The sequence below is a fragment of the Pseudoalteromonas sp. BSi20311 genome (genome assembly GCF_000239875.1).
Taxonomy (GTDB): Bacteria; Pseudomonadota; Gammaproteobacteria; order Enterobacterales; family Alteromonadaceae; genus Pseudoalteromonas.
The window spans coordinates 1-44858 of sequence record NZ_BADU01000098.1; the positions used below are offsets into that span (position 1 = coordinate 1).

Annotated in this window: 40 protein-coding genes, 2 tRNA genes and 1 pseudogene; 24 read left to right on the forward strand and 19 right to left on the reverse strand. The window is 39.4% G+C overall.

Features of this window, described 5'->3' with window-relative positions; translation table 11 throughout:
• Nucleotides 1-506: pseudogene (locus P20311_RS11580) on the forward strand (peptidase M56 BlaR1); the annotation flags it as partial.
• A 65-nt stretch (nt 507-571) separates the two neighbouring features.
• Here P20311_RS11580 and bcp read toward each other — a convergent pair.
• Together bcp and P20311_RS11590 are read right to left on the reverse strand one after the other, a co-directional pair.
• Entirely contained in the window at nt 572-1048 is a 477-nt protein-coding gene (gene bcp, locus P20311_RS11585; RefSeq protein WP_008112979.1) for a thioredoxin-dependent thiol peroxidase, read from the reverse strand.
• Between the two features lie 10 nt (nt 1049-1058).
• Nucleotides 1059-1592 carry a glycine cleavage system protein R gene (locus tag P20311_RS11590; RefSeq protein ID WP_008112981.1) on the reverse strand — a complete coding sequence of 178 codons (534 nt, stop codon included), beginning with the start codon at nt 1590-1592 and terminating at the stop codon, nt 1059-1061.
• A gap of 354 nt (nt 1593-1946) precedes the next feature.
• On the opposite strand from P20311_RS11590, the gene bamC reads away from it, so the two are divergent.
• On the forward strand, nt 1947-3005 hold the full coding sequence (bamC, locus tag P20311_RS11595) for an outer membrane protein assembly factor BamC (protein ID WP_008112982.1): 1059 nt from the start codon (nt 1947-1949) through the stop codon (nt 3003-3005).
• Nucleotides 3006-3070: 65 nt separating this feature from the next.
• The gene (locus tag P20311_RS11600; protein WP_008112984.1) at nt 3071-4459 is read left to right on the forward strand and encodes a YjiH family protein; all 1389 of its coding nucleotides are present in this window, start codon (nt 3071-3073) and stop codon (nt 4457-4459) included.
• A gap of 32 nt (nt 4460-4491) precedes the next feature.
• Here P20311_RS11600 and P20311_RS18710 read toward each other — a convergent pair whose 3' ends face one another.
• Nucleotides 4492-4641: a DUF2897 family protein gene (locus tag P20311_RS18710; RefSeq protein WP_008112987.1), complete on the reverse strand. Its 150-nt coding sequence runs from the start codon at nt 4639-4641 to the stop codon at nt 4492-4494.
• An 85-nt stretch (nt 4642-4726) separates the two neighbouring features.
• Nucleotides 4727-5263, reverse strand: a complete 537-nt coding sequence (locus tag P20311_RS11605; RefSeq protein WP_010388480.1) for an acyloxyacyl hydrolase — start codon at nt 5261-5263, stop codon at nt 4727-4729.
• Between the two features lie 246 nt (nt 5264-5509).
• Here P20311_RS11605 and P20311_RS11610 point away from each other — a divergent pair, with 246 nt between their 5' ends.
• Together P20311_RS11610 and P20311_RS11615 are read left to right on the forward strand one after the other, a co-directional pair.
• A complete protein-coding gene (locus tag P20311_RS11610) occupies nt 5510-6103 on the forward strand; it encodes a phospholipid-binding protein MlaC (RefSeq protein WP_036932808.1) in 594 nt (197 codons plus the stop codon).
• A 210-nt stretch (nt 6104-6313) separates the two neighbouring features.
• On the forward strand, nt 6314-7651 hold the full coding sequence (locus P20311_RS11615; protein WP_036985118.1) for an ankyrin repeat domain-containing protein: 1338 nt from the start codon (nt 6314-6316) through the stop codon (nt 7649-7651).
• Nucleotides 7652-7715: 64 nt separating this feature from the next.
• On the opposite strand, the gene P20311_RS11620 is transcribed toward P20311_RS11615, so the two are convergent.
• Genes P20311_RS11620 through P20311_RS11640 form a run of 5 tightly spaced genes read right to left on the reverse strand, consistent with a single transcriptional unit; the run spans nt 7716 to nt 11236 of the window.
• Nucleotides 7716-8168: a DUF2069 domain-containing protein gene (locus P20311_RS11620; RefSeq protein WP_008112994.1), complete on the reverse strand. Its 453-nt coding sequence runs from the start codon at nt 8166-8168 to the stop codon at nt 7716-7718.
• Complete coding sequence (gene wrbA, locus P20311_RS11625; protein ID WP_008112996.1) at nt 8165-8719, reverse strand: NAD(P)H:quinone oxidoreductase; 555 nt, start codon at nt 8717-8719, stop codon at nt 8165-8167. Before wrbA ends, P20311_RS11620 begins: the two co-directional genes overlap by 4 nt.
• On the reverse strand, nt 8719-9066 hold the full coding sequence (arsC, locus tag P20311_RS11630; RefSeq protein WP_036932810.1) for an arsenate reductase (glutaredoxin): 348 nt from the start codon (nt 9064-9066) through the stop codon (nt 8719-8721). The genes wrbA and arsC overlap by 1 nt, the downstream gene beginning before the upstream one ends.
• 55 nt (nt 9067-9121) lie before the next feature.
• Nucleotides 9122-10579, reverse strand: a complete 1458-nt coding sequence (locus P20311_RS11635) for a M48 family metalloprotease (RefSeq protein ID WP_008113000.1) — start codon at nt 10577-10579, stop codon at nt 9122-9124.
• Nucleotides 10580-10591: 12 nt separating this feature from the next.
• Entirely contained in the window at nt 10592-11236 is a 645-nt protein-coding gene (locus P20311_RS11640; protein WP_008113002.1) for a hypothetical protein, read from the reverse strand.
• 143 nt (nt 11237-11379) lie between these two features.
• Between P20311_RS11640 and P20311_RS11645 the strand changes: the two genes are divergently transcribed.
• The 8 genes from P20311_RS11645 (at nt 11380) to P20311_RS11680 (ending at nt 24212) form a co-directional block, all read left to right on the forward strand.
• Complete coding sequence (locus tag P20311_RS11645; RefSeq protein WP_008113003.1) at nt 11380-11598, forward strand: hypothetical protein; 219 nt, start codon at nt 11380-11382, stop codon at nt 11596-11598.
• Nucleotides 11591-12667, forward strand: coding sequence for an AI-2E family transporter (locus P20311_RS11650; protein ID WP_008113005.1), 1077 nt, complete (start codon nt 11591-11593; stop codon nt 12665-12667). The genes P20311_RS11645 and P20311_RS11650 overlap by 8 nt, the downstream gene beginning before the upstream one ends.
• 108 nt (nt 12668-12775) lie before the next feature.
• Nucleotides 12776-15031, forward strand: coding sequence for an aminotransferase class V-fold PLP-dependent enzyme (locus P20311_RS11655; RefSeq protein WP_008113006.1), 2256 nt, complete (start codon nt 12776-12778; stop codon nt 15029-15031).
• Nucleotides 15032-15341: 310 nt separating this feature from the next.
• Nucleotides 15342-16988, forward strand: coding sequence for a glucose-6-phosphate isomerase (gene pgi / locus P20311_RS11660; protein ID WP_008113008.1), 1647 nt, complete (start codon nt 15342-15344; stop codon nt 16986-16988).
• Nucleotides 16989-17224: 236 nt separating this feature from the next.
• Nucleotides 17225-18697: a glucose-6-phosphate dehydrogenase gene (zwf, locus tag P20311_RS11665; RefSeq protein WP_008113010.1), complete on the forward strand. Its 1473-nt coding sequence runs from the start codon at nt 17225-17227 to the stop codon at nt 18695-18697.
• Nucleotides 18698-18700: 3 nt separating this feature from the next.
• Nucleotides 18701-19411 carry a 6-phosphogluconolactonase gene (gene pgl / locus P20311_RS11670; protein WP_008113012.1) on the forward strand — a complete coding sequence of 237 codons (711 nt, stop codon included), beginning with the start codon at nt 18701-18703 and terminating at the stop codon, nt 19409-19411.
• A 572-nt stretch (nt 19412-19983) separates the two neighbouring features.
• Nucleotides 19984-22602, forward strand: coding sequence for a TonB-dependent receptor (locus tag P20311_RS11675; protein ID WP_008113014.1), 2619 nt, complete (start codon nt 19984-19986; stop codon nt 22600-22602).
• Nucleotides 22603-22676: 74 nt separating this feature from the next.
• The gene (locus P20311_RS11680; protein WP_008113016.1) at nt 22677-24212 is read left to right on the forward strand and encodes a tryptophan halogenase family protein; all 1536 of its coding nucleotides are present in this window, start codon (nt 22677-22679) and stop codon (nt 24210-24212) included.
• 37 nt (nt 24213-24249) lie between these two features.
• On the opposite strand, the gene P20311_RS11685 is transcribed toward P20311_RS11680, so the two are convergent.
• Nucleotides 24250-24960: a DUF6445 family protein gene (locus tag P20311_RS11685; RefSeq protein WP_008113018.1), complete on the reverse strand. Its 711-nt coding sequence runs from the start codon at nt 24958-24960 to the stop codon at nt 24250-24252.
• 296 nt (nt 24961-25256) lie between these two features.
• Between P20311_RS11685 and P20311_RS11690 the strand changes: the two genes are divergently transcribed.
• From P20311_RS11690 to P20311_RS11710, 5 genes are all read left to right on the forward strand, one after another.
• Nucleotides 25257-25958 (forward strand): SapC family protein, encoded by a 702-nt coding sequence (locus tag P20311_RS11690; RefSeq protein WP_008113020.1) that lies wholly within the window; start codon nt 25257-25259, stop codon nt 25956-25958.
• A 124-nt stretch (nt 25959-26082) separates the two neighbouring features.
• On the forward strand, nt 26083-27120 hold the full coding sequence (locus P20311_RS11695; protein ID WP_008113022.1) for an isoaspartyl peptidase/L-asparaginase family protein: 1038 nt from the start codon (nt 26083-26085) through the stop codon (nt 27118-27120).
• A 128-nt stretch (nt 27121-27248) separates the two neighbouring features.
• Entirely contained in the window at nt 27249-31136 is a 3888-nt protein-coding gene (gene hrpA, locus P20311_RS11700) for an ATP-dependent RNA helicase HrpA (protein ID WP_008113024.1), read from the forward strand.
• A gap of 68 nt (nt 31137-31204) precedes the next feature.
• Complete coding sequence (locus tag P20311_RS11705; protein WP_008113026.1) at nt 31205-31585, forward strand: two-component system response regulator; 381 nt, start codon at nt 31205-31207, stop codon at nt 31583-31585.
• Between the two features lie 8 nt (nt 31586-31593).
• Nucleotides 31594-31890, forward strand: coding sequence for a PilZ domain-containing protein (locus P20311_RS11710; protein WP_010388503.1), 297 nt, complete (start codon nt 31594-31596; stop codon nt 31888-31890).
• A 15-nt stretch (nt 31891-31905) separates the two neighbouring features.
• Here P20311_RS11710 and P20311_RS11715 read toward each other — a convergent pair whose 3' ends face one another.
• A complete protein-coding gene (locus tag P20311_RS11715; RefSeq protein WP_008113029.1) occupies nt 31906-33096 on the reverse strand; it encodes a class I SAM-dependent methyltransferase in 1191 nt (396 codons plus the stop codon).
• Nucleotides 33097-33235: 139 nt separating this feature from the next.
• Here P20311_RS11715 and P20311_RS11720 point away from each other — a divergent pair, with 139 nt between their 5' ends.
• Both P20311_RS11720 and P20311_RS11725 read left to right on the forward strand, forming a co-directional pair.
• Nucleotides 33236-33907 carry an HD domain-containing protein gene (locus tag P20311_RS11720; RefSeq protein WP_008113030.1) on the forward strand — a complete coding sequence of 224 codons (672 nt, stop codon included), beginning with the start codon at nt 33236-33238 and terminating at the stop codon, nt 33905-33907.
• On the forward strand, nt 33897-34325 hold the full coding sequence (locus tag P20311_RS11725; protein ID WP_008113031.1) for a VOC family protein: 429 nt from the start codon (nt 33897-33899) through the stop codon (nt 34323-34325). Before P20311_RS11720 ends, P20311_RS11725 begins: the two co-directional genes overlap by 11 nt.
• A gap of 1 nt (nt 34326) precedes the next feature.
• Here the strand turns inward: P20311_RS11725 and P20311_RS11730 are convergent, their stop codons facing one another.
• Nucleotides 34327-35322: a two-component system response regulator gene (locus tag P20311_RS11730; RefSeq protein ID WP_008113032.1), complete on the reverse strand. Its 996-nt coding sequence runs from the start codon at nt 35320-35322 to the stop codon at nt 34327-34329.
• A gap of 17 nt (nt 35323-35339) precedes the next feature.
• The gene (locus tag P20311_RS11735; RefSeq protein ID WP_008113033.1) at nt 35340-38651 is read right to left on the reverse strand and encodes a PAS domain S-box protein; all 3312 of its coding nucleotides are present in this window, start codon (nt 38649-38651) and stop codon (nt 35340-35342) included.
• 245 nt (nt 38652-38896) lie between these two features.
• Between P20311_RS11735 and P20311_RS11740 the strand changes: the two genes are divergently transcribed.
• Nucleotides 38897-39589 (forward strand): M48 family metallopeptidase, encoded by a 693-nt coding sequence (locus P20311_RS11740; protein WP_008113034.1) that lies wholly within the window; start codon nt 38897-38899, stop codon nt 39587-39589.
• Between the two features lie 25 nt (nt 39590-39614).
• On the opposite strand, the gene P20311_RS11745 is transcribed toward P20311_RS11740, so the two are convergent.
• Nucleotides 39615-39699: transfer RNA gene (locus tag P20311_RS11745), tRNA-Tyr, on the reverse strand.
• A gap of 49 nt (nt 39700-39748) precedes the next feature.
• A tRNA-Tyr gene (locus P20311_RS11750) sits at nt 39749-39833 on the reverse strand.
• Nucleotides 39834-39945: 112 nt separating this feature from the next.
• Here P20311_RS11750 and P20311_RS11755 point away from each other — a divergent pair.
• Together P20311_RS11755 and P20311_RS11760 are read left to right on the forward strand one after the other, a co-directional pair.
• Nucleotides 39946-40473: a VC2046/SO_2500 family protein gene (locus P20311_RS11755; RefSeq protein ID WP_008113036.1), complete on the forward strand. Its 528-nt coding sequence runs from the start codon at nt 39946-39948 to the stop codon at nt 40471-40473.
• A 212-nt stretch (nt 40474-40685) separates the two neighbouring features.
• Nucleotides 40686-40988, forward strand: coding sequence for a DUF6172 family protein (locus P20311_RS11760; RefSeq protein WP_008113037.1), 303 nt, complete (start codon nt 40686-40688; stop codon nt 40986-40988).
• Nucleotides 40989-41055: 67 nt separating this feature from the next.
• Here the strand turns inward: P20311_RS11760 and P20311_RS11765 are convergent, their stop codons facing one another.
• The 3 genes from P20311_RS11765 to P20311_RS11775 form a co-directional block, all read right to left on the reverse strand.
• Nucleotides 41056-41532 carry a YchJ family protein gene (locus tag P20311_RS11765; protein WP_008113039.1) on the reverse strand — a complete coding sequence of 159 codons (477 nt, stop codon included), beginning with the start codon at nt 41530-41532 and terminating at the stop codon, nt 41056-41058.
• Between the two features lie 39 nt (nt 41533-41571).
• Complete coding sequence (locus P20311_RS11770) at nt 41572-42006, reverse strand: SulA-like leucine-rich domain-containing protein (RefSeq protein ID WP_013465228.1); 435 nt, start codon at nt 42004-42006, stop codon at nt 41572-41574.
• A gap of 248 nt (nt 42007-42254) precedes the next feature.
• Nucleotides 42255-42716: a tetratricopeptide repeat protein gene (locus P20311_RS11775; protein WP_008113042.1), complete on the reverse strand. Its 462-nt coding sequence runs from the start codon at nt 42714-42716 to the stop codon at nt 42255-42257.
• Between the two features lie 118 nt (nt 42717-42834).
• On the opposite strand from P20311_RS11775, the gene P20311_RS11780 reads away from it, so the two are divergent.
• Nucleotides 42835-44127 (forward strand): NCS2 family permease, encoded by a 1293-nt coding sequence (locus P20311_RS11780; RefSeq protein WP_008113045.1) that lies wholly within the window; start codon nt 42835-42837, stop codon nt 44125-44127.
• Nucleotides 44128-44241: 114 nt separating this feature from the next.
• On the opposite strand, the gene P20311_RS11785 is transcribed toward P20311_RS11780, so the two are convergent.
• A partial coding sequence (locus P20311_RS11785) for a hypothetical protein (RefSeq protein WP_036985124.1) occupies nt 44242-44858 on the reverse strand: 617 nt, incomplete at its 5' end.

A 44858-nucleotide genomic window follows, 5' to 3' on the forward strand; every position in this document is an offset into this window, starting at 1 on the left:
GAGATACACTTTCAGGTTTTGAAGAGGGCGAAATTAAATTAGAAAGTTATACTTTACTGGTTCATGTTTATTCTAAACTTGAACAATATGAAGATATTTTAAGTGCTTACGAAACATGGTATCCAGCAGGAAGCAACCCGCCATATTTTACGAAAAACTCACTTGCTCATGCCTACATACAATTAGCTCGTTATGAACTGGCTATAGCTGAGTTAGAGGGGTTGTCTAAAGAGCTTGACGGTAACTTACACGAAGGGTCGGCTGGAAACTTAGCATTAGCTTATATTTATGCAGCAGATTACGACAATGCATTAAATACACTGCAACTAGATAGTTTAGAGGGAAGTGCTTATGGTGATGTTTTAAAATACTACATTTACGATAAGCAAAATAATCAAACAAAAATGGCGGAATTGAAAGGACGTTTACCAGCAGCCTTTGCGGTAACACCGGCTCTACTTCCTCGAGTAGGTATTCCACAATCACCGTTATTAGCTAAATTATAAAAAAGCAGATATAAAAAAGCGTTGCCCTTGAGCAACGCTTTTATTCTTATCTTGTTTAGCCTTTATTAAGCAGCTAAATAGTCCAACACCACTTGGTGGTGATCTTTGGTTTTAAACTTATCAAATAAGTGTTTAATTTTACCGTCTTGGCCTACTAAGAAAGTAAGGCGGTGAATACCATCATATTCTTTGCCCATAAATTTTTTGTAGCCCCACACCCCAAATGCCTCAGCAATGGCATGATCTTCGTCAGAAAGTAGGTCAAAGTTAAGCTCTTTTTTAGTTTCAAAGTTTTTAAGGCGCTTAATTGGATCTGGGCTTATGCCAACCACGTGAGTGTTAAATTTAGCAAGCTCGGCTTGTTGATCACGCAGGTTTTCGGCTTGTACGGTACAGCCAGGCGTTGACGCTTTAGGGTAAAAGTATACCAGCACTTGTTTTTCTTTTAATAACTCGCTGAGCACAACGGTTTCGTCATTTTGGTTTTGTAAGCTAAAAGCCGGTGCTGTGTCGCCACTTTGTAATGGGGTAATTTTGTTCATGCTAAACTCCTTAGCGAATACGTCGAAAGATGTAATCTACGTTTAAAACGTGCGAAAGGTTTTCAAAACTAATTTTAAATTGGTCAATGTCAACGTCAATGGGAATATTAAATTCAAGTTCACAGCGCATTTTAAGTTCAGTTTCTTCTTCGTAGGTATCTGACTTTAATGAGCAAATATTAATATTATTATCTGCAAAAAAGCGTGTTACTTTACTCAAGGTGCCAGGGGTGTCTATGCCAGTGTATTCTAGGGTGTAGCCTGCACAAAACTCGCTTTGATTATGGCTTGAAGTGCGTTTCATCATAGTAAGCAGGCCAAGTTCCATACCTTTGGTAGGGAGTGTATGCTCAATACGGCTAATGGCTGACATATCACCGCTAAGTAGCATAATAAAAGTAAGTTCGTTGCCTAAAATAGCAATACGACTATCTATTATATTACAGTGGCAATCACTGACGAGTTGCGTAAGCTCACTAACGATGCCCGATCTATCTTCGCCAATTGCGGTTAAAACAATTTGATGATTTGAAAATGCAGTCATGGGTTTTAAAGTACCTAAGTTACTGGGATGATAACAACCGACTTGGCAACAAAAAATAAACACGTAGCGTTGCACGGCGGCAAAGTTTAACACAAAATCCGCGTTAAACTACAGTGACGGTTAATTTTAGGCGGTTAATAGTGCAGTGTTTCTTGTTTTTACAAGCTTGTGAAAGTACCATAGCAAAAATGTGTCTATTTGTAGCCTAGTCTGTCGGTCATCTTGTTGGCTTAATGCAGTTAGATAAGCAAATTATAAATGTAAAGTTAATATTGATTTTACACTGAACCAAATCGGTATTACCCACTCATATATTTGTTAAAACAATTAAGGGTATGCTAAGGAGAATTATCTGTGCAGTATTGGATCCCAAAAGCACTAGCAGTAAGTGTATTGGTAAGTTTGTCAGGGTGTAGTGTATTTACGAGTGATGCCCATAATGAGCGTAATTACCGCGCTCATGAGCCGGTTAAAACACCTGCTTCGTTATCACAACCCGCTCAAGATCCTGTTTATAAGATGGATGTGGGTCAATATGATAATAATCCGGAGGCAACAAACTATCGCCCGCCGGCGCAAGTGTTAACCATTGCTAAAGGCAGTTGGGTTGAGGAAGCAGATAAACAAGCACGTATTTATTTTGATAAAAATGATGGCATCGACGATTTAGATGTATTCATTTGGGACTCGATTCAAGCAGTGCTTGCTGATAACAACATTAGCGCGACACAACAAAACAAAATGCAAGGAACACTGGAAACAGATTGGTACGCCATTGTTAAGCCAGAAGAAAGCTGGTTATGGGGCGATGATGAAAGTGTCGATTTAGAACGTTTTAAATTTACTATTGAAGAAAAAGAGCATCAACGCACAGCATCATTAACGGCTGAGCTTATTGATTTCAAAGGTGATAAACCTCTGACTGATTTATTAAAACAACAGCTAGAAGTGCGCGCCCTTAATCAAGTGGTGAGTGAATTTGATTATCGCTATCGTCAACTTGAAGTTGATATGCGTAAGCGCCAAGGAATAATTTCATTAGAACTTGGGTTTGACAACAAAGGCAATGCAGCACTTGTTACTGAGCAGGCTTACGATACGGTATTCGATCGCTTTTCTGGATTCTTAGAGCGCTTATCTTTTACTATTGTTGAAATAAACCAAGAGACAGGTTTAATTACAGCAGATTATGCGAAAGTAGAAAGCAGTGTGTGGGATTCAATTTGGGGCGATGAACCAACAGAGCTTCCAATTGATGAAGGTCAATACCAAATTTTGGTTAGCAAAACCAAGCAAGGTGGCACCAGTCTAACGTGGATGGATGACAAAGGCGAAACGCTTGAACCAGGTACCATGAATGGTTTGCAACAAGCATTAGAAGCGGCGTTAATTAAGCGCGGTATTAAAATTTAATAATTATAAATATTTACCACAAAAAGAGCACTTAGCTCTTTTTGTGGTTTTTACAGGTTGAAAATATGTCTCAGTTAGATTCATCACGCCCAGCACCCGTTCAAAAAAGTTATGATTTGAAAGTTTGGTTGGTTTTTTTAATTCCTTCTTTAATCGGTGTGTTTTTGTTTATGACGCCAGTACCGTCTGGTGAAATAATGACGATTCCTATCGCGGTAATGGCCAAGGCAATTCAAGCCTCATTCAGTGAAATAGCGCTAGGGCTAATAGCTACCATTATTTGTATTACTGGCGTTATGTCGCTGGTGTTTAGTGTCTTTAAACCGAAAAGCTTAACCAAATTTCGCTTATTAAATCATTTGTTTAATGTGAGTTGGATTTGGTTAGTAACACGGTTGTTTGGTATGGCGTTTGTGCTTTTAACTTATTTTCAAGTTGGGCCGCATGCTATTACCTCAGAAAATACTGGCTTGCTAGTATTAAAAGATTTATTGCCGGTGTTGTTTTCGGTGTTTATTTTAGCGGGCTTGTTACTGCCGTTATTACTTAATTTTGGTTTACTTGAGCTAGTGGGTACCTTACTTACTAAAGTAATGCGTCCATTATTTGGGGTGCCAGGGCGCAGCGCAGTTAACTGTGTTGCTTCATGGTTAGGTGATGGTAGCGTGGGTATTTTAATGACCGCGCGTCAGTATGAAGATAAATATTATACTCAACGTGAAGCTGCGATTATTGGTACCACTTTCTCTGCTGTATCAATTACCTTTTGTTTGGTTGTTATTGGCCAAGTAAAGCTTGAATACTTATTTGCACCTTTTTACCTAACCGTGTGTTTAGCGGGTGTAGTGGCCGCAATAATTGTTCCGCGTTTACCACCACTGCGTTTTAAAAAGGACGTGCTTATTGATGGTGAACAACCTGATGGCAACGCCGAGCTAGTTCCTGAAGGCAAAACATTATTTAAGCATTCACTTGATGTTGCATTAACTAAAGCAGAAAAAGCACCAGGCTTAAAAGGCACAATTGAAGAGGGCTTACACAACGCATTCGATATGGTGTTTGCAGTATTACCTGTGGTAATGGCTGTGGGTACATTTGCTTTAATTATTGCTGAGTACACGCCGATATTTCAATATTTAGGTATGCCGTTTATTCCATTTTTAGAATTACTACAAATACCTGAAGCTGAAATGGCGGCGCAAACGATTATGGTGGGATTTGCAGATATGTTTATTCCGTCTATTTTAGCCGCAGGCTCAATTGAAAGCGATGTAACACGTTTTATTATTGCGGCAATGAGTGTAACGCAACTTATTTATATGTCTGAAGTGGGCGCACTTTTATTAGGTAGTAAAATACCGGTTAATATTTTTGAGTTATTTGTTATTTTTATTCTCAGAACTTTAGTAACCTTGCCAGTTATTGCCTTAATGGCGCACTGGTTAGTTGGCTAAGTAATGATTTAAACGAAAAAAGCCCTGATTATTCAGGGCTTTTTTGTTTCTCTTTTTTGCCTAGATGAACTTGATTCTGAGTGTTTAAACTCGCTTTTTGCACTTAAGCGCAGCAGTGCTAAATTGCCGATAACAATAGCCAGTACAATCGAGATAACGAGTACGATTTGCCAAATTTGCATTACGATGCTCTTATATTTTATTAAGCGGTTATTATGACCACATTAAATAAAAGCTGCAATGCTCTCTAGGGCTGTAAATAAGCAATTAGAAACGTTGTGCCACCGACAAGGTTAAAAAGTTAATCCCTGGGTTCGGCGATTTAAATCCGGCGTTTGAATAGTGAATAATTCGCAGCGCTACATTGGTTTCACCAAAATCCGCCACTAGACCTATTCTGTCTTCAAACTGGTAGTGAGTACTTAGGTTTTTATCGGCAAAATAGCGTTCATCAAGTAAGGAAAAGCCAATACCAGCCTCTACATAAAATGGCGTATTGTATAGGCTAAATGCTGGGAACTGCACTACTGGCGAAACAGCTAACACCAGGTTTGATTGTGACTGTTGATCATGGCGGTAATGCCACAGGTTAATGCTGCTTTCAAGGTAAAAGCGGGCATCACCCACAAAGTTTTGCGCACCCTCTGGATGATACTGATACGCAAGCTTTACTCCAGTTACATTGCCTTCGCCTTTTAATAAGTCTACAGCGTAGCCATGGTTTGGTGATGCATAGGCTGCATGAGTTGTCAGTAAAAATAAACAAAAAACAATAATAGAAATCATATTATATGAGGTTTTCATAATGGCCAACTACGGGGGAAATTAAATTAGTAATTAAATGATAAGGGCGGTGAATTACTGTTTTCAATGAGGACAAAAATCCGCTTGTAGATGGCTTGTTAACTGAACACTTTAACTGATTGAATTTATTTAACTAATTATATTGGTGCTAATTGGGCATTAATAAGGTGCTTATTTATGCCTTTTTTGTTGCCTGTTATTTGCGTAAATTACGCTAAACTTAATTATTTAAACTATCCATTTATTATGAAACTTATAAAGCTTTTAGTGGTTGTTGCTGTTTTTTTCAGTAGTGCTTTGTATGCACAAACTCAGCCGTCACCTAAACAATTATTGCAAACTGTAGCCGAATCATTATTTAACGATATTGGGCAGGTAAATGCGCAAGGTAATGCCAGCAAAGAAGCGATGTCTTTAATTGTTGAGCAGCGTTTGATGCCACATATTGATATTAAGTTTGTGTCGTTTAAATTATTAGGTAAACATATTAAAGGTATCAACCGCGAGCAGGGCGTTGCGTTTATTGGTGCGGTGGAGCATTATTTAACGGGTACTTATGCAAGTGCACTAATGAAGTATACAGGGCAAGATGTAATATTTGAGCAAGACGCCGCTGCAAGCGACTCTAAATTTGCCACTGTTAAAACGCAAATTATTGAAACTAATAAACCCACCATAGATCTGCACTTTAAACTGCGTTTGGGGAATGATCAGCAATGGAAAGTATACGATATTGTAGCTGAGGGAATTTCGTTACTCAGTGCTAAGCAAAAAGAGATCATTCAACGAATTTCTGATGTGGGATTAGACCAAGTCACAGCAGAACTGCAGCAAAGTTAGTTCCTTTGCAATTAAAAGCTCCAACCGTAAAAGCAGCTGATGGCGCATGTCGTTAGCTGCTTTTGTATTTTGGTCTATATTGCATGAGTTTACGCTAGCTTGACTACCAAGCTGTGTTAGAATATCGACTTCTTTGATTAAGCGTGGTGTCAGCTAAAAACTGTTATAACTGACCACTCACCCGAGCTACACTGGAGTTGTGTTGTTTTAATGGAAAATGTACTAATTTGGCCAAAGGAATATCCGTTATTGGTCAAAGGGCTGGTTGAACAAAACGGTGCCTTCATTTTAGATGCTTTAGAAGCTTGGCCTGCCTGTCGCTCTACTGAAGAAGATGATGGTGTTTGTACTACGGTTTTGCCCCCAATTTATTATTTAACCTGGTTAACCCCCCTAGAGCCGTTTGAAGAATGTTATTTTCAGCATATCTGTGAATATGATGAAGATGCACAAGTCTATATTGCTGCACTTAAAGAGCATTATTTTGCCAATGATTACAGTATAGAAAATATTGTTTTAATGTTGTGTCAGCGACTTGAAAAATACGCAAGTGTATCGGCACAAAATAATATTGAAACGCCGCTTTCATTAATCAGTCTGTTTTTTAGTAAACGTTTTTTTACTTTGATAGAACATGCGCTTGAACAGGGTGCTAAGCTGTCAGCTGCAGATACCTTGTCTATTTGGCAAGAGGTCGACTTTAGAGAGCGTTTAAGTGCGCATATTCCTCAGTCGATTGCAGACATTGAATATTTAGCAGAGCTTACTAGCGAAAAGGTAGCTGCAGGCAAAGATTACTTTACTTTATTAACTCAGGTTTCGCCTGATGTTGATTCTATTGTGTTGTTAGAAAATGCCTTACTTGCCCATTTAAACAAGAAAAAAGCTAAGCAAACCATGGCTATGCGCTTTATTGAACAAGGTGCGACGGGTACCTTGACCGATGAAGATAACAAAACAGCATTTATGTGGGCTGCAGAAAAAGGCTATGTAAATGTAGTAGAAATGCTCCTGCAATACCAAGATAAAAAAGCCGTAGACATTAAAGGTAATACAGCGCTGCATTACGCGGTGATGAGTAAAAATGAATCGTTAATGATTTTATTGCTTAAAGCAGGGTATGATTTTAGAGCGCGTAATAACGACGGATTAAGTTGTTACCGTTTAGCTGTAAGCATCAAAGCCAGTAACTTAGTTAAATGCCTTGAACGTGATTTTGGTATTAAAGAATTATCACCAGAAGGGCAGTTAGATCGAATTAAAAAAGTGCATGTATTACATGCGGTTGTGGCTTTATTGTTACCGCTACAGTTGTTTTTCTTTTTTGATGAAAATATCACTATAAAAAGTGAGCTCACTCTTTTTATGACCATGACGGCGGTGGTATGTTTTTTCTTTGCAACAAATTTAAAGCGCTGTTCGTTGTATCCGCACGTAAAGCACCCTTGGGGGTTGTTTTTATTAAGAATGATGTCGGTTTTTAGCCTTGTATCCCAGCTAGGTTTAGCGTGTATAGTGGGACTAACAGCTTTAAGTGAGTTAGTTTAACCACTTACTTAATTATAAAAAAACGCGCTAATAAAGCGCGTTTTTTTATGTTCTGAGCTGATAGCTATGAGTTGTTTTTATCGTGTTCATGCGCTGCTTTTTCTTCAGCAAGCTCATCTTTAAGCTTACGAATTTTAAGTCCAAGCTCTTGTCCTCTATGGCGTGCATAGTAAGTACAGCCAATAAACATAGATGAGGCAAATAGTAACTCTAGCAATACCCATACTAACTCATCTTGAGCAACCCATAGCAATGTAAAACCATGGATAAAATAAAACATAACAATGAAGTTAGCCCATGCATAGGTGTAGGTTTTATCTTGTAGTATGCCTTTTAAAGGTAATAATAGCGGTAGCACATAGACTAAAAATAGAAAGGCGTTACTGTGACCCTCTCTCGGTGCTAACACAAACATCCATAGTGGCATTAAAATAAGCAGGCCAAAATAACCAAATAGGGCTAGGCGCTGAAATTTTACGGTCACTGGCTTTTTAGCAGACTCGCTATTTTGGGTCATTTAAGTTTACTCGCTACTTGAGTCAAGCGTTTGCCTACGCTTTGACATATTTTAATTTCATCTTTACTTAGGGTAGAGCTGTTACTGCTGCCAGCAACGTGGGAAGCGCCGTAAGGTGTGCCTCCAGTTTCGGTACCAAGTAACTCTGGTACATCGTAAGGCACCCCCATTAACATCATCCCGTGATGCAATAACGGCAGTGACAAGTTTAGTAGGGTTGCTTCATTGCCCCCATGCATACTACTCGATGATGAGAACACACAAGCAGGTTTATCGATAAGTTGACCTTTAAGCCAAAGATCGCTGGTGGTTTCCCAGAATGTTTTTGCTTGTGCGGCCATCATGCCAAAGCGGGTTGGCGTACCAAATGCAAGCCCATCACAGGCAACTAAATCGTCTTTACTGATCACAATGTCATGCGGGTTTTTAGCTACAAACGTACGCAGCAAGGCGGTTGCACCTTGTTGCTCTATTGATTCTGCTATTTCATGCGCCATGGCTTCTACTGAGCCATGGCTTGAGTGGTACAGCACCACGATGGTTGTGCTCATTATAGAACGCTTAATACGTTTTCAGGCGGGCGACCTAGTGCTGCTTTATTGTTATTTACTACAATTGGGCGCTCAATTAGTTTTGGGTTTTCGACCATAGCGTCAATAAGCACCGACTCGCTATTTTCATCTTTTAAATTCAGTGCTTTATATTGTTCTTCTTTGGTGCGCATTAAATCTCGGGCCGAATTAAACCCCAGTTGAGAAACTAAGGTACTAATTTGCTCATGAGAAAGCGGTGTTTTTAAGTATTCAACAACACTCGGTTCGATGTTTTTACTTTGTAATAGGTTAAGGGTTTCGCGCGATTTTGAACAACGCGGATTGTGATAAATAGTAACTGACATAAAAAGTACATCCAAAGTATAAATTGCGGCTATTTTAGGTGAACTCACTAAAGACTTAAAGCCTTGCTAGCTCTTTTTGCAATAACCGATATTGTGTGAGTAACGCTTTTAAACGTTGTTGTTTTACATTTTCATTTGGCTCAACAAAATTAAGTGCTTTTTGTATTTCGTCAGCTGCTTTTAAATATGCGCCATATTGCGATAACACATCGGCGTTAGCTTCGTGATATGCGGCTAATTTTTCTTGTTTTTTATAGGCGTCGGTCAAAAGCTGCTTACCCAAACTATGATCTGGCTTCTCCAATAAAAACGATTTTAATACATTTTCGGCTAACTCATATTGCTCAGCTTCCAACGCGGCATTTGCATAATTTAAAGTGATCACTTGGTTGTTTGGCCGATAGTTATTTAATTCACTTAAATAACTAACTGCTTTAGCTGCTTTTTTTTGTGCAATGAGTAAATCTGTTTTTGTATCAATATAAAATAAGTTTTTAGGATCGCTAGCTAATAGCTCGTCCAAGATAGGCTGCGCTTCCTCCGTTTTCTTTTGATCGATTAAGCTGATAGCTAATCCATATTGTAACGCTACGTTGTTATAAGTATTTTCGCGCATTAACTTTCTAAATAGGGCCTCTGCATTTTCTGGCTTGTTATCGTAACGTGCCAGTACACGGCTTTTAGCTAAATTAAAATCCAGGCTAGAGCCTACTTGGCGTTTTGGATATTGCTCGGCGCGCAAACGTACATCCGACACGCGGCTTTCTGGCAGCGGGTGAGTCAGTAGAAATGCCGGGGGTTTATATTTATAGCGAATTTGCGCTGCAAGCTTAGTTAAAAATTCACTGGAAGCTCGGGCGTCAAACCCCGCATTGTTAAGGGTTTGCATACCAATTCTATCGGCTTCTTGTTCCGCAGAGCGGCTATGGGTGAGTTGGCTAAATGCCGACTGGGTTTGGCTGGCTGAAATAATCGCCATACCTGCATCTGGGGCTACAACGGCTGCTAAAATACCGGCTATCATACCGGCAATAGTAAGACCGCTATTGTCTTGTTGTTGCTGAATACGCCTTGCTAAGTGGCGTTGTGTTACGTGCGCAATTTCGTGACCAAGCACTGAAGCAAATTGACTTTCGTTATCGGCTTGAGCAATTAAGCCTGTATGCACACCTACATGACCGCCATAAAATGCAAAAGCATTAATTTCAGGGTTATTTAACCAAAAAAAAGAAAAGCCAAAGCGTACATCATTGGCGTTCGCAACCAACTTTCGGCCTAAGGTTGTTAGGTATTCATCAAGCACCGGATCGTTAATTAATGGCGAAGAACCTCTGATCTGCATCATCATCACTTCACCAATTGCCTTTTCTTTCTCCAATGGTAAAGCCTGCAGCGCAGACGTGCCTAAGTCGGGCAGTTGAAGGTTGGTTTGTGCCTTTAACGGCTCACTCATTAGCAGGCTAAATGTAAGCACTGCACTGCATAAAGTGATAAAGGCTGATTTTAGCTGCATTATATTCCTTGTTTATTTTTTATCAGAGGCACTAGTTGGATCATCGGTGTATAAACGGCTGTCCTTTTCACATAGTTGGTAAAACGACTTTATTGTGACCCCATCAACCTTAACAATGTTCAATTGAGTTTGTAAAAAAGCAATAATTTTATGAACTACTTTATGTGAATGTAAAATAAGTGCCTTGTCTGCTTCATCGCCTTGGTCTAAGTAAAAACCAATAAATTTGTGTAATTGATTAATGCGAATAACGGTTTTCATGGTCAATGGATCCCATAATATAAATTCCATTGACTCATCATGTCGAGCGTATCTATCGATGGTAGTATCATGGGAAAAAGGGAACGCTTGTAGTTCAAAACCGCGCTCGGTAAATACTTGATGCAACGAAATTCGTGGCTTGTTATTACTTTCTTTCTCAAAAAGCTCGTTTGGGTCGATACCCAGCGCCTCTAGATTCCAATTGCGTTTATCGATGATACGCTTAATGGCATTATCAAAGCCGTGATCTAAAATACTTTCACATTCACTTACCGACGAAGCTACTAAATGATAAAAATGCGGCAGCTCCCCCCAATTAATTTGTTTTTTAAACCAATTAATTTCTTTGAGAGTTGGATTGCTAGGCAATTGCGCTTTATTATGCGAATTAGGCATTAACGTATCCTTTTAGCTAACTATGCTATAAGGATAAACCATTGCAGAGGTTGTTTTAAGAAAAAGTTAAATTTAACTGCGGTTAATCTTAGTTAGCCCAGCTATAGGACTTATTATTAATGTGAACAGGTAGTGAAACGAGTATGCTAGAGCTAGATTTGCGCGCTTATAAATGCCCTCAGCAATTTATTCAGTTTAAATTAGGGCTGCGTGAGGCAATATCGTTAAAACAAGCAATTACCTTTAATATCTCAAGCGAGCAAAATACAGATGATATTGAACGATATTTGCAAAAAAAAATGTATTATTACAAGTTAAATAAACAACAAGCGTTGTTATTAGTGGAGCCGTTGCGTGTTTGAATATGTAAAAGCATGGTATGAAAAAAAGTTTTCTGATCCTAATTCAGTAACTTTACTTTTTTTATTATTGGCACTGGTTGCCATGTTGTACTTTTTTGGCCCATTAATTGTGCCTGTGTTAGTGGCGCTGATCATTGCTTATTTGTTAGATTGGCCTGTAGTTCACTTGGAGCGATTTGGCTTAAAGCGTTTTACTGCCACTAGCATAGTCATGCTGATATTTATTGGTATTATGCTCACCTTAATATTAGTTATTGGCCCGGTGCTTTGGCAGCAAAGTAGTAACTTAGTGCAAGAAACACCGCATATGGTTGAGCAAGGTAAATCGTTTTTACTCGACCTTCCAGCTAAATATCCCAGCCTAATTAGCGCAGAGCAAGTACAGTCTATTGTGGTAACGGTAGAGACCAAAGTGCTTGAATTTGGCCAAGTGGTGCTGTCGGCATCGCTCAATTCATTAAAAGATGCTGTTGCGTGGTTAATTTATCTTATTTTAGTACCGCTACTGGTGTTTTTTATGCTGAAAGACAAAGTAGAGCTCAGTGCCAGCATTGCTAAACTGATCCCGCGCCAACGACGCTTAATTTTGCAAGTGTGGCATGAAATGAATCAGCAAATAATGAATTATATTCGGGGTAAAGTATTCGAAATTTTAATTATTGGCTCGGTGTCTTTTATTGCCTTTACGGTATTGGATTTACGTTATGCGGCGCTGTTAGGTGTGTTAGTTGGCTTTTCGGTGCTCATTCCATTTGTTGGTGCTGCGCTGGTGACTATACCTGTGGCGGCGGTGGCGCTGTTTCAGTTTGGTTTAGAAACCCAGTTTTGGACCATTTTAATTATTTACGGCATTATTCAAGCGCTTGATGGCAATGTGTTAGTCCCTTTATTGTTCTCTGAAGCGGTTGATTTAAATCCGGTGTTTATTATTGTTGCCGTACTATTTTTTGGTGGGCTGTGGGGCTTTTGGGGGGTGTTTTTTGCTATTCCATTAGCATCATTAGTAAAAGCGCTGATTAAGGCGTGGTCATCCACACATGAGGAACTCGCAGAAGAGCTCGGTAACTAAAAAAGTATAGTAAACGCACTTTAATTACTAAAGATTATTATTCATTCCTATTAAAACTATGTACTATTGGGAATAAGATATATTTTTTAGTAATAAGGTGCGTTTTTAATGTCAGAGTTTTTATTGCCAGATGAACCCAACAACCAAGTTTATCTTGATGCAAATGCGACCACACCTGTATTGCCATGTATTGCAGAGGTGGTGTGCCATGCGATGCAAATTTGTTTTGGTAATCCCTCAAGCCCCCATATAACCGGTATTCAAGCCAAACACTTATTAGAACAAACGAGGCAAAAAGCGCGCAATGTGATTGGTGCGCAGCAGGGCGATATATTATTTACCTCAGGTGCGACCGAAGGTATTCAAACTGCTATCGTATCAACCTTAATTAATGCCAAACTGCACACAAAATCTAAACCGGTTTTATTGTATGGAGCAACTGAGCATAAAGCGGTGCCTAATACATTAAAACATTGGAATGCCGTGCTTGAAATTAATGCTGAAATTATTGCTATTCCGGTTAACCGAGACGGTATTTTAGATTTAGACTTTATTGCTCAGCATATTGATAACGCCCTGATGATTTGTACTATGGCTGTTAATAATGAAACCGGTGTATACCAAGATTTAAGTGCTATAGAAAAGGTGATCCGCAGTCGAAATAGCGATGTGACTTGGATGGTTGACTGTGTTCAGGCACTGGGTAAACAACAACTCAACCTAAGCGAAACCACGATTGATTATGCGCCATTTTCAGGACATAAGCTCTATGCACCTAAAGGCATCGGCTTATTGTATATTCGTAAAGGTAGCCCATACACGCCGTTTATAGCTGGTGGAGGCCAAGAAAGTGGCATGCGTTCAGGTACAGAAAACCTGCCAGGTATTGCTGGGCTTAATAAGCTGTTTAGTTTGCTGCTTGATAAACAAGACGATACTTTTAAATCAGCTGATGTACTTAATTTGTATCGCGATAAACTGCATAGCGCTTTAGTTGATACTTTTGGAAGTATTACCTTTAATCATGATTTTGCCTGCTCAGTGCCCACAACACTAAACTTTGCAGTTAATGATTTAACCAGTAAAGAAGTTATTGATTTATTTGACGCTGCAGGTATTAGAGTCAGCGGTGGCTCAGCCTGTAGTACGGGCGCAACTCAAAGCTTTGTACTTGATGCGATGGGAGTGTCACAGTGGCAAAGTGAAAATGCGATTCGTTTATCGTTTGGGCCTGCTGCCACTATGGCGCAAATAGACTATGCATGTGAACAAATTCGCGCACTTAAAACAGTGTTACAAGCAAATTGTTTGGTTATTTCTGATAGTAGCTTAGTAGCACAAGAAGTATGTGCCTTGGGGCTTACCCAATTTAGACACCAAGGTGCTTGCAGTTGGTTGTATGTAGCTGATGATCAACAGGCAATTATTATTGACCCAATTATTGAACTGATCCCTCGATTTGAAAAAATAGTGAATACACAAAATTTAACTATTACTGCTATTTTAAACACGCATGAGCACCAAGATCGTCACTGCGCTCTTGATTTAATGCGCAGCGCACTCAAAACAAATTTAGTTGCTGGTGAAGTTGATCAATTAGGCTGGCCTGTTAATTGTGAACAATTGCAACTAACCGAACAAGTACTTGAAAAGCTAGCAACGCCTGGACACAGCCAAGATAGCGTGAGTTATTTATTAAAGGCTAATAACGGCGATGTACAGTACTGTTTTTGTGGTGATTTAATTTTACCTGCGGGGCTTGGTAATACAGTGCTTGATGGGGGAGATGCGATGCAGATGGCAGACTCTTTGACTAAGTTAACTGCAGAGCTTAATCCGCAAAGTGTGGTGTGCTCTGGGCATGATTATCAACAGTGTTTCGCCATGAATTGGGCTGTGCAACAGCAGCAAACACCTTTATTAAAAGCGCTTATTGAAGGTGATATCAGCCATACTGAATTTGCCATGCAAAAACAACATGCAGACTCACAACAACACACATTAGCAAATTCGCTTTGTGGTTATGTTAATGCAAAGCCTAAAGTCGAAACTTCGCAGCTTAGTTTTAATCAAGCGAAGGAAATGCTCTCACATAACAGTGTATATTTAATTGATACCCGAGAGCCTTATGAGCATGGCGCTAACAATATCAGTGGATTGCTTAATGTGCCTGAGGCTAAAACTTTAAATATTCCTCTAAGCCGAATGGCCTATGCACTAACCCAAGGGCAACTAGATAAAAACAATCAATACATATTGGTGTGCCGCAGTGGAAATCGTTCAAAAATTGCGGCGGCAAACTTAATTGAACTTGGTTATAACCGCGTTTTTAACTTATCGGGTGGTTTAGCATTGACCAGCTAATAGTTTAATAAAAGAAAAAGGCCGACATGTGTCGGTCTTTTTTTTGCCTGCTTTAATCGAAGATTAATAAAATGTTCATTGTGCAGAGGGGGTGAACAGTTGTTAAATTCAATTTTTAATTTTATGATACCGGTGTCAAAAGCAAAAAATTGCGCTATTATCTGCATCAAAGCTTATAAAAATAACGCAATTTAGACCATTTAAGCTATAATGTTGGGCTTTGCTTTTTACAAAAATCGCTTGTTCAGTGTCGTAAAAAATAAAATAAAATGCTTAAAATCAATAGATTAATTAATTAGGGGATGTTTACATGGCGAGCCGTTCTGAGTTAGTAAGTTGGCAAGCACTAGAAAATAGTGCACAAAAGATGACACAAACACATCTGAAAACTTTATTTGCACAAGACGATTCTCGTTTTTCTCAATTCTCTACTCAAATTCCAGGTGTGTTGTTTGATTACTCAAAACAACGCATAGATGAAAACGTATTTGGTCAATTAATTTCATTAGCGAAAGAATGCGATATTGAAGCATGGCGTGAGAAAATGTTTACCGGTGAAAAAATTAATATCACCGAAGACCGTGCGGTTTTACATACTGCGCTTAGAAATCGCGCTCATACACCGCTTATTGTTGACGGCGAAAATATTACAGAAGCGGTCGATAGCGAACTTGCCAAAATTAAGACCTTTGTTGAAAAAGTGCGAAGTGGTCAATGGCTAGGTTACACCGGAAAAGCGGTAAAAGATGTGGTTAGCATTGGTGTTGGTGGTTCAAACTTAGGGCCGCAAACGGCAACTGAAGCACTTAAAGCAGTGGTTGATAAGCCATTAAACGTTCACTATGTTTCAAACGCAGATGGCGTACAAATTGCGTCAGTATTAGATAAAGTAGATCCTGAAACCACGTTATTTGTAATTTCGTCAAAGACATTTACTACCTCAGAAACCATGACTAACTCAAAAACAGCGGTTGATTGGTTTTTAGACAGTGCAAAAGATGACAGCGCTATAGCAAAGCATTTTGTTGCAGTAAGCACTAATTTAGAAAAAACTGCTGCATTTGGTATTAGTGACGAAAACGTATTTACAATGTGGGATTGGGTTGGCGGTCGTTTTTCACTTTGGAGTGCCATTGGTTTACCTATTGCACTTTATGCTGGGTTTGAAGCATTTGAGGCCATTTTAGAGGGAGCGTTTGAAGTTGATGAGCACTTTAAATCGGCGCCGCTAGAACAGAATATTCCTTTAATTATGGCGCTACTCAGTGTTTGGAATACCAGCTTTTTAGGGTTTGATTCGCAAGCTATTTTGCCATACGACCAAGCCCTGCATATGTTGCCAGCATATTTGCAACAAGGTGAAATGGAAAGTAATGGTAAACATGTAACCTTTGATGGACAGACAGTGCCATACACTACCGTGCCAATCATTTGGGGTATGACAGGGATAAACGGTCAGCATGCGTTTTATCAATGCCTGCACCAAGGTAATGTCATTGTTCCCGCTGACTTTATTGGCTCTGTAAAGCCTCAGGTTAACGTAGATAAGCATCACGATATTTTATTATCGAACTTTTTTGCACAAACCGAAGCACTAATGAACGGGGTCGATGCACAGCAGATAACGGCTGATTTAACAGCCAAAGGCAAAACGCCTGCACAAATTGAAATGCTGCTAAAGCATAAAATTCACCAAGGAAACCGCCCAACAACGTCTATATTATTAGACACGATTGATGCAAAAGCGGTCGGTCGATTAATTGCACTGTATGAGCACAAGATTTTTTGTCACGGTATTATTTTACAAATATGCTCATTTGATCAGTGGGGCGTAGAACTTGGTAAAGGCTTAGCATCTAAAATTGAAGCTGAATTAATCGATGATAACGTGGTTAATGAGCATGACAGCTCAACACAAGGCTTAATGGCGTACTACAAACAATACCGTACGCAGTAACATATTCACTTATTACACAATAAGTAACCAAATACCTTTGAACGGGTAGCGCTGGAGTCCTAGGGCCTGTATTTTTGTGAGAGGAATTACAGTGTCCCTAGACCCATTTTTTATGGCGCATATAACGAACAACAATTAGTAGGCTTTGTGCTGAGGCCTACATTATCCAGATAATAAACCGCTATAACTGATTACCAATACGGTAGTGGCAGGTAGCATAAACGTAGAGAGTAACTATGCTTAATCCTTTTGATATTATAATTTTTGGGGGCGGTGGTGATCTTGCGTTACGCAAATTACTTCCTGCAATGTATCGAGCATATCAAGAAGGTAACTTACCGCAAGGCTCACGTATTTTGCCTACCGTGCGCGAACAAAGTAAATGCGATGAATACATCGATACTGCACACAAAGCGTTACAAGAATTTTTAAGCGAAGGCGAATATAACGCAAAAGATTGGAAATCGTTCTCAGACTTTTTAGTACCCGTAGTGAGCAATGTCACCGAAGCGGATGATAACTGGGATGTACTGAAAAAAATTCTAGATGAAGATGACAACGATAAATCACGAGTATTTTACTTATCTCTCCCACCTGCTGTTTATGGCACCTGTTGTGAAATATTATCAACGAAAAAACTAATTACTGCCAACTCGCGTGTTGTAGTAGAAAAACCAATTGGTTACTGCGGTGAGTCAGCAGAAGTAATTAATGCGAAAATTGCACAGTACTTTAACGAAGAACAAATTTTTCGTATTGACCACTATTTAGGTAAAGAAACGGTGCAAAACTTAATGGCACTGCGTTTTTCAAATTCATTATTTGAGAACATGTGGGATGCTAAATCGATTGATAATATTCAAATTAGCTTGTCAGAAACGGTAGGGCTAGAAAGCCGTGCAGGTTTTTATGATAAAGCCGGTGCCTTACGTGACATGGTGCAAAACCACTTGTTACAATTACTTTGTTTAGTGGCTATGGAGTCACCACATAAGTTAAATGCTAACAGCATTCGTAACGAAAAATTAAAAGTATTAGAAGCTTTACGTCCACTTGAAGGTACAGATGTAGATAATCATATTATTCGTGGTCAGTACGTACCCGGTGATTTAAACGGTAAAATAGTTCCAGGTTACCTTGAAGAGCTAAACGAGGGGGCGAGTAAAACCGAAACTTTCGTGGCTATTCGTGCGCATATTGATAACTGGCGCTGGGCAGGCGTGCCTTTTTATCTGCGCACCGGTAAACGAATGGCGAAGCGCTGCGCTGAAATTGTGGTTGAATATAAAAAAGTATCGCATAACGTGTATGAAGACAGCGTAGGCAATATTGAACCAAACCGTTTGGTTATTCGTTTACAGCCTCAAGAGAGTATTCAATTAACGCTGATGTCAAAGCGTCTTGATAACTTAGATATGCAACTTGAACCTGTAACGATGAATATTGAATTGTCACAAGCGTATAGTAATGGTTTCCATTCAGATGCTTACAAACGTTTAATGCTTGATGCAGCGGCTAATAATCCTTCATTATTCATTCACCGCGACGAAGTTCGTCAAGCGTGGAAGTGGATTGATCCAATAATTGAACGTTGGCAAGAAAAGGGTAAACCTTCATTGTACCGAGCGGGTAGTTGGGGGCCTGAAGACGCCGATGAATTATTAGCAGAGAATAATCATGTTTGGTTTAACACCGGTGATAAGGCATAAATAATGGCAACAATAGTAGAGAAATTTTTTGACGATAAAGCCGCTTTAACTAAGGAATTATCTCAGTCATTAGAACAAGCATTACGTGATGGTATTGAGGCTGATGGCCGTGCAGTATTAATGGTTTCAGGGGGGTCTTCACCTGAGCCGGCTTATAAACATTTATCTACCCTTGATTTAAACTGGGCTCATGTTGATGTTGCTATGGTTGACGAACGCTGGGTTGAGGTAAGTCATGAAAAAAGTAATGAAGCATTCATTAAGCGTACTTTGCTACAAAACCATGGTGCAGCGGCTAATTTTATTAGCATGAAAAATGCAGCAGCCACTGCAGAGCAAGGTGTTGATGAATGTGAAACGCAGTTTCAAGCATTAAAACGCCCGTTTGATGTTACTATTTTAGGTATGGGTCCAGATGGACATACTGCTTCGTTATTTCCACATGCTCAAGGGTTGGAAAACGGCTTAGATTCAAACCAACTTGTGTGTGCCATAAACGCAATTGAGAGTGATGTAACAGGTAGTATTACCGAACGAATGAGCTTAACGCTAAATGCAATTTCACAGTCTAAAGTAGTTAAATTACTTATTAGTGGCGATGAAAAGCTGGCTGTGTATAAGCAAGCTTTAGCGGGTGGTAATGTTAATGATATGCCGTTACGTGCAGTTCTAAATCACCCTGAGATCAACATTGAAGTGTATTGGGCACCTTAATTTAGTCTAAACTAGGTGCTTTAAAACCATGTTGTATTGATGGTTTAATGAAAGGTCAGTTGCTTTTGCTACTGGCCTTTTTTATTGCGACATGTTTTTGTCATTAATCAATTAATAACAAAGTGCTGTAAACATTTGAAGTTTAAATATTTCCCTTAAGCTAAGTACCTTTTAAATCCTCTTACATCTCCCAAAAGTCATTAACTAAAGCTTTATTTGTAAATTAAAACAATTAGTTAATCTTCAGGTACAATTGAGTAATATAGCATGTTAATCGCTTCAGCTATCCGCAAAGTCGACTACTCTAAATACATTAAGTATAAAAAAACGCCATTATTTACATGCTTGGTATGAAGAGTAAGCATCGGACGAACTCTACTTTTTATAAAATAATTAATCAATTTAAAATCAATGGCTTAATAATAATTAAGTTAAAATTCATACAAAAAGCGCGGAAAAATGTAGCAAAAATGTAATTTAGCATGTATGGTTTGTTACTACTATGACAGCGCTGTCATGGCGGTTAGGCAAAATGATAAACAAAACCAATAAAATGATTCGAGGGGAATCCTGTGTTAGCTAAAAATTTTAAAAAAAGCTTATTAGCAGTAAATATCGGCTTAGTTGTGGGAGCTGGCTTTACTGGTGCTGCATTCGCAGCCGATGAAGTTAAAGTTCAAGATGATGTTGAAGTCATTGAAGTACGCGGTATACGCGCTTCAAATAAAGAAAACTTAAACGGAAAACGTTTTTCTAATGCTGTTGTTGATGTTGTAACAGCGGAAGATGTTGGTAAGTTTCCTGATGGCGATGTAGGTGAATCTCTTGGTCGTATTTCTGGTGTAAGTGTATCTCGTCAATTTGGACAGGGTCAGCAAGTATCGATACGTGGTGCTTCAGCACAACTTACACGTACATTGCTTGATGGTCATACAGTTGCGTCAACAAGTTGGTTTGACCAACAAGCCGTAGACCGCAGTTTTAACTACTCATTATTACCTTCAGAATTAGTCGGCGGCTTAGAAGTTTATAAGTCGTCACAGGCTAATCTAGTTGAAGGTGGTATTGGTGGTACCGTTATTGTTAAAACACGTAAACCTCTAGATTTAGATGCAAACACTGTATTTGCAAGTGTAAAAGCTGATTATGGTACAGTTTCTGAAGAGACAGATCCTGAACTTTCTGGCTTATACAGCTGGAAAAATAATAATGAAACATTTGGTATCTTAGCGGCGGGTTCTTTATCAGAAGTAGATTACCAACGTAACGGTATTGAATCATCAGGTGGTTGGAGTGGCGGTATGGCACCAACAACATTCCAACAAGCACGTGAACGTACAGCTTATAATGTTGCCATGCAATACCAGCCATCAGATTCGCTTGTATTAGGCCTGACTTACACCAGCTTAGAGCTAGATGCAAATAATGCTAACTCGCAAATAATTATCTTCCCAGGCGACGGCTCATGTGAGCAAACTAATGCTTCAGGTAATTGTGTCTCTCGCACAATTGACGGAAATGGCACTGCTTTTTTCCAAACATGGGCGCGTAAAGCAAGCATGAAGTCTGATACGGTTGATTTTGACTGGCAATATGATGCAGAGTCATTCACATTTAAAGGTCGCGTAGGTAAAACCAGTGCTGACAGTGACGTAACAACTGCAAACTATGGTATGTTTACTAATAACAATAGTGATCTAAATGGCTCTATGGATATGACTGGTGATGTGACTAAATTTAATTTAGCAAACCAATCTTACGATGCGAGCATTTTACCTGATACCATCAGTCCGCAAACATGGGCGCCTGAATATAATCCTGATTCAGATGAAGAAAGCTACTTAAACTTAGACTTCGAAATTCCACTTGATCTGGGTGTGGTTACTGCTATTAAAACTGGTTTAAGATACGCCGATCATAAAGTTGTTCAAGATGGTAATGCTGCTATTGTAAACCCAGATTTAGTGCCAAAGCGAAATGCAACAGCATACTACCCTGGTACAGTGACTGCCGGCGGTGGTTTTGTTATACCTGAACCTGATATGGATTTAATGATTGCTGATTCATTAGCAATGACTGAAGGTTATACTGCACGCCCACAAGCTTATGGCACCATTGAAGAAGAAAATTTAGCAATCTATGCGATGGCTGATTTTGACGCAGGTGGTATTCGCGGTAATTTAGGTGTGCGTTACATCTCAACTGATATTTCGTCAGATTACTATGACTTAAGCGATGAAGGTGTTTACGATTCTACCTTATCTACAGATAAAGCAGATTACAGTGAGTTCTTACCAAGCTTAAACGTCGTTATGGACTTAGCTGACAACGTCATTTTACGTACCTCGGCAGCACAAGTTATTTCTCGTCCTAATTACGCTGACTTATTTGCAACGCGTAATCTAGCTGGCTATACAGATAATCGCCCTTTAAATGAAGTTTTAAATACTGGTAACGTTGGTTTAAGCCCGTTTAAAGCATTCCAAGCTGATATCGGTGTTGAATGGTATTTTGATGACGATGCAATGTTAAGCGTCACTTACTTTACTAAAGAAGTAAGTTCGTTTATCTCTACACAACAACAAACGAATCAACAAATTGGTATTGATATCCCAGTTTATACAACCAACCCAGATGCAGGCGAACCACCATGTGGCGCGCAGCAATATGACTGTTGGACTGTGAGCTCTTCTACCAACGGCACAGGTGGTTCAATTGAAGGTATTGAGTTCCAAATTCAAGATTCGTTTGATAACGGCTTTGGTTATTCATTTAACTATACCTATTCAGATGCTGAGGCTCCAGCAGAGAACTACCCGGACCGTGTTGGTGTCTTTTCTGATTCATCGAAAAATAGCTACAACGTAGTTGGTTTTTATGAAAATGATGATTTTTCTGCACGTTTAGCATATAACTGGCGTTCAGAGTTTATTATTCGTGAAGCACCTGGTTGGTATGGTAACCGTGAACATCAAGCTTACGGACAGCTAGATTTCAGTGCAACGTACTCTGTAACTGACTACTTAGATGTTACTTTCGAGGGTATTAACCTAACAGAGGAAGACAGTATTCAGCTTGGTAATAACGATGCATCAACATCATTACCAAACCCTGATCTACTGAATGACTTCCCTGTATGGAGCTTTGAAGGTGAAGCACGTTATAAACTTGGTGTGACAATGCGTTTCTAATATGCTGAGTTAAAAAGTAATCTAGGCCCAGCATTGCTGGGCTTTTTTATGTGATTAAACATCATTGGTGATTTATGGATATAAAAAAAGTGGCAATTTTAGGTGGTGGAACAGCTGGTTGGCTAGCTGCAAACCATATTGGCAAAGAGCTACTAAAACGCAAAGGTGTTTCTGTGACTTTAATTGAGTCACCCGATATACCGCCAATTGGAGTAGGTGAAGGTACAGTACCTGACATAAGAAACACGCTAAAAAGTTTTGGTATTCGTGAAGATGAATTTATTCGCCAATGCGATGCAACGTTTAAGCAGTCGATAAAGTTCGTCAACTGGATGGATAAAAAAAAGCATGGAGAAGGTAATTTTTTTCATCATTTATTTGATGTGCCAAGTCCCTACGATACCAAACACTTAACTCAATATTGGTTAAACGATAAGCAAACAACAAAAAGTCATGCGCAGTATTTATCTTCTCAGCACGCTATTTGTGAGGCTGGTTTAGCCCCTAAAAATATCACTAATGCCCAATATGAGGGCGAGTTGGCTTATGCGTATCATTTTAATGCAGGGAAATTTGCGCAACTGCTAGCGTGTAATGCAAAAGATAAGTTTTCGGTGTCTCACGTACATACCAATGTAACTCAAGTAAAGCTTGCTAATGATGGCACAATAGCAGCGTTAATGACTGACAGCGAAGGTGAGCTTGAATTTGACTTTTATATTGATTGTTCGGGATTTGAATCTTTACTGATAGATAAAGCTTTAAAAGTTCCTTTTGTTGATGTGTCTGATAGCTTACTGATAAATAGCGCTCTAGTTGTGCAAGTGCCTACAAAAGAAGACGAGGATATTCCACCTTATACGCTTGCTACCGCCCATCAAGCTGGCTGGATATGGGACATTGCGCTTACAAATAGGCGGGGAGTGGGTTTTGTTTATTCGAATAACCACATGACCGACGAACAAGCACATGAAAAACTGGACCGTTATCTAGGGGCAAGTAAGCAAGACCTTAGCTATCGAAAAATCCCCATGAGAGTTGGTTATCGTAAAAAGTTTTGGCATAAAAACTGTGTCGCACTTGGCTTAGCGCAAGGGTTTTTAGAGCCATTAGAGGCAACCTCCATTTTATTAACTGACTTTTCAGCGAAGTTTTTAACCCTACGTTTTCCATCATCAACAAAGCAGCTTGAACAGTTAGAAACGCGTTTTAATCACGCTATGGGGTATGCGTGGGAGCGTGCTATTGATTTTATTAAATTACATTATTGTATTTCAGATAGAACAGATTCAGCTTTTTGGGTAGCCAATAAAAATGATGACACTACCTCTGAGTCATTAAAAGAAAAGCTTAGTTTGTGGGAAGAGTTCATTCCGGTTAGAGATGACTTTTTCAGCCAGTTTGAAGTGTTTTACTTAGAAAACTTTTTATTTGTACTTTATGGAATGCATTTCAACACTAAGGCACCGCCTTGTACCAGTGCAGAACATGAACACTGTTTAGTACGTTTACAACAACGAGCTGAGATTGATCAATACTTACTTAATAAGCTACCCAATCACAGAGCGCTTTTAGATAAAATTAAACAATATGGCCTGCAGACAATCTAATATTTTGCGAAAGGCGTAAGCGGTATATTCACAAAGATCATCGTACACTTGCGAAAGAGGCTATCGAAAGACGGCCTTTTTTAGCATCCGCTAAGCAGCTTTGTTCAGAATAAATATTGGCACTGTGTAATAAGTTACCTTGGTAAATAACAAGGCGGTTAAATTTAGCATCAACTTTAAAAACCTGTTCAAATAAACTGGTGCTGCCAGCTAAATAGCCTTGATGCTCATCAGGGGCTTTTTTAACCTCATTAACTATATCTGTAAGTAGTGGCTTATGTTGTTGTTTAAATTCAATAATGTTTTTAGGTATATACTTATAAATACTTGTTCCACCAAGCTCCTCTGGCGATAAGTAATGTACAAATGCGTAATCTCTTTCATCACATGAATCAATATGCGGTACTTTTTGGTCAACAATTAAATTTGCAGGTTTGCATGAAACTAATGAAAGTAAACTTTTATGAAGAATAGACTCTCGATAATTTTTATTGTCTATTTTAGGCAGTATTTCATTTTGAAAAAACGCATGTAAAACCCTTAGGTAGGGTTGTGGCATATTGTCGCGAATGCCAGGATAGAAAGAATTGTCTGAAAACATAGGGTTAAAGTAGGCTATGTTGTGAGCAAAATTCATTACACTCTTGGTATCTAAAAGAAAATCATCAACAACGAAGGCTGATAGCTTGGTGCCAGGGATCATCAGTTTTTCAATTTTTAAGTTTGGGTTTACAGTTAAATTTTTCATTATTTAATGTCTATTTTTGATAGGCTTATTTAAGTGAGAACTTTTTATTTAGGCACAAAATTAATATACCACCGAAGACAGCGTTGTCAAAGAACGCTTTTTGAGCTATCTAAGCGTGCGAATTTCACCTTTGGTAATGTTTACTAGTTATTTGTTGAAATAATCAGCGATAATGTTTTTGTTAATTAATAACGTACAAAATGACACAAAATTTTCACTTCCTTTTTGTCACCAAAACCTTTAGCCTTAGGCCACTAACAGAAAAAAATCAAATTAATAAATAACGGAGCAGTAACATGGCGGAGCAACAAGTACAGCCTTTACACAACGAAAAACATGCCAACACTAAAATTAAAAATGGCATCAACATCGAATTTATGAAAACTCAACACTTAGTGCCAGTAGTTGCACATGAGTTTGCGCGTATCGCCAATGAATTCCCAATGTCTTTTGTTAAAAATAACGAAACAGGTACTTTTCAAGCGGTTGCAATGTTTGGCCTAGAGCCAGGTGAAAATTTATTTATTGATGGCGACAAATGGACAGCATCATTTGCACCTATGGCAACAACGCGTTACCCATTAGGTTTAGTAAAGCACCCAGAGCAAGATCAATTTGGTATTGTAATTGACGAAGCAAGCCCATTGGTAGGTGAAGAAGGTAATGCATTATTCGAAAACGGTGAAGAAACTGATTATCTTAAGCGTCGTAAAGAAGCGTTAGTATCGTTCATTGAGTTTTCTCAAGTAACTGATGCGTTCACTAAATTCCTTGCTGATAAAGAACTACTGGTAGCACAAACGCTAACTGTTGATATTAAAGGCGAGAAAAAAGACATCAACGGTATTTACCTTATTGATGAGAAAAAACTAAATGAGCTAAGCGATGCAGACTTCCTTGAGCTTCGTAAACGCGGTTATTTAGCACCAATCTATTCTTTCTTAACGTCTACGCACCAAGTAGCACGTTTAGCACGTTTAAAAGCGCAACAAGCGTAATTTTAAACAGAATTAAAAAAGCGCCTCAGGGCGCTTTTTTTGTGCCATTAAACTCACTTCACTTGAAAAACGTTTCATAACCATTCACATTGGTTTTACTCCTGTATTTATAAAAGAACACACAATGAAAAAATCATTATTAGGACTCATTGCAACAAGTTTAATGGGGTTGAGCGCGCAGGCGTTAAGTGCAAATACAAACACGCCGTTTGCCATTGCGATTCATGGCGGCGCAGGCACGATTGAAAAAAGTAAATTTACGGCCGAACAAGAGCAAGCTTACCGCAATAAATTAGCAGAAGCTGTTGAGGCCGGGTATAAAGTACTTGAACAAGGCGGGGAAAGCCTTGATGCAGTGACTACTGCTATTGAAATACTCGAACAATCCCCTTATTTTAATGCCGGACGTGGTGCGGTATATACCTATGAGGGTAGTCACGAATTAGATGCCTCTATTATGGATGGCCGCAATCGTCAAGCAGGCGCCGTTTCGGGTATCAAACATATTGAAAGCCCAATTCAACTTGCCCGATTAGTAATGGAAAACTCAGTGCATGTGATGCTAAGTGGTCAAGGTGCAGAAGAGTTTGCTAAAGAGCAAGGCGTGAGCCTAGTAGAGAACAATATATTTGATACAAAGCATCGCTATGAAGCTTTATTAAAAGCAAAAGAAAAACTCGAGGCGAGCAAAAACACCAATAAAGATTACCAGGCAGCGCACAAGGCGTTACCGGTTAATTATAAAGTGGGCACAGTGGGTGCGGTGGCACTGGATAAACAAGGTAATTTAGCGGCGGGCACGTCAACCGGCGGAATGACCGCAAAACGTTTTGGTCGTATTGGCGATGCGCCGGTTATTGGCGCAGGCACTTTTGCTGAAAATGCCTCATGTGCGGTTTCGGCAACTGGGCACGGCGAATATTTTATTCGTTATAATGTGGCCAGTGATATTTGTGCACGAGTAAAGTATCAAGGTAAAACTATAGGTGAAGCAGGTAATGAAGTAATAAATGAGGTGCTTAAACCGATAGGGGGCACAGGCGGTGTTATTATTGTTGATACAAAAGGCAATATTAGTCTGCCGTTTAATACTACTGGCATGTATCGTGCGAGTAAGTCCAATACGCAAGCAACTTATGTAGGTATTTTTAGCGACGAATAAACGCAATTAGTTAGTGGCTGGTGGTTTATATAATAATCCGCTGATTGTTATATTCTTTACAGGATTAACCCCAGCCATTTAATTTGCTACAATCGGGGCTCTTTGACTAATTTTTATAAGGTATGCAGGTGGTAAACCTAGGTCAGTTGTTTGGCGAGCTAAAAACGTGCTTAAAAAAAGATCAATTCAGTTTTAAAAAGCGTCTTCACGGCGTTAAAAAAATCACCGACGAGGCAAAACTTACCAGTGCGCTTGAAAAAATTGCGACTGATATCAGTCGCAGTCAAGCACTCAGAGAGCAGCGTTTAGCTGGGCTACCTAAAGTTACTTACCCTGAGCAATTACCGGTCAGTCAAAAAAAAGACACCATTAAAGAGGCCATTGCTAATAATCAAGTGGTGATCATTGCAGGTGAAACCGGCTCAGGTAAAACCACACAAATACCTAAGATGTGTTTAGAGCTAGGCCGAGGCGTTGAGGGCTATATTGGCCATACGCAACCAAGGCGTCTAGCAGCACGCAGCGTTGCCAACCGTATTGCAGAAGAAATGCAATGTGAGCTTGGTCAGCAAGTCGGTTTTAAAATTCGTTTTAGCGATCAGGTATCTAATAACAGTTACATTAAACTGATGACCGACGGTATTTTATTAGCTGAAATACAACAAGACCGGTTTTTAAATCAATACGACACCATTATTATTGATGAAGCGCATGAACGTAGCCTAAACATTGATTTTATTTTAGGTTATCTTAAAAATTTACTCCCAAAACGCCCCGATTTAAAAGTTATTATCACCTCAGCAACTATCGATCCTGAGCGCTTTTCTAAGCATTTTGATGATGCACCTATTATTGAAGTATCAGGAAGAACGTTTCCAGTTGATGTACGCTATAACCCAATTAGTGATATTCAAAAAGAAGATATGGAAGCCGAAGGCGACCAACTTCAGGGGATTTTTGATGCGGTAGATGAACTTTGCGCCGAAGGTCCTGGCGATATACTAATCTTTTTAAATGGTGAGCGAGAAATACGCGATACCGCCGATGCACTAAGCAAGCGTAATTTAAAACACACAGATGTATTACCTTTGTATTCAAGGCTATCGAACGCTGAGCAAAACCGTATTTTTGCGCCGCATTCGCGCCGCCATATTATACTCTCTACCAACGTCGCTGAAACATCGCTAACAGTACCTGGTATTCGTTATGTTATTGACCCAGGGACTGCGCGAATTAGTCGTTATAGTTATCGCACAAAAGTGCAACGTTTACCTATAGAGCCTATTTCGCAAGCCAGTGCTAATCAGCGAATGGGGCGCTGTGGACGTGTTGAAGCGGGTATTTGTATTCGTTTATATTCAGAAGATGACTTTTTATCGCGTCCTGAATTTACTGACCCTGAAATATTACGTACTAATTTAGCATCAGTTATTTTGCAAATGTTAGCCCTTGGGCTGGGTGATATGGCGCAATTTCCTTTTGTGCAAGCTCCAGATAGCCGAAATATTAATGATGGTTTAACATTGCTTGAAGAGCTACAAGCAGTAAAAGCGGCTAAGCGTCATCAAAAAACCAGCCTAACACAATCTGGGCGAGAGCTAAGTCGTTTGCCGGTTGATCCGCGTTTAGCAAAAATGGTGCTAACTGCACATAAACTGGGTGCATTGCGTGAGGTAATCGTTATTGTTGCCGCGCTTTCAATTCAAGACCCCCGCGAGCGACCACAAGAAAAACGCCAAGCCGCGAATGAAAAACATGGTCGCTTTGACGATCCAGACTCTGACTTTATTGCCTTTTTAAACCTGTGGAATTATTTAGAAGAGCAGCAAAGTGAGTTGACCAACAGCCAGTTTAGAAAGTTATGTCAAAAAGACTTTTTAGCCTATATGCGTATTCGTGAATGGCAAGACATCGTTTATCAAATCAGCACTGTGTGCAATGAAATGAAAATGAAAGCCACCACTAATGTCGCAGACAGTGAGCTTATTCACAAAGCACTCTTAAGTGGCATGCTCAGTCACATCGGTTTCAAAGACGAAAAGCAGCTATATAAAGGTGCGCGTAATAGCCAATTTCATATTTTCCCAGGCTCGGGATTATTTAAAAAGAGTCCAAAATGGATGATGTCGGCTGAGTTGGTGGAAACCAGTAAACTCTATGCTCGTATTAATGCCAAAATTGATGTGAACTGGGTAGAGCCGTTTGCTCAGCATTTAGTAAAACGCAGCTACACAGAGCCTCATTGGGAGAAAAAGCCCGGTGCAGTCATTGCCTTTGAGCAACAAACACTTTACGGCCTGCTTATCGTTAATAAACGCCGGTGTGTGTATAGCAAGATTGACCCTAAAGTAAGCCGTGAGTTGTTTATTCGCACAGCGCTGGTTGAACAAGAGCTCGGACTCAATGAAGGGTTTTTACAATACAACCGAGAATTAATTGAAGATATTCAAGTACTCGAGAACAAATCTCGTAGGCGCGATATTTTAGTTGATGAGCAAACCTTATTTGAGTTTTACGAGAAAAAAATACCGAACGATATTAATAATCGTGCTGCGTTTATTAAGTGGTATAAAACACAAAAACAGCAAGACAAACGCTATCTGCACATGACGCGTGAAGAGCTCATGCAGCATGGTGCAAGTAGCATTACCGAATTTGACTATCCAGATACATGGCAACAAGATAACTTAATGCTGCCGCTTACCTATCATTTTGATCCAGGACAAGCGGTTGATGGCGTTGCTGTACAAATACCTGTTGCACTATTAAACCAAGTACAAGAAAGTGGTTTTGATTGGCATATACCGGCATTTCGTCATGAGCTAATTTGTGGGTTAATTAAGTCATTGCCAAAGTCACTTCGCCGTAACTTTGTCCCTGCGCCTAATTATGCCGATGCGGTGTTAGCGGCCATAGAGCCTCTACAAGGCTCGTTAATCGACTCACTAAGTAATCGGTTATTGCGCATGACTGGCGTGCGAGTCGACCCCGAGGCGTGGGATTTAACAGCCCTTGCTCCTCATTTAAGATTGCAGTTTGAAGTACGTGATGAAAACGACCAACTTCTTGCCCGTGGGCTCGATTTAGCTAAGCTTAAAGCGCAGCTTCAAGGCAAAGTGACAGACACTTTATCTAAAGTGGCCGACAAAGGCATAGAAAAAACCGATTTAATCCAGTGGGATTTTGGTGAGTTACCAACATCGTATGTGAAAAAGCAAGGTCAATACGAAATTAAAGCCTACCCAGCGTTAGTGGATAAAAAATCAACGGCCGCAGTAGAGCTATTCGATAACGAAATAAAAGCGCAATTAGCGCACCAGCAAGGTTTACGTCGTTTAGTACTGTTAAACGTGCCATCACCAATTAAATATCTGCAGCAAAACCTACCAAACAAAGCTAAATTAGGATTGTACTTTAATCCTTTTGGTAAAATTGCCGATTTGATTGATGACTGCATCGCATCAGGCGTTGATAGCCTATTGGTTAAATATGGTGATATTCGCACAAGTGATGCATTTGAAACGGTTAAAGAGCATATTCGCGGCGAGTTAGGCGATACTGTTGTAGCCATTGCTACGCAAGTTGAGCAAGTACTGAGTATTGCGCATGCACTACATAAAAAAATGAAAGGGCGTGTAGATTTAACCATGATCACCGCTCATGGGGATATTAAGTCCCAGTTAGAGTCGCTTATTTTTAAAGGCTTTGTCAGTCAGCACGGGGCAGACAAACTAGGCGATTTAATTCGTTACTTAAAAGCGATTCAAAAACGTCTAGAAAAACTACCTGTTGACCCAAATCGTGATAGATTATGTGTGCTAGAGCTTGAAAAAGTAGCGCAAGAATATAAAAAACTGACAAATAAAACACCTAAAGGAATGCCATTGCCTACAGATGTTGAGGCTATTTTTTGGATGCAGCAAGAATTACGCGTATCCTTATTTGCACAAACCTTAGGTACGCCTTATCCAATTTCAGCAAAACGTGTGTTAAATGCGATAAAAGAAATTGAATAATCTCTTTATTCTCTATTAAGCTAAGTAAGTTAACAGAGGGACTAACTTGAGAAGGAAATGACATAGCTATGTCCTCATTACTAAAACACAAAGCGCGGCAGTTGTTAGTGGTTGATGATGAGTATTTCAATTTTGAAATACTCAAAGCAGGGTTAGCATCAACATTTGATTTGAGCTATGCTGATTCTGGTAAAAGTTGTTTAGCATCTGCGATTGCTAATCCGCCCGATATTATTTTGCTCGATGTGTGTATGCCAGGACTCGATGGTTATGATACCTGTCGCATACTTAAACACACGCCAGAGACAAAAAACATTCCGGTGGTTATGATATCTGGACTTGAGTCGGAGCTTGAACAACAAGCTGGCTTTGACGCAGGGTGTGATGCTTACGTTGTAAAACCTTTTTCTATCGCCGTACTACGAGAAAAAATTAATAATATTGTGTAGAGGGAATTATGTTTACCGAAGATAAGAGAAACTATAGACGTATGCAGGTTAACACGCCAGCAAAGTTAACCTCAATAGAGCCTGTTGCTGGGCTCAGTTACACTGGCACCTGCCTTGATTTAAGTGCAACGGGTCTTTCATTACAACTCGATGATTTGTTAGAGCTTAACTCAATTTTATCGGTTGATATTGCATCAACACATCCGAGTATTGCACCATTGAAAGCCACCGTTAAGGTGATACGTGCCAGCACCGAAGAGGATGGCACGATAACCGCAGGGCTCGAAATTGTAGAGTTTAACTAACTACTTAATTAGTTTTTAGTAAACCTTACAAATAAGCCCTTTAAGGTAAAAGCCTTCAGGATAGCTGCCTGCAATAGGGTGGTCAGCTGCTTGATTTAAGCGCTCCATGATCAGTAAATCCTTACCTGCATCAAGGGCTGCATCTGCGACCACTTTTTGAAACAAGTTTTGTTCCATTAAACCAGAACATGAGAATGTTAGTAGCGTGCCACCTGGCTTTAAAATTTGCATCGCAATCATATTTATATCTTTATAACCACGACACGCCCCAGTTAACTGCGCTTTGTTATCAGCAAATTTAGGCGGGTCCATAACAATGGTATCAAATAAAACGCCGTCTTCACGGTATTGACGTAATAATTTAAAGACATCTTGTTTAACAAAGTCGACTTTATTTAAATCAAGATTATTATGCTCTACATTACGCTTTGCTGTATCAAGTGCTGGTTGTGAAACATCTACATTGGTTACATGCTTGCAGCCACCACGGAGGGCGTAAAGAGAAAAAGTACCTGTATAACTAAAGCAATTTAATACGGTTTTGTCTTTTGAAAAACGCTCCAGTGCAGCACGGCTATCTCGTTGGTCTAAATAAAAGCCGGTTTTATGGCCTTCCATTATATCAACTTCAATTTTTAAACCATTTTCTTCAATTATGACAGGTGCAGTGGGTTCACTCCCCCAAAGTACGCCCTTAATAGGCTCTAGCCCTTCTTTGGTTCGAACATCTACATCTGAGCGCTCATAAATAGTAGAGCCTGGGAAAATAGCCATTAGAGCACCAACAATCTCACCTTTATGACGTTCTGCGCCTGCGCTTAGTAATTGACACACAATTACATTATCAAACTTATCTATGGTAATACCGGGTAAGTAGTCTGATTCTGCTGCACATAACCTAAAGCCGGTAAGTCCACCTTCTTCAATTGCATGGCTGCGAGCTTCTAAAGCACGGCGAAGACGACGCTCAAAGAAATGTTGATCAATCACTTCTTTTTCGTCAAAGCTCCAAACACGAGCACGTATTTGTGAATGAGGACTGTAAGCTGCGGTGGCTAAAAATTTACCCTCACTGTCGTGAATGGTTACCGTGTCACCTAATCCAGGTTTACCTTTAATTTTTTTGATGGCTTTAGAAAATAACCAAGGGTGTTTTCTTTTTAATGATTTATCGCGACCAGCTTGCAGGTAAACGGCAGATGACATAGGGCTTCTCTGTAGTAATAAATAAGCGCTGTATTTTAGTCAAGGCTCGCGCAACATACAATGAATGTTTTGCAAGGGGCTTATAAATCGCGGTAAAGTAGCCATTATTAACTCGTTTAAATAGATTTTTGGAAATTCGGTGGACAATTCAGCTCTTAGCCCCTCATTACAGCAACTTAATCAGCAATGCAGAGACTTTATTACATCCTTAGTACATGCCGATGTAGCCCATGATATTACCCATATTGAACGGGTAGTACGTGTTGCTGTGCAGTTATGTATTGCAGAGCAGGCTGATATGGCCATTGTATTGCCTGCAGCTTGGTTACATGATTGTGTTGCGGTGGCTAAAAATCACCCAGACAGGGCGAAAGCATCAACAATGGCAGCCGATAAAGCGATTAACTTTTTAGCGTCTATTGGTTACGATGAACAACTATTTGCTGATATTCACCACGCTATTGCAGCACACAGTTTTAGCGCCAATATTGCTATTAAAACGGTGGAAGCACAGATTGTACAAGATGCAGATAGAATGGATGCCTTAGGAGCTATTGGTGTAAGCCGTTGTATGAAAGTAGGCGGCTCTATTAGCCGGTTATTATACAACCCCGATGATCCATTTTGTTTAAACCGAGAAGCAGACGATAAAAAGTACACCCTAGATCATTTTTTTATTAAATTACTGCATATTGCCCAGAGTATGAATACCCCCTCAGCAAAAGCAGAAGCACAAAGGCGCACTGCATACATGCACGACTTTTTAGCTCAGCTTAAGTCTGAAATTGGTGAACAACGCGATGACACCTAAACTTTCGGGAATTGATCATTGCCATTTAAATGTTGAATGCCTCACCCAAGCCGTTGATTGGTATGAAAATGTGCTTGGTTTTACCGTATTAGAGGAATTAGCATTTTGGAATGAAGAAGGCAAAGGCCCTTTAACGCTTGAAGATGAAAACGCATCGACACGTTTAGCTTTATTTGAGGCGCCAGGGCGAAGTAAAGGAATCGCTTTTGCTGCAACCGGTGAGCAATTTATAGCGTGGTTAGCACATTTTGAGCAGCTTGAAATTAAAACGATACTGGCTGATCATGGCGTGACTTTTTCTATGTATTTTAAAGATAACAGTGGCAATAGCCATGAGATCACTTCCCATGACTATCGCATTATAAAACAGCATTTTCCGGCTGTAGCGTTAGGCTCTCACAATGCCAAAAGAGGCTAAATTAATTGCGCTCTTGATGAGCCTTTTTTATCGCTAAAATAGTGTCTATTTTGCTAATAAAAAGATCAACCAGCTGAGGGTCAAAGTGTTTTCCTGCTTGTTGTTGCATATGCTCTAGTGTTTGCTCAATGCTCCACGGCTCTTTATAAGGACGTTTTGATGTAAGTGCATCAAATACATCAGCAATCGCTACAATCCGCCCCTCAATAGAGATTTCCTCGCCTTTCAATCCATTAGGATAACCTGTGCCATCCCATTTTTCATGATGTTCAATAGCCAACACATGGGCAAGTTGCAGTAAGGGGGAAGGTGAGTTGGCCAATATTTTAGCCCCTATAGCGGCATGCTCTTTCATGTGTGCAAATTCGTCGGGGGTTAATTTACCAGGTTTTAACAGTATCGAATCAGGAATACCTATTTTTCCGACATCGTGCATTGGCGCAGCTTGACGTAATAATTCTGCGTGTTGTTCATTCATTCCCAGTGCTAAAGCAAGTACTTTGCTGTATTGGCTCATTCGTGCAATATGCTCACCCGTATCGGTATCTTTGTACTCTGCCGCGCGACCCAATCGCTCAACTAAATCTACATGTGCTTGTTTTAGTTGCTCGGCTTGTACTAAAGAAAGATGAGTTTTTACCCTTGCCTTTACAATCGCAGAGCTAATAGGTTTGGTTATATAGTCAACCGCACCTAGCGAAAACCCTTCCGATTCATCTTGTTCTTGCGTGAGTGCGGTGACAAAAATGACCGGAATGTGTGCGGTTTTAGGATTAGCTTTTAAAATTTTGCACACTTCAAAGCCATTCATATCTGGCATCATTACATCAAGTAAAATGAGTTTTGGCGGATCGTTTTCTATTAATTGCAGTGCCACAGCCCCCGATTTAGCAAACGATAAACGGTAGTTACTCGCTAGAACCTCGCGCATTACTTTTAAATTTGCAGGTTCATCATCGACGATTAATATTCGCGCCTGACTTATCGATTGATCCATCGGTATCCTCAGAAGAGCTAATTATTAAGTGTTGTTAATAATGCATTGAGCTCTATTTTTGCATTATCAAATTCAAAGTCATTAAACTGCTCATAAATATTAAAAATAGCAGCTTTGTGTTGTTCGGGTGTTATTCTTACAATATAACTTAATAACGTATCATCCAACTCTGCTCGTTTAGCTTGGCTGAGTAAAAGCGTTAATTGGTGAATAAATTCAGCATCTGACACGGTTTCTTTTTGTAATTCATTCTCTTTAAAAGCAATGTGTAAGTGTGATAATTCATCTGCTAGCTGCTGCCACTCTTGCTGACATTTTAATATGTACTGAGTATAACTTGCTATATCACGTTGTTTTTCAGCTTGCGCAATTAAGTAAGATAAATTATTGAGCGCTAAATTACCGGCAAGACCTTTTAAATTATGCAAAATATGAGCATGATGTTTATCGTTTAGCTTAATGGCCGCCAAGGTTTGCATATTATTTTGATGCTGAGCTAAAAAGAGTACAACCTCTTTGAGGTGTTTCTCTTTGCTGCCCCACATTTTTTCACCTTTATTAAAATCTATACGAAGTTTTGAATCTATTGGATCGTTAGTTACTAACTGGCTGATAGCAAGCCCAAGCACCCGTGCTATTTCTTGGTTGAGTTGGTTTATGTCAACGGGTTTCGTTGTAAAACCATTCATACCCGCTTGTTTGGCTGTTAGCTTATCTTGCTGTAGCACACTGGCCGTTAAGGCAATTATTGGCGTGTGCTTTAGTTGTTTTTGCTGCTCTAAAGAGCGAATTGATGCTGTGGCACTGATCCCATCACATTTAGGCATATGAATATCCATTAGGATAATATCAAAGCGATGCTGATTAAACAGGTCAATGGCCTCAAAACCATTATTTGCTTTTCTTACCTGATGGCCTGCTTGGGAAAGCATAATAGTGAGTAGTTCGATATTTTGCTCAATATCATCCACCACTAAGATTTTTAATGGGGGTAAGCTAAATGCGTTTTTACTAATGGCTTGCACCTGACTTTTTTCGCCTGGCTCAAGCCCAACAGTAAAGCAAAAGCAGCTACCTTGGCCAAGGGTACTTTGTGCATATATTTTGCCGCCCATTAACTCAACCAGCTGCTTACTAATTGTTGTGCCAAGCCCTGTGCCACCAAATCGGCGAGTTGTGGTGCCGTCTGCTTGCTCAAAAGGTTTAAAAATAGCCTCAAGGCGACCTTTTTCGATACCTATACCGCTGTCTTGTACTTCAAATAAAATGGGTTGATTGGGTTTATGAGTAACCGAAACAGTAACATGGCCTTGCTCAGTAAACTTTATCGCATTGCCGATTAAATTGGTTAGCACTTGGCGTAAACGCGTATCGTCACCAAAATAAAATGGATTCACATTGTCAGCTATTTTTAAATTGAGCTGTAAGTCTTTGCGTTTTGCATCCAGCCAAAATGTAGACACAATATTGTCGAGTAATTCTTGCAAGTTAAAATGTACATTTTGAATTTCGAGTTTGCCTTTTTCTAACTTTGCTGAGTCGAGGATATCGTTAAGTAAGTGCAACAAAGAACGCGCGGCGTTATTAACAGTAATTATTTGCTTCTGTTGATCTTTATTAAGCGGACTATCCATTAAAATATCACTAAAGCCAATAATTGCATTCATGGGGGTACGTATCTCATGACTCATATTTGCCATAAAAGACTGTTTAGCTTGCGCGGCTACTTCAGCCTCGTATTTAGCTTGTTTTAAGCTTTGCTCATATTCATAGCGTTTGGTTATATCAACCAAAACGCCATCAACCCAGCGGGCATCATTTTTAGAGCCTGTGACAATACTTGCTTGATCCAGTACCCAAATAATATTGCCGTTGCGATGGCGAATGCGGTATTCAATTGAGTATTGATTGGTTGATGCAACCGCTTGATCAATGGCTAAAGAAATAGCCGCTTCATCTTCTTTAACAATCAGCTCGGCAAAGGTAATACGCTGCTCAGTAAACTCTTCAGCGCGATAACCCGTTAGTTCATAGACGCTTGGGCTTATAAACAACATACTCCAGTGTTCATCTAACAAGCAGCGAAATACAACACCGGGCATATTGTTCATCAAGGTACGGTATTGTCGCTCTTTTTCAATTAAGCTTTGTTGTAATGCTTTTTGCTCAGTTAAATCGGTAATAAAGCCAACAAATAGTGTTTCAGTTTGCAATTGCTTTACTTCACCAATCCCTAGTCGAATTGGAAATTGATGACCATTTTTATGTTTTGCCCACACATCGCGATTAACACCAATTACACGCTTTACTTCATGGTTTGTGGTGTTTTTTAAAAAAGCATCGTGTTGATTAGCAATATCATCAGCCATTAATATTTTTACATTTAGGCCAATGACCTCATTATCTTGCCAGCCAAAAATCGTTTCTGCGGCCTTATTAAAGCTTAAAATAGTGCCTTTAATATTGATAGTAACGATGCCGTCAATGGCAGTTGATAAAATAGCATCAAGGCGAGACTCTTCAGCAGATTTTTTCCCTAACAGCATTCTGTAGCGGATCATACCATTGATGATCACAACCACCGCTGTTAATAAAAGCGTGGCGAACGACACACTAATAGCAATAAAGGTTAGATGTGATTGGTTTGTTTGCTCGTTAATTATCGGGCTTGTTGCAATAAATCGCGTAGCAGCCATGCCCATATAATGCATACCAGCCACGGCAAGGCCAAGAATAAGGGCACAAATAATACGATTATGCACAGGCGTTAATTTTTTAAAGTGTGCTGGTAAATGAAAACGTGCATAGAGACTTATAAAAGACAGCAGCACTGCAGCAACAATTGAAGCGCCAAACCATATTGGATCATAACGAAGTAAAGGACTTAATTGCATCGCGGCCATACCGCTGTAATGCATGGTGCCAACACCCGCGCCAAATAAAAGAGAGCTTAGAATTAAATTGATAATACGAGGCTTAGAGCTATATGTTTTCAAACAAGAAAAAGCAATGGTACATGCCAGTAAAGCCGGTATAAACGACACAAAAGTGAGTGTGGGGTCGTATTCAATTGTAGTGCACAAAGAAAATGCCAGCATAGCAATAAAGTGCATGCTCCAGACCCCTCCGGCAAGGACTAAGGCTGCGGTTATATTGGCTAACTTTCGATAAGATTTAAAATGTGTATTGTTTGCTAAATCGATAACGTGCAAAGAAAAATAAGCTGCAAAAATTGCGGTGAGTATAGATAGTGTCACTAAACTTGGGTCGTATACACCATTAATAATTAGGCTCGGATCTGGTTCGTTTATAAAAAAATTAGCTAACATCAATCATTCACATAATAACTCTTAAATTCATTCTAATATAAAATACAAAAATAATCACAAGGTATTGAGTTATAAATTACAAAAGCAACGTAAGTGTTTTAAGCTCTAAACCATACTATTTATTGAGTAGCACTAAATGCATTGTTATTAAAATGGCATTTAGTGGGGATTATTTATAGATCAGCCGTTATGGTACAAGGTAAAATAAAACCCAGTGGTTAATTATAAATAGGCAGCATTCATTGTTGGATTACACTTTAAAGCGTAGTAAGCGAAGAAAAACAGTGGCTATCAAAGTCGCACAACGTGAGCTTACAGTATATGCGCCCCATTTTGTAACGAAAACACAAATTAATGAATGGCTGTTAAGTAAACAGGACTGGATTGATGCTCAGTTACATAAGCAACAAATTCAAGCCGATACACGACAGTTTCCACTCAAAACCCAGAGTATTAAATTATTTAATGAAGCTGTTAATGTGCAATTTGATAACGCAGCACGCACTCAATGGCAGCAGCACAATGAAAGCCAAACGCTGTTACTGAGTATTTCTTCACGTGTAAAGCATCAAACGCAAATGTATCAAAGTTTGCTAGAGCAGTTTTTGCATGAGAAATTAGAAAGTTATATTGAAATGCGAGTTAACGATTATTGTCAGCTGATGGGTGAAAAGCTACCGAGTAATATTCGTATTCAATTGTATAAACGTCGCTGGGGTAGTTGTAATCGCAGGCGTGAACTAACCTTCAACTTACACTTGGCAAGTGCACCGACATGGGTTATTGACTACGTGATTGTTCATGAATTAGCACATTTAAAATATTTAAATCACAGCGCTCAATTTTGGCAACGTGTGGGATTATTTTATTCAGATTATAAACAAGCAAGTAACTGGTTAAACAATCATGGTATGAGTTTACAGTGGGTATTTGAATAAAAAGAAATAAGGTAGAGAAGAGAAGTGGTGGAGGGAGCTGGATTCGAACCAGCGAAGGCTGAGCCGTCAGATTTACAGTCTGATCCCTTTGGCCGCTCGGGAACCCCTCCACACTAATTGTTATTGCATTTGGCCCCGCTTAACTTAGCCTAAGAAAAGTGGTGGAGGGAGCTGGATTCGAACCAGCGAAGGCTGAGCCGTCAGATTTACAGTCTGATCCCTTTGGCCGCTCGGGAACCCCTCCAATGCAACGCGGCAGATAATAGCAAACTTCTTATTTAAGTAAAGAAAAAAGCTAAAGAAAATTCAAATTTAGCCGATAAATACTTATTAATTAGTTAAATAGGCTAAAGTCTATGCAGATTGGTGATTTGTTAATCACGGAGAGCCAGTTAAAAACGAAGCTTAACGAAAGTGTGCACGAAAACCGCCGAGGCGAGTTTGCACTTTTATTAGCAATGCTCTCTCACGATGCACTCGATTTTAGTGAATTCCACCTACCCAAAAGTGACACTAAGCATTATCAAGCTAATGAAGATGCTCTGCGTAAACAATTTGGCGCAGGTCCAAAGCAGCCATTAGCGCCAGATACCTTTAATATGCTAATTGGTAAAAATAACACAGAGCTTTTAGCAAAAATGGGAAGCGCTGTAGGGATGAGTGATATAAAGTTAACTCAGTGCTTAAAGCCTGAGCCACTTAATATTCGTGATGATAAAAACCACATTCCACTGACTGTCATTGATAACTGTGAATTAGCGGTACGTCGACGAATTAAAAATACCAACACCGAGTTATCAAACCCTCAAATGGATGCGGTGGCATTTTATGATGATTTACAAAATGAAGCTATCCACCAGCCATTACATTTGTTTAGTGCCTAATTATATGTGTTCAATTGCTGCTTTATACATGCCATTTGATTGTAATAAACTGTGTTTATAGTAGTAAGTAACTATTGGTTTTATAGGTGCTTTATTTTAATAACTGATTTAATATAAAAAAAGCATCCAAAATTTAAATGCAATTGCTATAATGGCGCAAATGGTATGACATTAAATGCCATTATCATTAAACCAAGGTAATTAGGAACGTAATGAAGAAAACATTCACGCTGAATCATGAGAAAATCAAATACCCTCGTATGGTTGATGCTGCAAAGCATGAAGTGAAAAAATATTTGAAAAGAGAACGTAATAAAACTTTACCTGTTGATGCCGACTACTGGGCATTCGATTGTAAGTTTGGCAACACGGCTGAAGAAGCCCAAGTGGTTCACGTTGCCGAAATTAACAATCACATCAGTGAAATTGAAAAGCAAGGTTTAACTTCTTTTTACTTAGAGATTTTAGCAAGACCTGCACAGCGTCAAGATTTCGATGAAGATGATGGCGAGTAAAACGCTAATTTGCGTTTAGTGTAGTTTTTGAAAATGGGCCTCGTGGCCCATTTTTTGTAGCTGTTATTTATACACTATGACACTTTTTATACTTTTTATTACTGCCACAAGGGCACGTATCATTGCGCTTTACTTTAATATCGGCAACCGGTGTAATCTCACCATCAAGGTATCGCCATTGTCCATCTTCTTTAATAAACCTTGAATTTTCTGCCAACTGGCAATATAAATCTTGATAAAAGTAGTGAGCTTTAAATGTAACAAATCCTGTTTCATCATTATAACCAGAGTCTAATACGGTTAAGTTTATAAAACGGCAACTATTTGCAAAATCTTTAATTTCTGAAATTGAATTTTCAGCTTGCTTTTCTTTTGCGTAACTTTCACGAACAAAAACCGCGTTTTTAACAGCATAAGCACTGTAGCGTGCACGCATAAGTTGCTCTGGTGTGTGTGGCTGTTTGGTTTTTAAATGAAAAGGCTCGCAGCAATCAGCATAAGGTTGCTGACTGCCACAAAAACATAATAGGGCGTTAGAAGTCATGATAAATGTACTGTGTATTAAAACGCTAGTTTATCAAGCTTATTGCGTAAGTGAAATCTCAGAATGAGCGCTTTTTTTGCTAAAGCAATACAACTTAGTGCGCGTATGGCTCAAGTTTAATGATAACTGCGACAGTTGTTGGTTATTTATTATGTCAGTCCAGGTGATCACCGCGGCAAAATTTCCATTGTGAAGTGCAGAACTTAAAACATACTCTAAATTAACTAAATGCTTTTGGCGAATAACCAGTAATTTACTGGTATCAATTGAGCATGAATCAAGTAGCGCTTTGCTCGGTACGTTATCTGGTGCTATTAACAGTGTCCATGCGTTTAGGCTGTTGTATTGGTGTAATACTTTTAATAACTCAAACGTTGCTGAAATTTCATCTTCAATTTGTACAACGTTAACACAATCTGATTGATCATCTTGCTGGTAGCTTTTAACTGTTCTTACGGTAATTGGTTGTAACATAATTTTCTCACTCACTGGGTTTTTATACAGTACATTCATACAGTAGTTTATACAGTTGTTTGGTGCAAGTGTTTTTTGCTATTTTTTTGTACAGTTATTCATCATAAAACGCGATAGTTACTATAAATATATAAATAATTTATATATAACAATGGTTTAATTTTTATTGAAAGTTAATGCCCACAGAATTAATTTTAAGGCTGGGAGCAAATAAATACAGATGAATAGGAGGTATACAGTAGTTTAAATTATTTTTCGCTACTAGGAGGGATCAAATGTGAGAATTGTAACTGATGAATTTGTTCATACAGACTGGCTGCGTAGCATTGAGCATCTTTAAGTCGTTTGGTACTAATATGTTTTCGTATATCGCTCATTGCTTCTATGGCGGGTTCATAGCCTTGACTACTGGCTAAGCTAAGCCACGCAGCACCATGAAATACACTTTGCGGCACACCTTGCCCTTTTATAAAAAACAGCCCTAAATAAAACTGCGCGCGATAATTTCCTGCCATTGCTGCCAAACGCATCCATTTTGCGGCTAAGGCGCCTTGTTCATTTTTAAGGTAATAAAGGGCTTTATTTAATGTGTCTTGATCGGTGTTTTTAGAGCTCGCAGGGAGATTTGCATCGCTTGGTTGCGTTACAAAAGAAAGAATGTTGTCTAATTGTTGCTCTAAGTCTTGGCCACTGGGTGTCGTTTTGATCATGCTACTTCGTTTGTTATTTTAATTACTTAGCTAGTTTAGTATATAGCAAGGTAAAATGTCCTGTAAAAAGTTATTTTTATGCTAAAATCTCGCCACTTTTTACAACCACAAGTTTATTATGCTCGAAGCCTTATTCAAAATCCGTGCAAATGATTCTTCGGTTCGCCGTGAATGTATTGCCGGTATGACTACATTTATTACGATGGTTTATATCGTATTCGTAAACCCAGCTATGCTTGCTGAAGCGGGTATGGACCAAGGTGCTGCCTTTGTTGCCACCTGTATTGCTGCTGCAATAGGGTGTTTTATTATGGGTTTGTGGGCCAATTATCCACTGGCATTGGCACCGGGTATGGGATTAAATGCATTTTTTACCTATGGTGTTGTATTAGGTATGGGTTATAGCTGGCAAGCTGCGTTGGGTGCGGTATTTATGTCAGGGTGTATATTTTTAATTCTAAGCTTATTTAAGGTGCGAGAGTGGATTATTAATGCAATCCCTCTGGTGCTCAAGCAAGCAATAGCAACGGGTATTGGCGCATTTTTAGCTCTCATCGCACTTAAAAGTGCCGGTATTATTGTATCAAGTCCTGCAACACTGGTGCAGTTGGGTGATATTACCTCGCCTGGTCCTTTATTGGCTATTTTCAGCTTTTTTGTTATTGCTGCACTGCTTTATCGCGATTTTAAAAGTGGCGTACTGATTAGTATATTACTAGTCACCGCGATTGCTGTGTCTATGGGGTTAGTGGAGTATCATGGTGTTATTGCTATGCCACCTTCTATCATGCCGACCTTTATGCAACTGGACTTTAGTGCCGCGTTTGAACTGTCGATGTTGAGTGTTATTTTTGCGTTTTTATTCGTTGATTTGTTTGATACCTCAGGCACGTTAGTTGCGGTAACTCAGAAAGCTGGTTTAGCAGATAAAAACGGTAATATGCCGCGTTTAGGTCGTGCATTAAGCGCCGACAGCACAGCAACCATTGCAGGTGCAATGCTCGGTACTTCAACAACCACGTCATACATTGAGTCTGTTGCAGGTGTATCTGTTGGTGGTCGAACGGGTTTGACCGCTGTGGTTGTGGGTTGCTGCTTTTTACTGATGATGTTTTTTGCGCCTTTAGCTCAAATGGTGCCTGCATACGCAACCGCGGGAGCTATTTTATATGTATCTGTATTGATGCTACAAAACTTAAAGTTTGTAAATTGGGACGACATGACTGATGCAATTCCGGTGAGTGTTGTATTATTAATGACACCGCTGACGTTCTCAATTGCACACGGTATTGCACTTGGTTTTATTTCTTATACGGCGGTAAAAGTGCTGTGTGGCAAAAAAGATCAGGTAAGCATTAGTGTTTGGATTTTAACTGCCTTGTTTATTGTTAAGTTCGCATTTTTATCTTAATGCAGGCAGCTTGTTAGAATATGTATATGTCCTAGTATGTAAACACAAAGTGGGGCAAAATCCTATTCAAAAAAAGCCCATGCAACTGCATGGGCTTTTTTATTTAGAAAGGAGTTACCATTTCTTTTTAGGTGCAAATAATACGTCTAAATCATCTTGCTCTTGTTCGTTCTTTTTCTTCAATGATGTAGCATTTGATGCCTTGAGTTCATTACTTATCGTTTCAAGGTAGCCTTCAACTTCAGCTCGCTTTGCCGTAATGTAATCGTCATTAAATGAAACACTGTTAAGTGTGGCAGCTGCTTTTTCAAAGTACTGCCTAGCAGAGCCTATCATTCCAGCTGTTTGCGCTGATAACCCTCGTTTTATTTGGCTTTCAATGTTGATTCTTAGGTGTAGCTTTTCAAGGCGTTTGTCTTCTGCAATAAATACCTGGCTGTCTACTTTGCCTTTATTATGCTCAGAACGAATAATAGTGCGTAACTTTTTAATGCCTTGTATCAGCGATATCAGTTGTTTGTCGTTACCTGGTAATACAAAGCCATCTGAACCGTCTTGAATTGGGTTTTGTAGTCGCTCTTTTGCTTCTTTTAAGCGGTTTTTTAGTCCACTACCTCCGCTTGAAATAGACACCATTTGACTGAGCGCATCATGAATTCGTCGTTGTAATATTCGCTGAGTTGCCTCTGAAAGTGGAATGTTGGCGCTATTCATTAATGCTTCTTCGGTTT

What these genes read in the sequence shown, in the direction of transcription:
- P20311_RS11760 (WP_008113037.1), top strand. Translation starts at nt 40,686, where the DNA reads ATGAAGAAAACATTCACGCTGAATCATGAGAAAATCAAATACCCTCGT.
- P20311_RS11755 (WP_008113036.1), top strand. Translation starts at nt 39,946, where the DNA reads ATGCAGATTGGTGATTTGTTAATCACGGAGAGCCAGTTAAAAACGAAG.
- P20311_RS11765 (WP_008113039.1), bottom strand. Translation starts at nt 41,532, where the DNA reads ATGACTTCTAACGCCCTATTATGTTTTTGTGGCAGTCAGCAACCTTAT.
- P20311_RS11715 (WP_008113029.1), bottom strand. Translation starts at nt 33,096, where the DNA reads ATGTCATCTGCCGTTTACCTGCAAGCTGGTCGCGATAAATCATTAAAA.
- P20311_RS11655 (WP_008113006.1), top strand. Translation starts at nt 12,776, where the DNA reads ATGTCAGAGTTTTTATTGCCAGATGAACCCAACAACCAAGTTTATCTT.
- P20311_RS11680 (WP_008113016.1), top strand. Translation starts at nt 22,677, where the DNA reads ATGGATATAAAAAAAGTGGCAATTTTAGGTGGTGGAACAGCTGGTTGG.
- P20311_RS11600 (WP_008112984.1), top strand. Translation starts at nt 3,071, where the DNA reads ATGTCTCAGTTAGATTCATCACGCCCAGCACCCGTTCAAAAAAGTTAT.
- pgl (WP_008113012.1), top strand. Translation starts at nt 18,701, where the DNA reads ATGGCAACAATAGTAGAGAAATTTTTTGACGATAAAGCCGCTTTAACT.
- P20311_RS11645 (WP_008113003.1), top strand. Translation starts at nt 11,380, where the DNA reads ATGCTAGAGCTAGATTTGCGCGCTTATAAATGCCCTCAGCAATTTATT.
- P20311_RS11710 (WP_010388503.1), top strand. Translation starts at nt 31,594, where the DNA reads ATGTTTACCGAAGATAAGAGAAACTATAGACGTATGCAGGTTAACACG.
- P20311_RS11780 (WP_008113045.1), top strand. Translation starts at nt 42,835, where the DNA reads ATGCTCGAAGCCTTATTCAAAATCCGTGCAAATGATTCTTCGGTTCGC.
- P20311_RS11770 (WP_013465228.1), bottom strand. Translation starts at nt 42,006, where the DNA reads ATGTTACAACCAATTACCGTAAGAACAGTTAAAAGCTACCAGCAAGAT.
- P20311_RS11690 (WP_008113020.1), top strand. Translation starts at nt 25,257, where the DNA reads ATGGCGGAGCAACAAGTACAGCCTTTACACAACGAAAAACATGCCAAC.
- P20311_RS11730 (WP_008113032.1), bottom strand. Translation starts at nt 35,322, where the DNA reads ATGGATCAATCGATAAGTCAGGCGCGAATATTAATCGTCGATGATGAA.
- P20311_RS11775 (WP_008113042.1), bottom strand. Translation starts at nt 42,716, where the DNA reads ATGATCAAAACGACACCCAGTGGCCAAGACTTAGAGCAACAATTAGAC.
- P20311_RS11620 (WP_008112994.1), bottom strand. Translation starts at nt 8,168, where the DNA reads ATGACCCAAAATAGCGAGTCTGCTAAAAAGCCAGTGACCGTAAAATTT.
- P20311_RS11615 (WP_036985118.1), top strand. Translation starts at nt 6,314, where the DNA reads ATGGAAAATGTACTAATTTGGCCAAAGGAATATCCGTTATTGGTCAAA.
- P20311_RS11695 (WP_008113022.1), top strand. Translation starts at nt 26,083, where the DNA reads ATGAAAAAATCATTATTAGGACTCATTGCAACAAGTTTAATGGGGTTG.
- P20311_RS11605 (WP_010388480.1), bottom strand. Translation starts at nt 5,263, where the DNA reads ATGAAAACCTCATATAATATGATTTCTATTATTGTTTTTTGTTTATTT.
- zwf (WP_008113010.1), top strand. Translation starts at nt 17,225, where the DNA reads ATGCTTAATCCTTTTGATATTATAATTTTTGGGGGCGGTGGTGATCTT.
- wrbA (WP_008112996.1), bottom strand. Translation starts at nt 8,719, where the DNA reads ATGAGCACAACCATCGTGGTGCTGTACCACTCAAGCCATGGCTCAGTA.
- arsC (WP_036932810.1), bottom strand. Translation starts at nt 9,066, where the DNA reads ATGTCAGTTACTATTTATCACAATCCGCGTTGTTCAAAATCGCGCGAA.
- P20311_RS11735 (WP_008113033.1), bottom strand. Translation starts at nt 38,651, where the DNA reads ATGTTAGCTAATTTTTTTATAAACGAACCAGATCCGAGCCTAATTATT.
- P20311_RS11725 (WP_008113031.1), top strand. Translation starts at nt 33,897, where the DNA reads ATGACACCTAAACTTTCGGGAATTGATCATTGCCATTTAAATGTTGAA.
- P20311_RS11685 (WP_008113018.1), bottom strand. Translation starts at nt 24,960, where the DNA reads ATGAAAAATTTAACTGTAAACCCAAACTTAAAAATTGAAAAACTGATG.
- P20311_RS11610 (WP_036932808.1), top strand. Translation starts at nt 5,510, where the DNA reads ATGAAACTTATAAAGCTTTTAGTGGTTGTTGCTGTTTTTTTCAGTAGT.
- P20311_RS11705 (WP_008113026.1), top strand. Translation starts at nt 31,205, where the DNA reads ATGTCCTCATTACTAAAACACAAAGCGCGGCAGTTGTTAGTGGTTGAT.
- bcp (WP_008112979.1), bottom strand. Translation starts at nt 1,048, where the DNA reads ATGAACAAAATTACCCCATTACAAAGTGGCGACACAGCACCGGCTTTT.
- P20311_RS18710 (WP_008112987.1), bottom strand. Translation starts at nt 4,641, where the DNA reads ATGCAAATTTGGCAAATCGTACTCGTTATCTCGATTGTACTGGCTATT.
- P20311_RS11590 (WP_008112981.1), bottom strand. Translation starts at nt 1,592, where the DNA reads ATGACTGCATTTTCAAATCATCAAATTGTTTTAACCGCAATTGGCGAA.
- pgi (WP_008113008.1), top strand. Translation starts at nt 15,342, where the DNA reads ATGGCGAGCCGTTCTGAGTTAGTAAGTTGGCAAGCACTAGAAAATAGT.
- P20311_RS11635 (WP_008113000.1), bottom strand. Translation starts at nt 10,579, where the DNA reads ATGCAGCTAAAATCAGCCTTTATCACTTTATGCAGTGCAGTGCTTACA.
- P20311_RS11640 (WP_008113002.1), bottom strand. Translation starts at nt 11,236, where the DNA reads ATGCCTAATTCGCATAATAAAGCGCAATTGCCTAGCAATCCAACTCTC.